Here is a 57,671-nt window from a genome sequence, read left to right on the forward strand (position 1 = left end):
TACACCCCTCTCCCTTCTCCCTGCTCCCCAATCCCTATTTTCCGTCTAAACTTTTGTATAGGGATGGTCTGGGAAAGTATGAATAACTCTTAGACTAATTAATTCGGGACTCACATCACAATATAGACTATGGCTTACTATTGGTTTAAAGCATTTCACCTGATTGGGGTAGTTGTTTGGTTTGCGGGACTATTTTATTTAGTACGTTTGTTTGTCTATCATGCGGAGGCAGCAACACAAACCGAACCCGCACAAGCTATTCTGAAAGCACAATACGAGATCATGGAGAAGCGACTCTACAATATCATCACCACACCGGGGATGATTGTCACCGTGGCCATGGCGATCGGTTTAATCTCCACAGAACCAGAAATTTTAAAATCGGGATGGTTACATATTAAATTATCCTTTGTGGCTCTTTTACTGCTCTATCATTTCTACTGTGGTCGCATCATGAAAAAGCTAGAAAAAGGGGAATGTAATTGGACGGGACAGCAATTTCGGGCCTTAAATGAAGCACCAACCCTGTTATTGGTAGTTATTGTCCTTTTGGCAGTATTTAAGAATCAATTACCCCTCGATTTGACCACTTGGTTAATTGTAGCTTTAGTGGTATTAATGGCAGTGACAATCCAACTTTATGCTAAAAAACGTCGCAAAGATCAAGAAAAACTTCAGCAAAATACTCTCCAAAAAGAAGAAGTAGCGACCATGTAAATTATCCTAATCCTTGCCTAGGTTTCTAGGATAACAGTTAAGAGTGGTTTGATAGCTGTGGGATGGTCTTTTTAGTCCATCCCAATTATATAGGGAGCAACCTTTAGCTTTTAGATTTTTGGCTTTTTGCTACTTTTGAGCTTATACAAAAACTATTTTTAATAGTGTGATGAACTGCCAAGCTATGGATTGTTTCTCCCACTTCCCACTTCCCACCATCCTATACCTTTTAAACAGGATTTAGTATAAACCTCTTGCGAACAGGAAACGCTATAAATAAAAACAATCTCCTGACTCCTGACTCCTAACCCTAACAACAATTTTTGATTTTTACAAGAGGTCCTATGAATAGTTGCTGGATAGATTGGGAAAAAATAACTAGAGATTTTCTGAGTTCTCGCAAGCTCAAGCAAGTGGCTGAATTGCGAGGATTCTATCGAGTCAATCCCTCTGGTATTCCTAGAATTCCCCCCGATTTAGAATTGAGAGACTACCAAAATACAGCGATTATCAGTTGGTTTCGTAATCGGGGAAGGGGAACTTTAAAAATGGCCACTGGCAGCGGTAAAACTATTACTGCTTTAGCTATTGCCATGGAACTTTACCAAGCGATAGAACTGCAAGTATTATTAGTAATTTGCCCCTATCGTCACCTAGTCAATCAATGGCAAAGAGAAGCGGAAAAATTTAATCTTAAACCGATTTTAGCCTACGAAAGTGTCCATACATGGCAAAGTCAACTAGCCACAGAATTATATAATGTGCAAGCGGGTAATCAAAAATTTGTCACTATTTTAACTACTAACTCAACTTTTATTAGCGAGGGTTTTCAATCACAAATAAAATTTTTTCCCGATAAAACTTTAATCGTTGGTGATGAAGCACATAATTTAGGTTCCCCCCGATTAGAGGAATTATTACCCCGTTCTTTAGGTCTAAGATTGGCTTTATCCGCCACTCCTGAAAGATATTTTGATGAGGAAGGAACTGACGCTATTCTTGAATATTTTGGACAAATTCTACAACCAGAATTTACCCTAGGTGATGCTATTAGTAAAGGAGCTTTAGTCAATTATTTTTATTATCCAGTCTTGGTTGAATTAACCGATAATGAGGCTTTATTATACGCAAAATTAACCCAAAAAATCGGCTGGACTTTGCAGAAAAATAGTAATTTAAATGGTAATGATAATTTAACAGCACTGTTAATGCAAAGGTCACGATTAGTTGGTTCAGCGAGTAATAAATTACAGGCTTTACAACAACTGATGCAAGAGCGTTTAGATACGGATCATACTTTATTTTATTGTGGGGATGGTTATGTAGAAAATTATACGGCTAATTATCGTCGTCAGGTAGAGGCAGTTACTCATTTATTGGGCAATCAATTAGGTTATAGAGTTGCTACCTACACCGCAGAAACTTCCCTAGAAGAACGCGAAAAAATTCGCCAACAATTTGAGGAGGGTTATCTGCAAGGATTAGTGGCAATTAGATGTTTAGATGAAGGAGTAGATCTGCCATCAATTCAAAACGCAGTCATTTTGGCTAGTAGTGGTAATCCTCGACAATTTATTCAGCGTCGCGGGCGAATATTGCGCCCCCATCCCGATAAAAAACAGGCCACTTTATTTGATATGATCGTTATGCCACCGACCTTAGATCGAGAAACCTGGGAAGTAGAAAGGAATTTATTACGCAGGGAATTAAAACGCTTTCTAGAGTTTGCTCAATTAGCTATTAATGCTCAAGAAGCTGAGACTAAATTAGGGGAGATTCAAGATAGATATTGTCTTTTGTCTAATTAAAAGTTAAAAATTCATATTTTTGAAGCTTTTATGCTAGAATAGAAGTTAGTCAAGAATTGATCGCCGAGAAAAATTAACCCAACTGGATAGCGATCGATAAAGTTGTATAATTTTCTTCCCTCTACTTCTAAACTTCTATGCCTCCCCGTCAACAACCCCGCCGCATTGCTCGAGAACTTGCCCTTTTGAGTTTAAGTCAGATTAAAGGTAATCCTGAAAACCTGGAACAGCAAACTTTAAACGATTTAATTTTAGTCGCAGTTAGAACCTTAACCGTCGAAATTCAAGAAACCTTAGAAACTGCCGCTGCTGAAATTAGTCGTGGTAATGAAAGGATTCTCGCTAGTGATACTAAGGCAACAAATATAAAAAGCGCTCAAACTATGGTAAAAGAAGCGATTTCTCTTACCCACAATGCCATTAATCGTTTGGGAACCGTGATAGATTTTCCCGAAATTGTCCAGTTATCTAGTCAGTACGAAGTGCGGGAATATGCCCTAGAATTAATCGGTACAGTCTATCGTCGTCGTGCGGAAATCGAACAGGAATTAACCGGTGCTTTAGTGGATTGGCAACTGCATCGTTTACCGAGAATCGATCGGGATATCCTGCAAATTGCCGTGGCAGAAATGCTCTATCTCGATATACCTCAAAAAGTAGCAATTAATGAAGCGATCGAATTAGCCAAACGTTATTCTGATGATGAAGGTTATCGTTTTATTAATGGCGTTCTCCGACGGGTAACGAATAAGCTAAACGAAGCAGAAAAAGCCGTATCTACCCAGAGTTAAACTGGGAGGAAATTCATACTACAATGACCACATTTTATAGGGAAATTTCTGTAAATTGCTATTGTAGTATCGCGCATCTCCCGTGACTTCTTCGCCGATCCAATCGGGAATAGTAATGACTTGATCCTCTTGTTCCAACTCAATTTCAGCCATAATCAGTCCTTGATTATCTCCCAAAAATTCATCAACTTCCCAAGTTAAATTATCCAAAGAAATGCGATGACGAATCTTTTCAATTAAAGGTTTTTTACAGAGGTTTTCTAACATCAGTGCCGCGTCTTCTAGGGGAATTACATACTCGAATTCCTGACGACTAATGCCCTCAGTCTTGCCTTTAATGGTTAAATAACCCCGATCTCCAACTACACGAACCCGCACGGTTGTCAATCCATCTTGGGTGGGAATATATCCCTGACGATACAACTTGCCAGCAGCCAGCGATCGCCAAGAATCACCTTTAACCAAAAACTTCCGTTCAATTTCAACAGTCATAAGCTTTTGACGACAATAAATTTAAGCCGTAGCCACGGCAGCACCCTGGGTTCCTAGTTGAATTAACTCGATCTTGTAGCCATTAGGATCTTCCACAAAAGCAATCACCGTCGAACCGTGTTTCATCGGGCCTGGTTCCCGGCTGACATTGCCACCAAGAACTTTAATTTTCTCACAGGTGCTATAGATATCATCCACGCCTAGGGCAATATGACCGTAAGCATTACCGACCTCATAGCGATCGACTCCCCAATTATAGGTCAGTTCGATGACAGCATGATTAGCCTCATCGCCATAACCGACGAAAGCGAGGGTAAATTGACCATTGGGATAGTCTTTCTGGCGCAATAACTTCATTCCTAGCACATCGCAGTAAAATTGTAGAGATTCCTGCAAGTTATTGACTCGGAGCATGGTGTGTAAGAGACGCATGATTATTTAGATGAGATCGATCGAAAATTACTCATCCTTGATTGTAACCAGTCCTTGGGCCTTCTTATCTCCTTGAGGCTCAACAATTATACCAATACAAGTGTACGAAATTTACCGTAAAACCACTTACTCCCATTTAATAGCTGTGAACAAAATCAACTCTCTGGCAACGCCTAAATCACCTTAAATGTCGGCATTCCTCCCCCGTTACACTTATATGGTTAGCGGGGGAGGAATGCCGACCAGTATAAAACGCGCGTAGCGCATCAACGCTAAATATGTTATGCTTCACTCTGGTGAGTTTTCTGGAACCGTGGAACAATTCCTGACTCTAGTAGTAAAGCTTCAAGTGGGTAGCGAACAGCAACAATTGTTGTCCGATACCTGTTCTGCTTTTGCGTCGGCTTGTAACTGGATTAACGAGAACGTCAACCCCCGGCTGACTAACCGGAACTCAATTCAGGCTGTCTGTTATCAGGACGTTAAGGATCGGTTCGGACTGACGGCTAACCACGTTGTCAGAGCTTGCGGTCGGGTGGCGGCTAGTGGTTTCTGAAAACCCCTTTTGACTTGACTGACCGATAATTTAATAAAATCTCTGTGACTGCAATAAATGCCAAATATTGGGAGTACAGAACAGAGAAATTGGCACGGGTTAAAGCTATGCGTTTTTATTTAGGGGACATCAATCACCTAGTCCGTTTACAAAAAAAATCCGCTCGGTTGGTTCGACAAGCAGGTTTCACGATTACAGAAGTTTTACTGGCAAGTTCGATGATGGTGATTGTCATCTCGGTGGCGGGAGATGCAGTGATTAACCTGCTCAGAAGTAACTATCGAGCTAATGCTGGTGCTGAAATCGAAAATAATCTTAATCGTACTCTAGAGTTTGTTTCAGATGAAGTGAGACGAGCAAGAATTATCGCTGACAAAGAAGCTGATATCGTGACGACTCAAGTACCCACAGGAGCGCGAGCAGTTCTTGCTTTCCAAATTCCTAATCCCAACAATCCAGGTCAGACCCTCCCCAACCAGATCGTTTACTATACCAAAGGCCCTGAAAATAGCTTAACCGGTCCGCGAGTCTTGTGGCGCTACGGTCCAGACTTGGACGCTAACGGCAACTATAATATTAATTCTTGGCAACATTCCCCTGTCACCGATAGGTTAGCAGCGGCTGCTAGTAACCCCAATTGTCCCACGGGTTTTACCCGAATCCCCGCCAATCCTGCCGATGTGGACGATTTTTATGCCTGTGTTCGCAACGGTGGTCGTCAAGTGATTTTGAATGCCAACGCTGAGGTAAATCTGACCACTGGAGATACCGATAAAGATAAAGTTAACTACTCTGTCAGCACCAGAGTTTCCCCTAGAGCTACCGATTAAATATTTTTCCTCCTCATGAGGTTAAATAGAGAAGGATGATCCCGGTCCAAAAAATCTAACTTAAACAGCGAATTGCCTCCAATAAACCCCTGGCTTTGTTGAGGGTTTCTTCATACTCTTTCTCCGGCTCAGAATCAGCTACTAACCCCGCTCCCGCTTGCACAGAAACCAGATAATTTTGATTACCCTGGGGACGAACAATCATAGTGCGAATCGTGATGGCACTATTTAACTGTCCCTCGAAATCGTAGTAACCATAAACCCCTGAATAGGGACCGCGACGACAGGGTTCTAATTCATGAATAATTTCCATGGCGCGAATTTTCGGGGCCCCACTGACGGTTCCCGCCGGAAAACAAGCTTTTAATAAATCCCAAGCAGTTTTATTGGTTGCTAAATCCCCGACCACATTACTAACAATGTGCATAACGTGGGAATAACGTTCAATTATCATTAATTCATCCACTTTGACCGTACCTCGATCGCAGACTCGACCCAGATCATTTCTCCCCAAATCCACTAACATAATATGCTCGGCAATTTCTTTGGGATCTTGCAATAAATCCGTGGCTAAAGCTTGATCTTCACTGAAGTTTTGTCCCCGGCGACGGGTGCCAGCAATTGGTCTGACAGTGGCCCTTATTTTACCTAATTCATCCCGTTCTGCCTTAACCATCACTTCAGGACTAGAGCCAATAATCTGCCAATCCTTAAAGTTATAAAAAGCCATGTAGGGAGAAGGATTAATCAGACGCAGGGAACGATATAAATCGAAAGGATTACCCTGATAATTGGCATTTAAACGCTGGGAAATAACCACCTGAAAAATATCCCCCGCTTTGATGTAATCCTTAGCTTTTAGGACATTTTGACAGAATTTTTCCTGAGTTGTATTGCTTTCATAGACTAATTCTTTCCCGTGACCAACCGGTAATAATTCCAGAGTTTTGGCATTAGTTGGTAGGGGTAATCGTAACTTCAGAACTAACTGGGTCACTCGATCGCAGGCCGCTTGATAAGCAGCTGCGAAATCGGGATTGTCACCCCGGATATCGGCATAAGCTATCGCCCAGATTTTCCGTTTAACTTGATCGAAAATAATCAGATTATCCACCTGCATCCAAATACCATCTGGTAGATCGGCATCGGTAGCGGGATAAATAGGCACTCGCGGTTCGATCCAATTAATTAATTCATAACCCCAAAAACCAAATAAACCCCCTATTCCTGCGGGTAATTGCGGCAATTTAACCGGCACAATCGGGGCTAAACATTGAGTTAAAATCTCGAAAGGATCCCCCGAAAAAATCTCTTGAGAACCATCGCGAAAAGTTTGGGTGGTGGTGTTTCCCCGCGCTTCTAATACCCAGACGGGATCGCCTCCTAAAAAGCTGTAGCGTCCCAAGGTTTCGCCACCTTCCACCGACTCTAATAAAAAATTGTAGGCCTGATTGGCACAAATTTTATACCAGGCCGAAACCGGCGTTTCTAGGTCAGCGATCCATTCTTGATAGACAGGAATAAAGTTACCTTGACCGGCGAGTTGACGAAAGCGATCGAAGTCGGGGAAGATCATATTTTGATGGTTCAGGAAACGGATAGCACAACACTTGTAGCCGATTGCGATCAGAGAAATCGAGAGTCAGAAGTTAAATCTTAGGGCCAAATAGCTTCTAAATCTAACTCCCCACTCTCGATTTTAGGGTTTATTTATGCTTCGTAGGGAGTGACACCAGAGAACTTAATTGTCGCCGGTTCGGGGTTTTTGCCGATATTGCGGTCTTTTTTGCCGAAAAATTCACGACCAGCGTTAACTTTTTCGGGGAAGACACCATCAGCAGGGTGGAGATACTGCACTTCACCACTGGGGTAAATCCGATAGATTTTGTAATCTTCGATTTTGGGTTTGAATTTCGTCCGGAATTGGGTACCAAGAGCGAGCGCGTGTTCTTTGCGGGCCAAATAGAGGAGATTTTCGCCTTCGTTCATGATAGCGGCGCCACCGGTGGGCATTTCAAAGACTTGTTCTTTGCTGCTTGTCCAGGTGATGGCGTATTTTTCTTCCAGATCAGCTTTGGCGAGTAAACCGCCCGTGCTGCCACCGAACTTAGGAGCTTTTCCAGAAAGTTCTGTCATAGGATTTTGTTCTCTCTACAAAAATAAAGAAAAGGGGTTTTAGGGAATCCTATCACTGACACCCCCTCTCTCTAGTAGTTTTGTCAAGAACTGTAACATTATTTTGTACTAGACTATAGAACTAAGCTGCTGGCCGATCGCCAACTGGTCTAGGAATCGACCACCACTTTAATCGATCGCCCGTCGGGAAATTTGCCAACTCAAAAAAATTACCGGAATTAATCCCACTAGGACAATGGCTAGGGCCGGGGCCGCCGCTTCCACCAAACGTTCATCACTGGCGTATTGATAAACGCGCACCGCTAGGGTATCAAAATTAAAAGGTCTTAGGACCAAAGTAGCCGGTAATTCCTTCATCACATCGACAAAAACTAACATAGCCGCCGTCAATAATCCCCCCGACAAAAGAGGAATATGCACTTTAATTAAAGTGGCACCAGTGCCATAGCCAAGACTGCGGGAAGCATCATCTAAACTAGGTTTAATTTTACTTAAACTCGATTCTAATGTGGAAAAAGCTACGGCTAAAAACCGGACAATATAGGCAAAAATAACCGAAAAAATCGTGCCGCTCAGAATTAAATTGATATTTAATCCTTGATTGAAAAAGTTATCTAATTTGCCGAGAGGAATTAAAACCCCCACCGCGATAACAATGCCGGGGATAGCGTAACCAGCGGCGGCAATCCGCACAGAAAGCTTAAGAGTTTTATTCGGATTAAGTCTTTCCCCGTAGGCGAGAATTAAAGCTAAAACTACCGCAATAATTGCGCTTAAACTAGCCAGAAAAAAACTGTTTACCGATAAACTAAAAAAGTCATTATTAAAAGTTTCTTGGGCATGATTAAAGGCTAGATAGGCCAGATAGAAAGCGGGGGCAATAAAACCCAGAAATACTGGCAAAAAACAGGAGATTATTGCCAAAAAACTGCGAACAAATCCTAGTTCGTACTTAGTCGGTGACTGGAAACGATTGGTCATTTCATAGTAACGAGCTTGACGACGGGAGGATTGTTCAAGGAAAACTAAAACGAGGATAAATATCATTAAAACTGTTGATAACTGCCCCGCCGCTATGCGATCGCCCATACCGAACCAAGTATTATAAATCCCCGTGGTAAAAGCATTAATTCCGAAATACTGCACCGTACCAAAATCGTTCAGAGTTTCCATTAAAGCTAGGGCCAATCCCGCCATAATTGCCGGTCTTGCTAGGGGTAAAGCGACGGTAAAAAAACCGCGCCAAGGATTACATCCCAAGGAGCGACTTGCCTCCACCGTGCAGACAGATTGTTCTAAAAAACCGACCCTTGCTAACAGATAAACGTAGGGATAAAGCACCAGTATTAACATCAGAATCCCCCCCCAGAGAGAACGGATATTAGGAAACCAATAATCCTCGACACTATCCCAAGCGAAAACAATTCTTAAGAACGTCTGCACCGGACCAAAATAGTCCATCATATTGGTATAAGTATAGGCCAAGAGATAGGCAGGAGCGGCAAGGGGTAGTAATAATAACCATTGAAATTGTTGACGACCGGGAAATTGACACATCGTTGTTAACCAAGCGGTGCCGACACCGATGATTAAAACGCCGCTGCCCACCCCGCACATCAACCAAAAAGAATTAACTAGATAATCCCAGAGAACAGTTTCGAGCAGATGTTGCCAGACTTGACTGGAATTAGTTAATAAACTACTGGCCACCGATAAAATTGGCAGGGAAACAAGCAGGGCAATTAGTAAAACTGCAATTGTCCATCCCTGTCTAAAAAAAGAGCGAGATTCTTTCAGCAAAAACATTTTTAATAAAATTGTTAAAGCAATTTGTAGAGAACGGTCTAGTTATGCCTTCTTCGCTTGTGAGGTCAACTTACAGCCAGCAGTTCATTAAGCTTGTTTTTCAGATTTGGCGATGTCATCAGCGGGTTGTAAACTTCTCCTGCGTAAGGTTGCCAAACATAACTAGGGCTAAAGGAGCGAAATACTGGCAATATTCCTAGCTCGCCTGCAAGTGGTTTCGCTAAAACCAGTCCTGGGATAGATAGATTGGATGATTCTTCGATAAGCTCAGTGTATGTTCTAAATTCATCGACTTCAACACCAACCAGTGCATAACGGAAGGTGGGGGCAAATCGTAGGGACTGATAGAGTAAAATACCTAACTCTGTCATTGAATAGGCACTTTCAGGGCTGTCTATTCCCACTTCGCTAAGATTATTTGGTGAAACGCGACACCACCAATTTTCTTCTATGTCTTGGAATGTGTCTGTGCGACATTGGCACTGGCGACCATTTGACAGCAACAATGACATTCCCTGAAAATGTTGAGCAAATTTATCGGCCTTGCTCTCATCAGAACCACATTCTGCGGATAAACTAAATATCCATGCCATTTTCATAGACTCCTATTGTGTGTATGCCACTAATCCACCTTTTCCCAATATTTTTGGGTCTTTGCCAATGCCGCTTCGTACCTTTCTAGAGCCATTGTAACTCTTGGCATGATGCTAACGTGGGTTGGGCTATCTTGGACAGCCTGTAAATCTCCTGTAATAATGCTGTCATCAATCTGCCACAAAGGATCTTTGCCCATGCCGCCAAATTTTGGCTGTAACTGCTCACTTTTCACTCCTCACCCCCTCACGAACCAAAAAGCCTGTAAACTTGATTTTATAAGGTGGATTTGCTATTATTTGGCTCTTGCAAGCGATGCAAGCACTCCTGAACTGATAACACAGGTACCGATGAATTCAAAAACCCTTGATTATCTCGGGTCAAGATAGCATCAAGTCCTTGAGCTACAGCACAAGCAACCTGAATCCCATCCTCATAATCAGCCAAACCTGAACTAAACGCTACCTCTAGAACCTCCCGGTTTACAGGGCAGATTTCCATTGCTGTCAATGTCTCTGAAACTGCTTGCCGTGCTTGCTCAATACTGCGCGTGTGTCTTCGAGCAATGTAAAAAATGTCCGTGAGGGTTGTGGCTGTGACATACCCGACGATCTGACCGGAATCGATCGCCTGAAATAGTCGTTCTGCATCTTGGAAAAATAGCTCTCTCTGCAATAGAAAATCTAGGAGAACATTAGTATCAATTAAAACTCTCACTAAAGGTATTTCTCCAGCCGACGCTCTTCCAACATGGCAGCTACTTCTTGGTCGGTTGGTGCAAGTTGGTCTGTTTTGAGTAAGCCACGCATCCGTTGAATTGCACCAGCACGATCAGGTCTAGCAATTGGGGTACTCTGCAAGGACTCAATAATGGCGCTAACCAGCGCAAGTCGCTCGCTCGGTGATAGCTTAACCGCTTCTTCCTTTAGGTCTTGTAGTAACATAGACATTCCTTGGGGCTGAATATTCTGGAATTTCTTAAAAATAATTATAACCCTGATTTATGATCAGGGCTGTAGGGCGAGTTAGCAACAACGTAACCCGGGGAATATCAGGAAATTGATGGTGCGTTACACGAGAAAAAATTAGTTAATCAATAGGACTAGGTCATTGGTTCCTAAAAATTAGGATTTCTCGAACAGTTTGCGGTAGTCAAACACGCGAATGAGCGTCCCTTTTTTGGGTAAATCGGCGGCACGAATCCGTAATTTATTGTCCTCGATCAAACGGATATTTTTATCCTTGACTAACTTGAGAAACTCATCTACAGACACCAATTCACAGGCATTTTTATCGGCGGCACCGGTAAAGTATTGCGTCGGGACAACAATTCGCGGTTGTAAAACTTCGATCGCCTGTTTTGCTTCTTGAGGATTATAATTTTTTGGACCCCCTCCCACGGGAATAAAAGCTAAATCCGGGGAACCTAGCAGAATTCTTTGTTCTAATTCGATTGGGGCCGCTGCCCCTCCTAAATGGACAATACTAATCCCTGCTTGGGTCCAACGCCAGGCCACATTCATGCCGAAACGTTGCCCACCCATGCGATCATGGGCGATACTAATGCCCTGGAATTTTAATTTACCCAGATCATAGGCCCCCGGATCAAACAAAATTTTCGGATTACCTGGTAAACCCTCGGCGGCCCCTTCATCCCAGAGTTGACTACTAATTAAAACGATATCTGCTTCTACTTTTGGCAAAGGAAAACCCGCCGTACAACCGATCGCCCGGAAGGGATTAACGAGGACTCTTTGCCCTCCTCCGGTGAATAAAAAGCAACTATGACCCAACCATTGAACTAAGAGGGAATTATCGGGTTTTTGGGGGGAAGTGGGGTTAGTGGGTTTCGGTTTAGTTTCCGCTAAAACTGAGCTTACTGCCACGGTTAAGAAACTTGCCCCCGCCGATAAGATAAAATCTCGCCTTTTCATAAATGTAGATGCAGAATTAATCAAGTTAAGTAGGGAGGCACAATTATTTGTCGGATGGGTTAGCGGTAGCGTAACATGAGCGGGTGTTGGGTTTCATGCTTCAACCCAACCTACGTTCATCTTCTATTTAATTCCACCCACCCACTTAAGGTTAATTTCAGGGGTTGGGGATTATTGACACTCCCATCGCTAAAAGCGAGGGATTCTTGGTTCACTGACTCAAGTTGTCTTGACAGGTATTGCTACCAACCAAGATAGAGCTTAAATCTCCCCAAGCGTTTAGGTCTGACGACCAGCTTCCGATATGCCCTATCGTAGCTTTTTTGAGTATATTCAAGGCCGCCATTTTGTCTCTATCTTCCACATATCCGCAGGAACAAACATGAGTTCTAACTGATAGAGACTTTTGGATTAACCGACCACAATTAAGGCATTCTTGACTGGTATAGGCGGGATTAACTGCAATAGTTAATCTGCCGTATTTAATGCCAAAATACTCAATCCATTTTCTCAATTGTGACCAACCAGCATCATTGATACTCTTAGCTAGTTTTCGATTACGCACAAGGTTCTTGACTTTTAAATCTTCATATGCTATCAAGTCGTTTGACTGAATTAAACGGAGTGCCAATTTTTTAGCAAACTCTTCTCGTTGCCTACTTACTTTTAAGTGTCCCTTGGCGTATTTTTGACTAGCTTTTTTGTAGTTATTAGACTGCTTTTGTCCTCTCTTAAACTTTTTCGACTTTCTTCTATTCAGTTTATTAAGACGCTTTTCGGCTTTTCGATAATACTTAGGAGGCTCTACTGTATTCCCGTTGCTGTCAGCATAAAGATATTTTAACCCCATATCTAATCCTACGCAATGACCCGTCGATTCTGATTGTGGGGTTATATCTCTAGCATCGAGTTTTAGCATTAACTGGCAATAATATCCATCAGCCCTTTTAACTATTCTTATCCGTTGAATTTGCCATTCTTGAAAATAAAACAAGTCTCGACTACCAATTAGTTTTAACTCCCCAATGTTTTTTCCGTCAGTGAAAGTTATTCTCTTGGAATTTCGATTAAGTTTCCAACCTGACTTTTTAAACTCAACAGAATGAGTACGTTTAGAGTATTTAGGATATCCTTTCTTACCAGCAATTTTGTTCTTACAGTTATTATAGAACCTAAGAATAGCAGTCCAAGTCCGTTCGCAAGCCTGTTGACAAGCTGTAGAGTTAAGGTCTTGAACAAAAGGGTATTGACTTCTTAATTGAGTGACATATTTATATACATCCTTTTGTCCTACACCTTTATTGTCTTCCCAATATCTAAGACATTTATTCCGAACAAACTGTACTGTCCGAATAGCCTCATCAATGGCTTGATATTGAGATGGTTTTCCTCTAAGCTTGTACTCTAAAACAAACATTTTGCGTTATCGACCTACTACGCAAACTATTCTAGCATACTAAAATTAAATTGGCAACTATAGATTAGAGTTATTTTTAGTCGTGCTCGTGTCACTGAGCCTTTACATCGAAGCCCCTCGAAATGTGTCGAAGTGCTGTTCTATGCTGGTCGGCTTTTCATCTCCGAGGTGAAACCGAGAGCCTTCAAGCCGACATTATAGGTAAACACTAGAGGGATCGGAGAAAGTTTCTTAAAAGTTCCTTGCCAGCAGTGGTTAAAATACTTTCGGGATGGAATTGTACTCCTTGAATGTGGGGGTAATCCCGATGACGGACTCCCATGACCGTGCCATCTTCCACCCAGGCCGTGATCTCTAAATTATCCGGCATGGTGGAGCGCTCGATCACTAAACTATGGTAACGGGTGGCAGTAAAGGGATTTTCTAAGCCTTGAAATACCCCTTCATTGTTGTGATAGATTGGGGAAGTTTTGCCGTGCATCAAGACCGGGGCCCGGACCACATCCCCTCCGAATACCTGACCGATACTTTGATGACCGAGACAGACCCCCAAAATCGGCAAATGGGGGCCAAATTTAGCGATTAATTCCAGAGATATGCCCGCATCGACTGGACGACCGGGACCGGGGGAAATGACAATCCCATCCGGCCGCATTTGTTCGATCGTGGCCAGATCGATTTTATCATTACGATAGACCTCGATCGGCACGGCGATCGGAAACTCAGTCGCTAATTCTCCTAAATACTGGACTAAATTGTAGGTAAAACTATCATAGTTATCGATGACGATTATCAAGAGTCCCTCTCCTTTCTCTAGCCTCGCTCAGTATTTTTATTCTACATCCCGGCTGTCTCGATCGAGACAGCAGCGCCATCAGAAACCGATAATCGAGGTAATTCTCGATTGGTCAGCTAGAATCTGCTCGGAATTGCTAATTACAGCCTAAACTATCCCTCGTGGCCACTCCCGTGACTGGATTAATCCCATCGGCCCGTTCACACATTAACTTGACCTGATAGGCATCAATTACCGCGTTAGTGAAATCGGCCCCAGTAATAATTGTGTCATAAAAACGGCTGCGAGTAGCGATCGCATCGGTAAAAATAGTATTAGTTAAATCGGCAAAATCGAGGGTAACTCTATCTACCAAAGAGGCGGTTAAATCGGCCCCTTTTAAGTTAGCTTTTAAGAGGACAGCCTCGGTGAGAATACTATAGGATAAATCGGCCTCTTCTAGGTTAACTCCCCGCATTGCGGCAGCGGCGAAAACTCCTCCGCGCAAATCCTGATGGGAAAAATCCCGATCTTGCAGCTGGGCAAAACTATAGTTAATCGTTTTATCTTGGGCCAAAGCCACTGGACGGGCTGCGAAAAGTAGCCAAAGAATCGCCAGCAAAATAATTAAAACCAGACTGAAAAAATTTTTCAACATTGTTACTGTTGAGCGTCGAGAAACTGGGCCACATCATCACCCACCCGAATAGTTAGGTCTGAGTCTAAAGCACCAGTGGAGGATGATTCTACTTTACCGATTCCCAATTGATTTTTCAAGAGGTTAGCGGACTGAACATCACCTTTTTGGGCAATAATTGCGGTGGTTTCTAGCTTTTGGGAGGAGTCATCGCTAATATAAACATTTGTATAGCCCTGTTTGGCCAGATAATTACGAGTACGACGGGCTAAACCTTTGGTATGGGTGGCGTTTTGAATGGCAATCCGCAGGCTATAAACGGAGGTTTCTCCCCCCCCATAGTTATCGGTAAAATTGTTAGCCACAATGGTTCTGATTTCGCGACGGCTCAAAATCCAATAACTGCGACCATCGTATTCCTCGAGGTTATTAAACCGGCCGGGGAGTAGGATCATTCTCAAGTCATCTCGTTTAATTTCCCGGCCAAAATTAGCGATAGCCAGCATTTCCTCGACGCTTAAATTCGTATCGATATATTGTTGTAAAACCTGTACTGCTTTCGGGAGACTGGGGAGAATTGTCGGACTAAAAATCTTTTGTTGTAGTGCTTTTAATAAAATTTGTTGTCTTTGTACGCGACCAATATCGCCGTATTGCGGGTTACGAAAACGGGCAAATTGTTCGGCTTGGTCGCCGTTGAGATTTTGCCAACCCTCTTGTAAATCAATTTCTAATTTTTGGGTGACATCTTTATGATACATTCGTTCGGGTACATAAACCTCTACACCCCCGACTAAATCGACTAATTCCTTAAAGGCATCGGTAGTTACCCGCACATAGCGATCGATGGTAATATCCCCTAAAGTATTACTGACCACTTCTGCCGCTAGAGTCGGTCCACCGTGAACGTTGGCATCGTTGATTTTAGTGAAACCGTGGCCGGGGATTCTGACGCGGCTATCGCGAGGGATAGACAGCATTCTCACGGTTTTATCGCTAGGATCGAAGCGCACTAGGAGCATGGTATCGCTGCGACCTTTAAATAGATCGTCGCTGTTTTTGGCATCTAAAACTCGATCGATGCCCATAACTAAAATATTAACAGGACGAGAAAGCTGCTGATTAATTAGGCTATTCCAAGCTTGGGCCTCAAGGATGTCTGTTTGGGTGGGAAAAGTCGTTTTTTGGAAGATGGCCCCAATTGGTGCGGGTAAGGGACTAATTAAAGCGACGGCAGCCCCAACAGTGGCGGAAACTAGGGCGGTAAAACTGAGGGTTATTCCCCAAAATAAGCCCTTTTGCAGGGGAGATGCTTTTTTTAAACCGGACATGACTGAACTGACCACCGTGACGGTATTTTCTGAGTTTTGGCTGTATTCTTGCTTTTCAAACCGCCCGGAAACATTGGCCATGGACTAACCTCAACATCTGAATTAAAGGCTTACTTAGGAGGTGACTGTTGATCCCTAGAATCTATCTCTAGCCCAAAAGTTCCAGATATCGGTCACTCCCCCCTCGCCGGTTATTGTAACATATTGTTAAGGAACTGGCTATTATCGACCTGTGGTAAAAATCAAAAATTGTTGTTAGGGTTAGGAGTCAGTAGTCAGTATTCAGGAGTCGGTCGTCAGGAGTCAGGAGAATTGAGAATCAATAATAAGCGATTGAATGCTCTATTTACAGATTTTAGGCAATTTAATCCTTATTTTGTCCGTTTTTGAACCCTGAAAAGTTAATTAGGCAAGAGGTTTAATAATTTTTCAGGGATTCAGTTCAGTTATAGATTATCTCTGTGGCCAAGAATTAAGAGAGGTGGAAACTTGAAGATGACAGAATTAAGGTTATTCTCGTTGTTTTTATCCCTTTGCTTTTGGCTAGTCTGGCAGTTTTTTTTGTCAATATAATTCCGATCTATTTTTTATGAAAATCATCTCTCTTACCCCATCATCCACCCAAGAATATCTCTGTAAAAGAGACTTAAATCTCTACAATTCTCCCAGTTGTCAAGAGTTAGCTACCCAAGCACAACAGGGAAGACAATTAAAATTTATTTCCCTAGAAATTACCGAAAAAGGGCTACAAATTCAGCTAAGGGAAGATAATTATTTAGCTTGGTTATGCGGAGAAGATTTAGATGCAATTGCGGTGGCCACCACAGCTTATCAAAAAATTCCTCTAACTCGTTCAGACATAGAAAAACATATTCCTGAGATTATCTCTTTTACTCAGGAAGCAATGAATCGTACCAATCATTATCTCTGGGGTGGAACCCTTGCACCTAATTACGATTGTTCGGGATTAATCCAGGCCGCTTTTGCCAGCTTTGACATTTGGTTGCCGAGGGATTCCTATCAACAGGAGGCTTTTTGTCAAAAAATAAACCGAGAGGAATTACTCCCAGGAGATTTAATTTTTTTTGGTGATAAAAGAGTTAATCATGTGGCTTTATATCTAGGGAATAATCAATATATCCACAGTTCAGGCAAAGAAACAGGTAACAATGGTATCGCTATAAATCTCCTCACCGATGATAAAGATAGCGTCAGTCGTCATTATTATCAAAAATTATGGAGTTTCGGTCGAGTTATGCACAATTAATCAGTTATCAGTTATCAGGTTACTATTCCCCATAGGTAATAATAAATTTAGTTATTAAAAACTGATTATTTATCTCCCATTTTGCCTTTTGCCTTTTGCCTTTTGCCTCTCCTCTATAAGTAGCCTATACTCAACTTATTTAGTGTAATCATGTTAGAAAACATCTCCCTAAGCGGTCTATCAATTCGTCGTCACATAGGAGTATTGACGTTAACTATAGCAGTTATCATCATCGGTCTTTTTTTTCTAAATCGTTTACAAGTAGATTTGCTTCCTTCTATCACTTATCCCCGCATTAGTTTAAGGATGAATGTCCCGGGAGTTTCCCCGGAAGTTATTCTCGAAGAAGTAACTAAACCCCTAGAAGAAGGAATGAGTGCCACCGAGGGAGTAGTGCAAGTTTATTCAGAAACTCGCGAGGGGAGGATGCGAGTAGATTTATTTTTTCAACCGGGGGGAGACTTAAACGTTGCTTTAAATGAAGCTACCGAAAGTTTTAATCGTGTCCGACAAAATTTACCCGATATTATTGAGGAACCGCGCTTAAATAAATTTGAACCATCTCGTTTACCCGTCTATGAATTCGCTCTCGTTTCTGATACCCTACCCATAAAAGATTTAAGATTATTTGCCGATGAAGAATTAGGGAGAGAATTAGGATTTGTGGAAGGAGTGGCAGTGGTGGACGTGATTGGGGGAGTTAGAGAAGAAATTCAAGTTAATATTGACCTGCAGCGATTACAATTTTTAGGAGTGGGATTAAATCAGGTTTTAGACACCCTAAAAAGACGCAATCAGGACATCTCTGGGGGCCGACTACAAGGAGAAACCGGGGAACCTTTAACCCGTGCGGTGGGGAAATTTAAAAACGTAGCGGATATTCAAGATTTAGCACTGACCGATAGTAATAATCCCGAAGAAAAAATCTATCTGCGGGATGTGGCCAGAGTTATCGATGGGACAGAAGAACAAAGAATTTTTGTCACCCTAAATGGAAAAAATGCCGTCAGGGTTAGCGTCCAAAAACAACCGAATGCGAACACGATTGCTGTGGTAGAAGGGGTCAAAAAACGCATTACAGAATTAAAAAAATCCGGGTTAATGACCGGGGGAATACAAGTCGTCACCACTACCGATGAGTCTGTATTTATCCAAAACGCGGTTAATAACGTGGTTTCCTCGGGACTAGCGGGGACAATTCTAGCAGGATTGACTGTATTCGTCTTTCTCGGTTCTCTGCGACAGACTTTTATCATTACCCTAGCGATTCCTCTTTCTACCCTCGTCGCAATTATCTGTATGAAGTTATTTGGGTTATCGATAAATGTGTTTAGTTTGGGAGGATTGGCCCTAGGGGTGGGCATCGTGGTGGATAATTCCATTGTCATGCTGGAAAATATTGCCCTCAAAGTTAATCAAAACCAAAATAAGCAAGATTTTTTAGAAATTGCGCGTAATAGCAGCCAAGAGGTAGAATCTGCTTTAGTGGCCTCCACTGCGACTAATCTCGTTTCTATCCTGCCATTTTTATTACTGGGTGGTTTTATTTCCCTGCTGTTTAACGAGATTATCCTTACTATCAGTTTTGCTGTGGCTGCTTCTCTGCTGTGTGCGTTAACCGTTGTTCCCATGTTGGCCAGTCGTTTGTTAAATATGCGGGTTTCTAGTGGTATCCATCGGTTTTGGCTCTTAAAAGTCTTTAGTCAACGTATAGAAGGTTTAACCATCCTCTACGGTCGTTTTTTAGCTAAAATCCTCCACTACAGAATACCTGTTATCCTGCTGGCCTTTTTAATTTTAGGGGGAAGTAGTTTCTATCTCTGGCAATATATCCCCCAGGAAGTCTTTAGTCGTATTCAAACCGGACAGGTGAACGTTTTTGCTCAATTTCCCCCGGGTACCAATTTAAATACTAACCGTCAGGTGATGCGGGAAGTAGAAAAGATTCTATTATCACAGCCGGAAACTGAGTATGTTTTTACTACCAGTGGCGGTTCTCTTTTTGGCACAACTACCAATGAAAATATTTTGCGTGCTTCTAGTACGATTAGTCTCAAAAAAGGCACTAATACAGAAGCCTATATCGAACGCATGAGCAAAGCACTAGAGCAATTAAACCTCGTTAACGTGCGTTTGCGTCTCACCCCCGGTCAAGTGCGCGGTATTATTCTTAATAACTCTCCCTCCGTCGGTGCCGATGTGGATGTGATGTTACAGGGACGAGATGGGAAAACTCTAGAGCAAGCTGGTGAAGAAATCCTCGGTATTCTCGATGAAAAAGTCCCTAGTGCGCGTTTTCGTGCCGATGCTGACCCCAGACAACCAGAAATCCAGATTAAACCCGATTGGACCCGCTTAAATAGTTTGGGATTGAGTACCCTGGAAGTGGGACAAACGCTACGGACCGCTATTCAAGGATCGATCCCCACCCAACTGCAACGGGGAGAAAGATTAATCGATATCCGGGTGCAATTAGACCCCAACTCGCGGCAAAAAATTAGTGATATATCACAAATACCTATTTTTGTCAATAGACAAGAAGACTTAAAATTAGCAGATATAGCCCGGATTGAAGGGGGAAAAACCCCGGCGGTCATCCAGAGAATTAATCAGCGTCAAGTTTTTATTATTATCGGCAGTTTAGTCGAGGGAGCGAAATTAAGTGACGCACTCGCGGGGGTACAATCGGTTTTAAACGCTACTCCCTTACCCGATGGTGTCAGCATTTTACCCAGTGCTGCCGCCATATCTAATCAAGAAATTCAGGGTTCTTTGGGTTTATTAGCGGGTTTATCGGTATTTTTAGTCTTTGTGGTCATGGCCGTGCAGTATAACTCGCTTATAGACCCTTTGGTGATTATGTTAACTGTTCCTTTGGCCCTAGCGGGGGGGATTTTTGGGCTATATTGGACTAAAACCCCGATTAATGCCATTGTCATCGTCGGGGTGGTTTTATTGGTGGGGATTGTGGTTAATAATGCGATTATTATGGTGGAATTGGCGAATCAATTGCGGCAAGAATTCGGTTTTACTCGACTACAAGCTATTTTAAAGGCCGCTCCCCAACGTTTACGACCGATTTTAATGACTACCGTGACCACGGTTTTAGGTTTATTTCCCCTCGCTTTAGGATTAGGAGAGGGGGGAGAATTCCTGCAACCTTTAGGAATTGTCGTTTTTTCGGGTTTGTCTTTAGCAACTCTGTTAACTCTGTTTATTATTCCCTGTTTTTACGTTTTATTCTCTAGAAAATAATCTTCTTGGACAGTGGGAAGTGGGGTAGTGGGGAAGTGGGGAAGTGGGGAGAATAAATAAAAAAGTCTCCTGACTCCTATCTCCTATCTCCCGACTCCCGACTCCTGACTCCTGACTCCCGACTCGGAGAATACTGTCTCCTAACCCAATGTTGACCAAAGATAAGCAAAAATTATTTATTGACTCCAAAAACTTGAGAATATTTAAATTAACATTTCGCAATATTTATAAATTCTTAAGAATTAATTGAGAAAGATTTTTATTTAACAACGATGTTGCAATGGTTACAGCGATTTGATAGAATTTCATAGTGGTTTATTATGTGCTTTTTTGGGCGGCAATGGCTGAAACCCTTGCCACACCTAGAAGGTGATCCTAATTAAGACGGGTAAATCAGTCAATTTCACCCACAACGATGATCTTTTTTTTGTGTAGTTTTATTGCAAAAAAAAAGTTTTTTTGACAAAAACCACAAAGTATGAATTATGAATTATGAATTATGAATTATGAAGTGGGGAAGTGGGGAAGTGGGGAATTTCAACTAAAACCCTAAAACCCTAAAACCCAATCACCCTATCACCCTATCTCCTGGCTTCTAACCCGACAAAAAACCTTTTCGGCCAACCCTAAGTTAAATAAGCGATAGTTACCCCCGAACCGCCCTCATTTTGGGGTGCTAATTGAAAGCGTTTTACCTGGGGATGACGGGATAAAAAATCGTGAACACCTTGACGCAATTTTCCCGTCCCTTTACCGTGAATAATCCATAATATACCCGATGGGGTAGCCCTGACGATCGCCTGTTCGATATCCGTTTCTGACTCTGCCACCCTGGAACCGCGAATATCGACGGTATTATTAGAAGTACGAATTAAAGGAGTCTCCTGGGGTTTTGTGGGAGTTTGGGGCAAATTTTTGGCAGGTTTTGGCACAGTTTCCACTTTTTGACCATCCAAAGACTCAATCTGATCTAAGGGTAGGGTCATCTTCATCATACCGAAACGCAGGGAAATCTCGTCTGATTCTGGTGAAATTGCTAAAACTTCGGCAGTTTGTCCCAAATTGGGCAAGCGTACCCTTTCCCCCACTTGCGGACGATAATTAACCTTAGTTTTTTCCGTTTTTGGTAATAACCTTTCTGCGATCGCAGTTAATTCCTCTGTGGCTTTTTGAGCATCTCTACCGGTTTTTGTTCCCGCTTGCAATCGGCGAATAACCTCATTAATCTCTGCTTTTGCCGATAATAAAGCCTTTTGTATTTCCTGGTCTTGATAACGCTTTAATTCTCGCTCTCTCTCCTGTAGAGAATTGGCCCGCGTGGACACCTCTGTATAAAATTTCTCCGTTTGTTGGAGTAATTGACTAGCTTCTTGAGCTTTTGACTCCTGTTCCCGTCTTTGCGCTTCCAAACCAGCAATTACTTGATTTATCTCCTCCGATAACCCCCCCAGATGATTTCTCGCTTCGGCCACAATTTCGGGATTCAATCCCAAACGCTGGGCAATAGTTAAAGCATTAGAACGGCCCGGAATGCCCCATAATAGTCGATAAGTGGGGGAAAGAGTGCGATCATCAAACTCTACCGAGGCATTTTCAAAGCGAGAATCTCGATACTTCAACGCTTTTAATTCCCCGTAGTGAGTGGTAGCCACCGTCAGTAAACTATGATCGGCGAGGTATTGTAAAATAGCGATCGCTAAAGGACTTCCCTCGGCCGGATCCGTACCTGCTCCCACCTCATCGAGTAAAACCAAGGAACGAGAATTTAAAGCCGCTAAAATGCGAACAATCCGGCGAATGTGACCCGAAAAAGTCGATAAACTCTGTTGTAAAGACTGTTCATCCCCGATATCGGCTAAAACCTGATCGAACCAGGGTATCTCTACCGGTTCCCGCGCTGGAATAAACAGGCCCGCTTTCGCCATTAAAGCCGCTAATCCGAGAGTTTTTAAAGTAACGGTTTTTCCGCCGGTATTTGGTCCGGTGATGGCAACAACGCGAATTTCTGGGCTAATCTGCACATTTATTGGTACGACCTCCCCCCCCTGTTCGTGGTGTTTTTGCCACCAGAGCAAAGGATGGCGCAAATTCCGTAAAGTAATCGTTTCCGAACCATCGATAAAGTGGGGGGGATTACCCTCTAACCATAAACTGTAACGGGCCCTAGCGGTGGCCAGATCGAGCCTAGTAGCGATCGCTAGTAAATATTCTAAGTCCTCAAAGGCTTCGGCGATCAGATTACTTAACTGCCGCAGGATTTTTTCTTCTTCGATTTGTTCCAGACGACGATATTGCCGCAGTTGATTGCCTTGGTCAACGATAGAGTGAGGTTCAATGTAAAAAGTCGCCCCTGTGCTGGAAGTATCGTGAATTATCCCGGGTATTTGCTCTTTTTGCGCTGCTTTGACGGGAATCACCCAGCGGTCGCTTCTTTGGGTAATCACCGCTTCTTGGATAGCACCGCCCTGTTTTTGCATGATATCCTGTAATTTTCGGTAAATACGCTCTCTAATCACCTTCATTTGTCCCCGAATTTCGCGTAATTGGGGACTAGCGCGATCAGATATCCGGCCATCTTCATCGATACAACGGTGTATTTCCTGTTCTATCTCTGGATAGGTGCGAATTTCCGCTACTAACTCTTTTAAAACCGGTATATCTTCTTGTTCGTCAATTAAACGGCGTAAACGTCGCACTCCCGCTAAAGTCGTGGCAATATTTAAAAGTTCCTGTCCCGATAATAAACCCCCCAGATGCGCCCTTTCTAGGGCATCACCGATGTCGGTAATCCCATCAAAGGAAAGACGACTATCTAATTTTTGTTCTAAGCTATAAACTTCTTTGGTTTGGCAGAGTAGGTTTAAACTTTCCTCTTTGCTTTCTGGTAATGGCAATTGACGAATTGCGATCGCACCGAGTTTAGTCGCTGCAAAAGTAGCTAGGTGTTGACATAGCCGCGGCCATTCCAATAATTCTAGGGTTTCGTCTTGAATCAATTTTGTAGTTTTTTATAATACGCTTTGTATTTCTAGTCTAACCAGATTTGGCCTGATTTTTACAGGAGTGGGGTGTGGGGTGTGGGGTGTGGGGAGATGGGGGGATTTCAACTAATACCCCAAAACCTTAACCCCCCAAAACCCTAACACCCAACCCCTAATCTGTATCTAAATTCCTTTCTGGAGAGAGAATTGCACCTGTTTAAATTCTTGTTTTAAACGTTGTTTGAGTTTGTCGGGGATGGGACGGGAACCGTAGGCGGTATAATAACCTGCCAGAGAGTTTAAGGCTGTTTGCATAGTAGTGAAAGAACGCAAACCCCCGGATTTTTTATCTCGTCGGTAGAGGGAGATGTAATCGTTGATTTGTTCCTTTGCTTGCGACTCAACTGCCGCTTTATTCGGATCATCTTTGACTAAATCAAGGGCTGTGGTTAAAGTTTCAATCACCGTCAGGGTATCTTTTCCATAATTGCCCGTTAACCCCGAACTACTAGAACAACCCATCAATCCGATGACAAGGACGAGAACCAAAGCTAATAAGCGAGAAATGTAAGGTTTTAGAGACATATTTTCGATACCATAAGTTAATCCCAAGTCACCTTATCCTATCAGGAAACCGTGACCAGTTCCCTAGGAGAGTCAACCGGCTGCAAAAATCAGGGGTCAACCCGGGGGTAAATAGCCAAAATATAGGCTTTTTTGACGGTAAAAGCCCTATTTTTGCCTAAAAGTTGCGATGCCATCAACCCGGAGGGAGTTGATTCTGGACTAATTCGGGCCGCGATCAGGCACTGGTGGCGGTTTCAGGGTCGATCGAGATTGGACTTTGCGATCGATTAATCTAGAAGATAAAAATTCGCCGTTGCTTTCGTCCCATTTCGGAAGAAAGAAAGTTAAATTTTGTCATCTTTGGGCCGCTCAAGCTGGAACTAGGGTGAAATAGGCAGTTTGACGGTAAAGCTTGTTCCCTCACCCACTTGGCTATCTAGGGTGATTTCGCCACGGTGGAGTTCGACGCATTTTTTAACCACTGCTAACCCCAATCCCGTGCCAATAATATTTTCCACATTCTGACCCCGATAAAAGGGTTCATAGATCTTACCTCTATCTTCCTCGGCAATGCCGATCCCGTGATCCCGGACTTGAAAAACAATGCGATCGCTATCTTTCCCCAAAATCAAACTAATCCCTGCTCCCGTGGGGGAATATTTAATGGCATTTAAGAGTAAATTAGTTAAAATCGAGTAGAGCAGTTTCTCATCTAGATAAGGACGGCTCATCAATCCCTGACTGACAAATTTAATCGGGGTATTATTTTTATTAATAAATTGAAAATCCTCGACTAAATTTAAACAAAAAGCTTCAATATCGAGCGGCTCTAGCCGACAACTTAGATTTCCAGATTCTGCCCTTGTTAAAATTAAAATATCTGTTAAGAATTGATTCATTAGCTTGACAGAAGACTGGATTCTATATAGGTTTTTTCTGCTCGACTGATCTGCATCTTTTAAGCCACTTTCTAATAACTGGGAGGCGGAAAAAATAACGGTTAAAGGGGTTCTAAACTCATGGGATATCATTGAAAAAAGCTGAATTTTTAGATCAGAAAGTTCTTTTTCCTGTAGTAATAAACGATGAATTTTATCACTTTTTTGTCGCCGTTTCTCTTGCCAAAAAACTAAAAAATAAACTCCGCAAATAATCCCAAAACTGATAAAAGTTCCCAGTAACCCCAACAGAGAATTGTCGCGGATACTATCCCTAGAACTAGCGATGCTACTTCTTAAATTCCTTTTCTGACTAGCTTGTAAATAGGTAAGAAGATTTTGAAACTTATCCCGGATATCGACACTTTTAACCGTGATTGCATCTTGAAAAAGATCATCGGATTGATCGGATTTATAGGTAGCGATCGATTGATTAAATAGAGCAATTCGCCGATACATTAAATCCCCGATCTGAGTGACCATTTCCCGCTCGAAATCCGTGCCATTTTCTAATTGTTTAGCCAGGAGTTGCCAGTTAGATTGCATCAAAGCGATCGCCCGACGATGACGGCCCAATTCCCTAGGGCTGCCAGTTTTGATATAATCCCGTCTTCCCGATTCGGCCACCGCCATGTTAGCGTAAAGATTAGCGAGATTATCGATGATCTCGTAGGTAACTTCCACCTCAGCAGCGCGCTGACGCAGGGCGAGGGTATTGCGATAGGAAACTAGGCTAATAGTTCCCATCAATAAGACAGTTAGCCCGAAACCTCCCGCGATCCATTTTCCTTGTTTGAGCCAATTCATCAGCAGTTAACTGACACTATTTCCAGCTTACTCTATCTAAATGGAGCAAGAGGACTCCCGTTAAATTTCTCCTTAATTAAAAATATACCAGAAATTAACGGGAGATGAATTGCCCCCAGAATCTAAACTAACGCGACAGTGTTTCCTAATAAGGAAAGGCTTGATTCTCAAGGTATGTATGAGCTTGACATATTTAAGCGGTAAGTGTTATACTGAAAAGATAGCACAGATGGGATCAGGCTGATGTTAAATGTTTTAAAAGTGAGAATATACCCAAACAAAAAACAGGAACTAGCCTTAGCTAAAAACTTTGGTTGCGTCCGTTTTGTTTGGAATTACTACTTAAATAAAACTAACAATCAGTACCTAGAGACTGGTAAAGGAATGACCTACTGTGACATGGCAAAAGACCTTACCCAACTCAAGAAACAACTGGATTTTGAATGGTTAGCTGAGGCTACTGCTGCTACCTTGCAGCAATCATTGAAAAACTTAGAATCTGCTTTTAAGAACTTCTTCTCAAAAAGAACAAAATTCCCTAAATTTAAAAGTAAGCACAAAAAACAATCAATCCGTTATCCTGAAAGTTGTTCAATTAGAAATAAGGGAATTAAGCTACCTAAATTAGGGGTTGTAAAAGCTAAGATTTCTCAAGTAATAAATGGTAAGATTAAATCCGTAACTGTTTCTAAAACCAGTACAGATAAATATTTTGCTGCCATCTTGTTTGAGATGGATGACTCAACAACCATTGAAAAACTAAAAATATCAGGGATAGACCTAGGTTTATCTTCTTTAGTTACGGTTTTTGATGGTGAAACAACCTACAAGATTGACCCAATCAAACCTACCAGAAAATATGCTAAACGTTTAAAGCGGAGACAACAAGCATTGTCTCGTAAAGCCAAGGGGTCTAATAATCGCCAAAAAGCCATTAAGGAGGTAGCCAAGGTTCACGAAAAGATAGCAAATACTAGACAGGATTTTCTTCATAAACTCTCCAGAAAGTTATGCGATGAAAACCAAATCGTTGTAGCCGAGAATCTGAATATTAAAGGGTTAGCAAGGACTAAATTAGCCAAATCAATACATGACGCTGGTTTTGGTATGTTGCTTAATTTCTTGGATTACAAGCTAGAAAGAGAGGGAGGAAAACTTGTAGAAGTTGACAGGTTTTATCCGAGTACAAAGCTCTGTTCTTGCTGTGGATTTAAAAATGATTTGTTGACTCTCAGTATTCGTGAATGGATTTGTCCAGAATGTAAGACGCAGCACGATAGAGATGAAAACGCCGCCAAGAATTTAAGGGAAGAAGGTATGAGAATACTGTCAACAAATACCGATGGACAGTCGGAATTTCAAGCTTGGGGAGAAACTGTAAGACTCGTTGGTACTTGTACCGAAAAGCGGGTTTCTGTGAATCAAGAATCCCCTGTCACAGCGTCAGCTTAACGGCGGGAGTGTCAACTCTAGACCATGCGAATTTTAGTAGTAGAAGATGATATGCAACTAGCCGAGATTTTGCGAGAGGCATTGAGCGAGCGACAATACGTTGTCGATGTGGCTAGAGACGGAGAAGAAGGCTGGAATTGGCTAGAATTAGGCAAATATGACCTTTTAGTTCTCGATGTCACCCTGCCCAAATTAAGCGGAACTTTGCTCTGTCAACGTCTGCGACGAGCGGAATCCCATCATCCCGTCTCTGCTAATGCCACCGTTCCCGTTTTATTATTAACCGCAAGGGATACGGTAATCGATAAAATCGACGGATTAGACGCAGGGGCCGATGATTATGTCACTAAACCCTTTGATTTGGGCGAATTAATGGCGCGGATTCGGGCCTTGATCCGACGCGGTAGCAGCACCAGCAGTATTTTATTATCTTGGGGGGGTTTGCAGTTAAATCCCAGTACCCACGAGGCCAGTTATAACGGTCAACTTCTTTCCCTCACCCCCAAGGAATTCGCTCTCTTAGAATTACTTGTTACCCATGGACACCGGGTCTTAAGTCGATCGGGTATTATTGAGCGAGTTTGGTCTTTGGACGATTCTCCGGCCGAGGAAACCGTTACTTCCCATATTCGCGGTCTTCGTCACAAGCTAAAATCCCTCGGTGCGCCGGAAGACTTTATTGAAACCGTTCACGGTCTTGGTTATCGTTTAAAATAATAAACTAAGACCCATCTTAACCGCCTATCCTTAGATTAGCTGAATCTCCCCCCCTTGCCCCTAGGGCTGTTTCATTTAAATTAAGTACAGCTGATTTTGAGTCAATAAATTTGACTGAAGACTCTCAAGTTTATCTTTCTCTAACCAAAAGAGTTAGTCACAATAATTAATCTTTAATCTTCTGCCAATATTTATTACAAATAGATTGATAAAGGTTATCAAGCCACTAAAAGCCTATCTCTCGTGAAATTACCTGAGAGTACATCCTGTTAATTTAGCTAATTTTTCTGCTTCTTACGTCGATAAAACTATCAGTTTTTTCCAACGTTCAGCTAACCACCTCTGTCCCTCCGTTATTGAGAGAAAACCCAAACCTCTGAAAAGATTCAATCCTATAGTTGTGAGAATTGACCAATTGCTTGCTGCTTGAAAATCACTTATCTCGCTTTTATCTTCCTCAAAAATTACATCTTTTACCCAATGTAACTGATTTTCTATTTTCCAATGTCCTCGAATAATTTCAGCAAATACTTGGGCGGATGCGGTTAGGCTACTGATATAGTAAGCTGTTTCTTCATAAGTTTTATCCCCGCGACTACCCCTTCTTTCTACTTGAAAATTCGGCGCAGATTTTCAAACCCTTGTCTTTCATTTTTCCTCACTTTAAAAACTTCTATTTTTCTTGATATTTTTCGTCCATAACTATTATCTTGCTCAAGAAAAAAATTGGCTGGCTTTGAGGAACTACTCAGGTCTTGAATTCGCTGATCAAGATTTTTCTGATTTCCTTTAACCGTGATAACATAATCATTTTTACTCTTGATTATTAAGCTGATTGTTTTTTTCTGACAGTGTAAAGCATCGCCAGTAAATACTTTATTTGGGAGAGAGCAATCCTCGATTATAGCTTGACCTTCCTCGATTGCAGACCCTTTTTTATTTTCGATTCTTTTTAAGTGTAATACCAAGCCACTTTCTTGACTAAACAATGAGACAAATATCGTAAATTTTTGGTGAGCATTGTTAGGATTCTCTAGGGTATTTCTGAGACTTTTTCCATCTATGCCTAGCCAATTTATATCGGCTCTTTGTCCATATTCTTGTAATGCACATTCATTAATTACTCTTAACAAACTCTGCCATTCAATTCCCATCATTACCCTTCTAATTGTTGAATAGGATGGGACTCTTTCTGGAATTATGTTAAATTCTTGACTGAGCCTGTGCCGACCCTTCGACTTGGCTCAGGGCAAGTTATTTTTAGCAAACTCTCCTAGCTCTCTATAACCTGAGTATCCTAGCATTGTTCCCAGTATTATTACTACTAATACTATCCATAAAGGGTGTCTTTTTCCTTTATCTTTCCGAAAGTCCTTGACTTGTTTCAGTTTTTCTATTAAGCTCAACATATATTTTAAAGGTTGGCGGTCACTCCTCATTTTACAAAGACAGTGATCGCTTTTTTCTTAGCATAATCTGATAGTTTCATGTGAACTGCAATGTAAACTTGTACTAACTATATTAGCAGTTGTTTGCAGTCATTTGCATATATTTTTTACAAAACTTTACAATACTAAATCCGTTGAGTATAGGCTACATATCAGGAGAGGCACTGACTTGAAAATAGAAGCTGAAATAACGCAAATTCGTCAATCAGAATATTTTCATGTTTGGCGGTGCCAACTTTGGCATCAGGACTGACTTCTAACCCAATGTTGGCCAAAGATAAGCAAAAATTATTTATTGACTCCAAAAAATTGAGAATATTTAAATTAACATTTCGCAATATTTACAAATTCTTAAGAATTAATTGAGAAAGATTTTTATTTAACAACGATGTTGTAATGGTTACAGCGATTTGATAGAATTTCATAGTGGGTTATTTTGTGCTTTTTTGGACAGCAATGGTTGAAACCCTTGATAAACCTACAGGGTGACCCTAATTAAGACGGGTAAATCGGTCAATTTCACCCACAACGATGATCTTTTTTTTGTGTAGTTTTATTGCAAAGAAAAAGTTTTTTTGACAAAAAGCACAAAGTATGCAGTAGTAGTTATGGCTGGCTGAATAATGCTAAAACCCTTTTAAAATAAGGCTTTTGACCTGTTAAAATCCGATGTTCATGCTGCGAAAATAGGATTGAGACCTTCAACAACCTTGCATTATCCTTCTTCTAGTACAAAACCTGATACAAAAAAGGAAGGCAACAAAGCCTGAAACTCTTGCCTCCTGCCTCCTGCCTTGAAAGTGGGGAGATGGGGAAGCTGTCTCATCACCCCACTTCCCTATAACCCTATCACCCGACGACTGATCACTGAATTTACCGTTTAGCGGCAACAATGGCAAAAACGGTGGTATGGGGATCATCTTTTAAAGTCACCCCTTCCGGCATTTTTAAATCACCCACGAGCAGGGATTGCCCCACACCGATCCCCGACACATCAAATTCGATCACTTCCGGGATATTATCGGCAATACAGGAGACATTAACTTCGTTAACGAACTGTTCGATTAAACCGCCCTGTTTGGTTCCGATCGCTTCTCCTATGGCTTTAATGGGAACAACGATATCGAGCTTACCGTGGGCAGACACCGAGAAGAAACTGAGATGATAGAGATTTCTTTTCCAGGGATGAGATTGCACCTCTTGGATCAAAGCCTTTCCCGTCCAGGGCATTTCGGGAACATTCACATCCACCAGGGTATTATTTACCGAAGCCTTTTTCAGTAGGGTTAAGGCCGCTTTTTCTCCCACCACGAGGGAAACCGATTCCGTGCCGTTGTGGCCGTAGAGAACCGCTGGGATCAAACCCTGACGACGTAGGGCCCTGGGGTTAATATTTTCGGGTCTTTTTTGACATTCAACGCTAACTTGCATAGTTGACTAATCCTCTTTAGCAATGATTTAAAATTCGTAATTATCCCAAGGTGAGCCATTTTCGTCCAAAAGAGCGCGTTTTGGTCCGTGAATGGGGTCTTCAACGATAATAGTTTGGTCGCGACTAGCTCCTAGGGAGATAATAGCGATCGGTACTTCCATAATCGCCCCTAGGAATTTTAGATAATCGAGGGCCTGTTTAGGCAGCTCTTCCAGACTGCGACAATCACTGGTGGGTTGTTGCCACCCCGGCATCGTTCGGTAAATCGGTTGACAACGGGCGAATTCCCCGGCACTACTGGGTAGATGGCGACAGGTTTTGCCGTCCAATTCGTAGGCCACACAGACCTTGATTTCCTCTAGGGTATCGAGAACATCCAACTTGGTGATCGCTAGACAGTCTAAACCATTGATTCGCACTGCGTAACGACCGATAACCGCATCAAACCAACCACAGCGACGACGACGGCCGGTGGTAGTTCCGAATTCCGCCCCCCGATCGCACAATAACTGCTCGATCTCCCCCTCTAATTCCGTGGGAAATGGACCTTCCCCCACCCTAGTGGTGTAAGCTTTGGCCACACCGATCACTCGATCGATTACCGTCGGACCGATACCAGAACCCACACAAGCACCCCCAGCGATCGGATTGGAGGAGGTAACGTAGGGATAGGTTCCGTGATCGAGGTCAAGTAGGGTGCCTTGGGCCCCTTCAAAGAGAATATTCTTACGCTTGCGGATTGCTTCGTAGATTTTTAGGGAACTATCGACCACATGGGGACGCAGTTTCTCGGCATATTCTAGATATTCCTCGATCACCGTCTTCGGATCTAAAGGCGGTAAGTTATATAACTTTTCTAAAATGACGTTTTTATAATTGGTCGTCCATTCTAGTTTTTGCCGCAGATTCTCGGTATTCATCAAGTCGATGACTCGAATACCGATGCGCTCGGATTTATCGGCATAGGTGGGGCCAATACCCCTTCCCGTGGTGCCGATTTTATATTTACCCCGTTTTTCCTCGGATGCTTGATCGAGCAGCCGATGATAGGGCATAGTGACATGAGCCGTTTGCGAGATATAGAGATTGTCGGTAGTAACATTGAGGGCGTGTAATTGCGCCATCTCTTTGAGTAACACCGAGGGATCTATGACCGTTCCCGAGCCGATTATACATTCCGTATCTGGGTAGAGAATCCCGGAGGGAATTAGATGGAGTTTGAACGTTTGATCATCGACGACGACGGTATGACCCGCATTTACGCCACCTTGAGAACGCACCACCACATCCGCCGATCGACTCAGCAGATCCGTGATTTTTCCTTTTCCTTCGTCGCCCCACTGAGCGCCGATTACAATAACGTTAGCCAAGGTAATCTTAGTCTAGCTAAAGTTCACACAAACTCCTATTATCTCTCTTGGCGAATACAACTGTCAAGTTATCTCTCTTCGCTAATTGCGGGGAGAAGGCGAGGGGAAAACTCGCCTATTTTCAGGGTTTTAAGAGGGAGATTGACCTTCCCGACTGATTTGACGCTCGATAGTTTCGATAGCGGCATTTAATCCCGCTAGACGGGTTTCGAGGTCGTCGCGCATCCATTTGAGGAATGTTAATTTACGCTCTTGATATTCTTGGCGGGAAGTGCTGCCACAGGAAGTGCTGCCACAAGTGTTAAAGAAGAAGGGAAACATAGATCTAAGGGGCCTGCTATAACTCTACGTCTCCTATCTTGACGAAAATTTTTAAAAAAGTCTAACCGTTAAGTCGCCATAATAACCAGAGACCCAACCCAAAACCGAAAAAGTTAGGCAGCCAGGCGGCCAGGAAGGGGGAAAGGGTGGCGGTTAGTCCCAAGCTGCCCACTAAGAAGTTTAAAAGATAGTAGAGAAAAACAATAGCGACGCTGAGACCGAAACTGGTTCCCCGACCGATTCTTTGCGGTAGAGAACCCAAGGCACAGCCGATGGTAGCAAAGACGATGCAGACAAAGGGAAAGGCGATTTTTTGCTGAATTCGCACTTGAAAAAATCTGACTCTCTTATCATCGCCACTGAGTTTGAGCAGTTGCACATATTCGATCGCCTGTGGTATGTTCATCTCGTAGGGATCGCGGCTTTGACGAGCAAAATCGAAAGCGGAGCGAGATAAAGCGATTTTTTCGGCTTTAAAGGGGATAACTTGACTATAGGAGGCGTTAGGGGGGGTTAATTCATAGATAATGCCGTTAAAAAAGTCCCAGACGTTATCGACGGCATTCCAACGGGCCGAATCGGCGATAATAATTTGATTTAATTCTTGTTTTAGCCAACGGATAACGGTGACGGTTTTCATTTTTTCGCCGTCAAATTGTTCGGCATAAAATAAACTTCTTAAATTGCGATTAATCGTACCATTTTCTAGGGTTTTTATTTCATAATCGGGATAATAAAAGTCTTTATTTCGCCAAAAGCTTGCCTCTTTATTAATTTTCTGTACTAAAATTTCTGTGGCTCGATAATTAGCATTGGGAACCACATATTCGTTTAATAAAAATGTCACTACTGTAACTATTAAACTCAGGCAAAAAGTGGGTATAAAAAGACGGTAAAGAGTGACTCCACAGCTTTGTAGGGCAACGGTTTCGCTATCACTACTTAAACGTCCGTAGGTGATTAAAGTGGCTAGTAAAAGAGAAACTGGCAGGGAATAGGTGACAAATTCTGGCACTTTTAACAGGAGAATTTCTAGGGCCGAAGCGAGGGGGAGATTGGCATCAACTACCTGATTAGCTAAATCGGAAAGATTGCCGATCGCTACTCCCAAAGAGGCAAATAAACCAACACTAAATAAAAATGGGGGTAGTAGTTGGCTGATCAGATAGCGATCAATGAGGGCAATACCTCCATTTACCCAGTAAGAAATCTTTTTCTTAATCATTGATTTTGGTTAACTCACTCCTATTTCATCCCATTTCCTAACCCGCAGCCGTCTTGCCTATACCTTCGGTTAGCCTATCATATTTTGTCTTTGACGAAAAACACCGCCAGAAGTTGTATGATTGCGGGGAGAGTGGACAGAAGCAAGGATTTGGGTAAGTGTAGATAATTTTTCTGTTCCTATTCCCCGATCATCCCCAGGTGAATTATGCTGCTAAACTGGCAAACTTTTACTATTCATAAACGAGTACCTTTAACGATTAGTCGCGGCACTACCAGCGAAAATACTAATATTTGGCTGAAAATTAGCCAGGAAAATATCGAAGGGTGGGGAGAGGCGTCCCCTTTTGATATTACCAGCGAGGAGAAAAAACCCGCTAAAATCCTGCAAGAATTAAACTCGATCGCTCCTATTTTACAATCTTTTCATCCCTGTCAACGCCAAGAAATTGAAAAAATTTTATGGCAAAATCAGATATCTTCGGCTACTCGTGCCGCTATTGACACGGCGCTGCACGACTGGTTAGGCAAAAAAGCTAATTTACCTCTTTGGCAAATTTTTGGACTCGATCGCTCTTTAATTCCGCCGGTTTCTGTTACTATCGGTTTAAATTCTCCGGAAAATGTGCAGAAAAGGCTGTTAGATTGGCTAGAAATTGGCGATTTTAGCTTATTAAAAGTCAAATTAGGCTCACCAGACGGTATAGAAGCCGATCAAGCCATAATTCTGGCCATTAAAGAAATTGTCCCCCATTTGCCCCTAACTGTCGATGCTAATGGTGGTTGGACATTTAGGGATGCGGTGAAAATGTGCCAATGGTTAGAGGAAAAAGGCGTTATTTATGTGGAACAACCCCTATCCGTGGGACAAGAACGAGATTTAATTGATTTATACCAAAAATCGCCCCTACCTATCTTCGTCGATGAAAGCTGTTTTTCTAGTCAAGATATCCCGAAACTGGCCGATCGAGTCCACGGCATTAATATTAAACTAATGAAAGCTGGCGGATTAGCCGAAGTGCAGAGAATGATTCATATTGCCCAAGCTTGCCGACTGCAAATTATGTTCGGATGTTACTCTGACAGCAGTTTAGCCAATACTGCCCTAGCACATCTTGGCCCGCTTGTCAACTATCTTGACCTAGATAGTCATTTAAATTTACGCGATGATCCCTTTACGGGATTAAGCTTAGAAAAGGGACGTTTACAACCAAATAATTCACCCGGTTTGGGTGTTAGTTTACGGACAAAAGATGGCTAATTATTTGACTCCTGACAAGAAAGTAGCGATTCTTCTCCACGAAGGAATCAAAGGAACTCGCGGCAAAACTGGGTTAAGTTATCTGCGTTACGGAAAAGCGCAGGTAGTGGCGATTATTGACTCAGAAAGCGCCGGCAGCGCCTTAAAAGAAGTGGCTGGAATCGATCGCCCCTTGCCGATTGTTGCTAGTGTTAGGGAAGCTCTAACCTATCATCCCGACACCCTGTTAATTGGTATCGCACCCTCAGGAGGCATTTTACCCCCCCATTGGCTAGAAGAAATCAAAGAGGCGGTAAAAGCAGGGTTATCCCTCGTTAATGGTCTCCATACACCCCTAAAACCCCTTTTTTCTCAGCTTAAACCGGATCAATGGATTTGGGATATCCGTCTGGAACCCCAAGGCTTAAAAATTGGGCAAGCGCGGGCGAAAAATTTAACCTGTCAGCGTATTCTAACGGTAGGGACGGATATGAGTGTGGGCAAAATGTCCACTAGCATCGAATTACACCGAGTTGCCTCAGAAAAAGGGCTAAAATCGCAATTTTTAGCCACTGGACAGGGGGGAATTATGATCGCGGGAAAAGGTGTACCCTTGGATGCAGTGCGCGTCGATTATGCTGCTGGTGCGATCGAGGCTTTGGTGTTAGAATCGGCGGAAAATAACGATATTTTGTTTATTGAGGGTCAAGGTTCCCTTTTACACCCCGGATCCACCGCTACCTTGCCCTTAATGCGTGGCAGTCAACCGACGGGGTTAATTCTCGTCCATCGTGCCGGACAAATTCATATCAAAGATTTACCCGATATTCCCATCCCTCCCCTAACGGAAGTGATTAAACTCTACGAAATGACTGCCAGCGCTGGGGGAAGTTTTGGAGAGGTGAAGGTAAAGGGGATTAGTTTAAATACTTTTCATCTTAATCCGGAGGCGGCAGTTAAAGCTATAGAAACCGTGCAGGAGGAAACGGGGTTATTTTGTACAGATGTTGTTCGTTTTGGCGGTCAAGGGTTATTATCAGTGATCAGTAAACAGTGATCAGTTAATGACTCCTGTTATCCTAAAAACGGCGATAGATGGGGAGTTTTGCCTTGCTAAATCAGCAAATAGGGATAAAATCAAAACAAATTAGTTTTTCGGCGACCATATCATGTTAACCCCATCGGATAGTAAATTATCTAAGCAGCAGCAGATTCTCTCGGCTGTTTCCGAAGAAGAACAGCTTAAACAGCAACGGATTCAGGAAGTGCTATTGTTAATAGATAGTTTATTCCAAAGAGAGGAAACGACTTTTAGAATTATCATCGACTGTCTTTACGATGTGGGTTCGTTAAATTTAATTAATAAAAAGTTTCATCGTCGTTACTTAAATTTTATTATGAAAGCTATCGCTCGTTTTTCTAAGCCTATATTCAGAATTTATGCTCTCTATTGGGTGAAAAAAAATAGCCCGAAATTAATTACTAATTGGTTGGCTAGTAAGGTTAAATTCTAGCCAAGTAAGTAACTGGTTCTAATTAAATTGAAGATATATCCCCCCTTGATCCCCCCTTAATAAGCTATCCATTAGTCACATCTTTCTTAACATAAAATTTGACAAAAAGAGAAAAGTGTGCAAGATGGCTCAAGGGGGTTCTATGGGGGGACTAATTTGATGAGATAGTTTCCAAGTCTGGCTGATATCATGTAACCTTCGCAGTCCACAACCACTTTTTAAAACAAAATGATAGCGTTCTATCAACCGGGAGTATCTCACCTTTACAATGAGTAGAAATGCTTAATGAGATCAATAAAAAAGTTAAAAAAGGCAACCATTTAGATAGACACAGCGATGACGAAGGACTTGCGGTACATTACCAGATTCCGGGAGCATCTCACCTTTGTAACCCCTAAATCAGATTTTATGTCAAGCTATTTTGAAAGCCTTGCTAGAAACCAGTTTTAGGGACAAGTATAATTACTCACTTGCATAAATGAGATGCTCCCGATTTACACCTGCAACAGATCATAATTCTCCTCAATTGTCTAGAATTATTATGGCAAGAGAAAAACGATTACTACGCTTCCGGTAATCTGACTATCTACTATAACGAAGAACAACTGAAAAAGCGCGATTTCTGCGGTCCTGATTTTTTTGTGGTTTTAGATACAGAAAAACGTCCCCGCAAAAGTTGGGTGGTTTGGGGAGAACAGGGAAAATATCCCAATGTAATCGTCGAGATTCTTTCCGATTCTACGGCCAATATTGACCGCAATAAAAAGAAAATTCTCTACCAAAATACTTTTCGCACTCCTAATTATTTTTGGTTCTATCCTAATAGCTTAGAATTGCAAGGATTTAGACTAATTGAGGGACAATATCAAGCTATTTCTGCCAATGACCGGGGTTATCTATGGAGTGAACAGTTAGGATTATATTTAGGCATATTTGACCGTAAACTGCGTTATTTTACCGCCGATGGTCAATTGGTTCCCACTCCCCAAGAAGCTGAATTACAGCAAAGACAAGCAAAGGAACAGATTCTTTTAGAAAAGGAACAGGAACGACAGGCAAAAGAACAGGCTCTTTTAGAAAAAGAACAAGAACGACAAGCCAAGGAAAGATTAGCGGCAAAATTACGAGAATTAGGCATCAATCCCCAGACAGTTTAGCCGGTTAAAATCTGCAAACAGCACTCGATAACCCCTTGAGTTACAATTATCTTGATTTGACTGGATAGACCCGAATGCAACTCACTCCCGAACAATACAAAGAAAAAATGCAGCGCCGCAAGGCAATCCAAGAGGAACGTTTAGCCGAAAAAATCGCTGAAAAAGGTTTAATTATCGTTAATACCGGCGATGGCAAGGGAAAAACCACGGCAGCCCTCGGCATGGTTTTACGTTCCCTCGGTCATGGTTACAAAGTGGCGGTGGTACAATTCATCAAAGGTGCTTGGGAACCTGCCGAACAAAAGATTTTTAGTGTTTGGGGGGAACAAATCGAGTTTTATGCTATGGGGGAAGGTTTCACCTGGGAAACCCAAGATAGAGAAAGAGATATAGAGAAAGCCCAAGAAGCGTGGCAAAAAGCCCTAACTTTTCTCGAAAATCCCCAATATAAATTAATTTTACTCGATGAGATCAATATCGCCCTTAAATTCGGTTATCTGGATATTCAGGAAGTTATCGCTGGTTTAGCCCGAAAACCCGCTAATTGTCACGTTATTCTCACTGGTAGAGGAGCTTTACCCGAATTAATCGAGATAGCGGATTTAGTCACAGAAATGAAGTTAATTAAACATCCCTTTCGTCAACAGGGAGTGAAAGCGCAACCCGGCATCGAATTTTAACTACTGCTTAAGCGTTGTACCATTTCTCCCGACAATAATCGATGAGTTTCGGCGAGAAGATAGGGAATTTTATCAGCGTGGGGACTAGCGGCTAAACAGGCAGTTAAATCGAGTTTTTCCACCTCTTTTGCCTGTTGACCGGGGAACCAATGACCCCCATTCCCCAAGAGATTGTATCTGGCCTTGGCAAAGTCGATCATATCGTAGGCGATAGCGAGATTGCGTAACCAGAGGATAGAACGAATATTAATCTGATTGGGGGTATTTTCCCAGCTAGGTAAACCCAAAGACCAAGTTTTTACCCAATTATCGCCTAAACAGTTGATCATCTCCCCTTGCAATCTCTCGATAATTGGCGGTAAAATCTCCTCGGCTCGATCGAGTAAAGGTAAAGTTTTCAGGTGTTCATCAAAATCTGTGGGTTGCGCTGCACCGATACTCAGGGTATGGACGGCCGGATGACTGAGACAGAATAGGTCATTAAAAACCATCGGACTGAGAGGAGAACAGAGAGCCACGAGCTTAGGGGGAGGATTGTAGAGATGGCCGCCCTTATCGGAGGGACTAATGATAAAAACCCCCATATCGTGCTGTTTTGCCGCTTCTATGGCCGGCCAGTTATTCTGAAAAATATAGTACCAGTGCAGATTGAGGTAATCGTAACAATTTGTTGCAATAGTCTTGACAATTACATCAGTTAGTGCATGGGTGGAGAAACCGATAAAACGAACTTTTCCCTGTTACTGTAATTTTTTCGCCTCTTGCCAACAACCGCCCTCGGCCATAGTATAATCGAGAATTTCAGCCGTGTTGATGCCATGGATACCCAACAAATCCACATAATCTAACCGTAAAAATTGCAGGGATTGCTCAAATTTACGGCGAAATTCCCGCACATCTTGACTAGGAGAAACTTTCGTCTGCACGATAATCTTATCCCTCGGTAGTTGCGGCAAAATTATTAGAGAAAAAAGACAAGCACTTTGTTTTAAGGGTAAAAAATGATATGAAGCTAGAAATGCTGGAAAATGGTCAGAGCAAGCTAGGAGCAGAAAAAAGAGAAGTAGAGGTAAGAATCGTTGAGTTTTGTGATCTAGAAAGTCAAAGTGAATTTCGGATAGCGACGGACTTACCCTTAGAAGGAGAAGGGGGGGTACGGGGGGAGAAATTGCCGAAATGTATCGACAAAGATGGCAAATATAACTTCTTTGGAAGTTCTTACAAATGCACCTAAAGCTTGACCGTTTAATCACAAAAAACGAGAGAGGAATTCGGATACAAATTTATAGCTGTATCATCGCTTATTTAATTTTGCAGCTAATAGATATTGAAGAAGTATTTGGCAAAAGCTTATTAGATAAATTGCGCTATTTACAGAGTTTTATGTGTCAACATATCAGCTATGTACACTGGTTTAGGAAAATTGTCTATTCAATCTGAAAAATGGCGTTCTGGGGTTGTCATGTTCTTAAATGTAAAGTTTTGTTACGAGATTCAACATTTCTGGATAATATCATGTCGTTTTAGTATTTGCAGTTCCTTAGCTTCTATCGTTCCTATGTTAAAGAAGTGTGTATTTGATAAGCCGATTCCGTAATGCCAAAGTTCCTTATCTTGTTCCCACCATTTGACAAGCTTGTCGTAATATTCACTATCTGGATTAACGGTTTCTTCAATGCGTATAATTAATCGTGCGATTTCTGAAGCTGTCATCGAAAATTTGGGTCTGAAACCCCGCCGTTTTACGACGGCTTTACCGTTAAATATTAGCGCATTTACACGATATATGCTAAAATGTGAGACATGGAAAAAGCCTATTCTTACCGATTTTACCCAACACCCGAACAAGAGTCGCTATTGCGGCGCACTTTGGGCTGTGTAAGATTAGTTTACAATAAGGCTCTCCATCTCAGAACACAAGCATGGTACGAAAAGCAAGAAAGAGTAGGCTACGCTCAAACTTCTTCAATGTTGACCGAGTGGAAAAAACAAGAAGAATTAGAGTTTTTAAACGAAGTTAGCTGTGTACCCTTACAACAAGGGTTAAGACATTTACAAACAGCTTTTACTAATTTCTTTGCTGGTCGTACTAAGTATCCTAACTTTAAGAAAAAACATCAAGGAGGAAGTGCCGAATTTACCAAATCTGCTTTTAAATTTAAATACAAACAAATCTATTTAGCCAAATGCACAGAACCTTTACCTATTCGATGGTCAAGACAAATACCAGACGGATGTGAACCAAGCACAGTAACAGTCAGATTACATCCTTCTGGACGTTGGCATATCTCAATAAGATTTGATGACCCAACAATTAAGCCATTACCAGTAACAGATAAAGCCATTGGAATTGACTTAGGAATTAGTAGCCTCGTGATTACCAGCGATGGCGATAAAGTATCTAATCCCAAGCATTTTAAGAAACATTATCGGAGACTGCGAAAGGCCCAAAAAAGCCTTTCTAGAAAACAGAAAGGGTCAAAAAATCGGGAAAAAGCGAGAATCAAAGTAGCCAAGATTCACGCTCAAATCACCGATAGCAGAAAAGACCATTTACATAAGCTAACCACTCAATTAGTTCGTGAAAACCAAACGATTGTAGTTGAGAATTTAGCCGTTAAGAATATGGTCAAAAACCCCAAGTTATCTCAGGCAATATCTGATGTAAGCTGGGGAGAAATCACTCGACAATTAGCCTATAAATGCCGTTGGTACGGCAGAAATTACATCGAAATAGATAGATGGTTTCCCAGTTCTAAAAGATGTAGTAATTGCGGGTATATTGCTGAAAAAATGCCGTTAAATGTTCGAGAATGGGATTGTCCAGACTGTGGAACACACCATGACCGAGATATTAACGCCAGTAAAAACATTTTGGCCGCAGGGCTTGCGGTGTCAGTCTGTAGAGCGACCTGATGACCAGAACAGAGTAAATCTGTTAAGGCAGGTGCGAAAAATCCTTCGGGAAAGAAGCAGAAACTCAAATCGTGAGGTTTGGGAATCGCCGTCCGTTTACGGCGGTGAGGATGTCAAAAATATCCTCAGTGGTGCAGAAAACCTATCAAAGACTTGCTGTACAAGGAGTCCGAATTAGATAGCGGGTTGGCAGGAGGAACAACTTTATGAGATGCTTAAGTTCCGCAACTAAAAGACATCGCTAGGTCAGCCTTGGTCTTTGGATACTAAACTATTTGAACCACTAAGTCAATCAGGGTAAGCGCTTCTTAACAATCCTTGACAAAATGAACTTTATGTGAGTTGCTTATCCCATTTTTCTTTATTAGTGGCAGGCATCCTACACGCCTTTCCCTTTTTGGGAGAGGGGTTGGGGGTGAGGGTAATTAACCATCTCTGCCATTACTTTAGAAAAATGGTAAGTAGGTGGGTGGAATTAAATATAAAATGAACGTAGGTTGGGCTGAAGCATGAAACCCAACTCCCGCTCATGTTACGCTACCGCTAACCCATCCTACAAATAATTGTGCCTACCTACTTATTATGGCCTTTTGTCAACGGGGAAGTCCAAATATTCAGCCAACCCTAAATAAATCCGAGCGAGAATCATTCTCAATGGGGGGAAAACTTCTGGGGAAGAAATTAGAAAACATCACCTAGACGGGCATATTCTAAAATTGACTGGCTGAGAGCATCGCGATCATCGCGGCTGAGATAATAATTCCGGCCGCCGATATCATTGAGAAATCGCAGTAGGGCAAGACAAGCGGACTCTAGATCCGCCCGGTGTCGGGCAGCCGCTAAAGCTTGTTCAGAGGTGGCATAAACTAGGCAATCGCTAATTCCTTCCCTGCCATCCACTCGCCAACATTGAAAAGAATAACCCTGCATTTCTAGGATCAATTCAATCTGCCAGCCGTGATAGTCAAGTCGCGTATAAATCATCTCAAGCAGCCCCGTTTAGGAGAGGAAAGTCACAGGTTTGACCGCTCTGATTGTCTAGAAGTCCTGCACCTGTCTAACTTTCTAATTTAATGGATGATTATGGAAACCCGCTGCAAACTTCGTGCAGATTTCGTGCAGAAATGATTTTGTCTACTGTCCCAAGGCAGATAAGCCATTAAGCATTTAAATTGCTTGTTGAGATGAGGCAAGAGGCAACAGGCAAGAAGCAAAACCCCCCTCAAACCCTAGGGCTGTTTCATTCTCCCATCAGAATATCAAAAGTAAAGACGATCACTCTCAACCGAATCTTTTAGATTTAGGAGTAGCAATTACGGCGGGGCAATCAGTGGTTATGCCAAAATAGAACCGAAAATTTCAGGTACTTTAGCGGAAACAGCAATCGCCGTGGCTTTAATGCCGCCAGTTTGTCCGATTGGTTTAGGATTATCCCAAGGGAATTGGGTGCTGAGTTGGGGGGCAACTCTGTTATATATTACCAATTTATTAGGCATTGCTCTCTCCTGTTTGTTGGTATTTTTGCTGGCAGGTTATTCTAATTTTCATCGGGAGCGTAATGCGATAGTTTTAACTTCTATCCTGACAGCAGTTTTGCTAATTCCATTAGGAATAAGTTTTGCAACTCTGTCCAATCAAGCTCGCTTAGAAAGGCTGCTCAAAAAAGCTTTATTACAACGAACGATTACTTGTCAACGGGCAGAATTATTGGAATCTTCGATTAATTGGCTCAAGCAACCTCCCTGGGTGAGATTAGTAGTGAGAACCTCCGAAAGTATTACCCCCAGACAGGTAGAATTGTTGGAAGAATTCATTACTAAGGAAATGGGGCGACCTTTTCAATTAAATGTCTTGGTTTCTAAGGTTAATGAAGTTACTGCCCCAGAATAAAGTCGAAAAAATTAGCGCAAGTAATGACAAACAAGGATTAATTCGCTATCTTAATGTTGGATATTTAATCTATAGGTAGGGTTCAGGTGAGTAGTGGCAATCGACCAGAAAGTACGGCTTATGTGCGGATAATTAAGCAATCTTGGCAAACGGGGAAATTAGAGGGAGAAGTGCGGACGGAACAATATCAATGGCGGTTTCAATGGCATTTTCTTCAAGGTAAGTTATTAGTACAACCGTCCCTAGGTAGGGCTTTGATTTTTGAACCCTTGAATCGGTTTTTAGAACGCTACGATTATCAATTAGAACCGGGAGGAGATTATCAATTTACAGTGCGATCAAAATTGTAAAGATGGGGTATTGAATTACAGCTTTTCTCCTCAAGATGGAGTTTAACCTAATTTGGCCTCATCGGCCGATGACCGACTCCCTAAAAGGAAAATTTTGTACCTCATCATTAAGATAACAGCCTATTGATCAAGAGAAATTGACGGTTGAGGGACAACCCGGCCGAGATACTAGATTTTTATAGGAAGTTTTTTGATTTAAATCCCACCGGTTAGGCTAAAATTCGGCCATAGCAAAGCGTTATATTAACGATAAGAATTTTTAGGAACAAGGGAAATGACGCAAGGACAGAAGGTTTCAGTGGGTATTGTCGGCGCTTCCGGATATGGTGGCGTACAGTTGGTACGTTTGCTCAAAGAACATCCCTTAGTAGAATTAGTCTATCTGGGGGGCGATAGTAGTGCGGGGAAACCCTACAGTGATTTATATCCCCATCTCGGTCATAGTATTAATCTTAATGTGGAGGCGATCGATTTAGACATAATTGCCTCCCGTTGTCAAGTGGTTTTCTTGGGTTTACCCAATGGTTTAGCCTGTGATTTAGCCCCTCCTTTGCTCGCTAAAGGCTGTAAAGTCTTGGATCTGTCGGCAGATTATCGTTTTACTAGCCTAGAAACCTATAGTAAATGGTATGGCAAGGAACGTCAGGATCAAGCGATCGCATCTACGGCTGTGTACGGTTTACCAGAACTTTATCGGGAAGATATTAAAAATGCCTCTTTGATCGGTTGCCCCGGATGTTATCCTACTGCTAGTTTAATGGCGATTTCTCCCCTGTTAAAACAGGGTTTAATTGTCCCGGAAACCACGATTATCGATGCCAAATCGGGAACTTCGGGAGGGGGAAGACAGGCTAAGATTAATATGTTATTGGCAGAAGCAGATAGTTCGATCGGGGCCTATAATGTAGCGGGAAAACACCGTCATACTCCCGAAATCGAGCAGATTTGCGGTGATTTAGCTGGTCATGAGGTGCGCGTCCAGTTTACTCCCCATTTAATGCCCATGGTTCGGGGTATCCTGTCCACAGTTTACGCAACTTTGCGGGATCCCAATCTGGTGCGGGATGATTTGATCACTATCTACAATGCTTTTTATCGCGCTTCTCCCTTTGTCAAAATCCTACCCGGGGGAGTCTATCCACAAACTAAGTGGGCCTGTGGTACTAATTTATGTTATCTCGGTATTGAAGTGGATCCGAGAACCGATCGGGTGATAGTGATGTCAGCGATCGATAATTTAGTTAAGGGACAATCGGGACAAGCGGTACAATGTCTCAATCTCATGATGGGTTGGGAAGAATCCCTTGGTTTACCGCAAATGTGTTTTTATCCTTAAAAATTCCTGGATGCGTTTAACCACGCATCCTTTGCTCAATTTCGGGAAAAACTGGCAAAATTTTGTCACTATGATTGGGATGCGATGTTTACCGATTGGCAGCAAAGACAAGGAGAAAATGGCAGAAAAGTAGTCAGTTTATCGGCAAAAGTGAATATAAAACCTTGCTAAAGTTCCTCACCACCAAACTAAATTTGATTGTCAAGTTGATATCAACCCCTTAGAAACCTTGACTTATTCGACTGGGATCACCTAGAAAGGATCTTTCAGGAATCGATCCTTTAGTAGCTTCTGGGAGAATTTGCCAGTGTTGATCTAAAGCTTGTAACACCCGGTCCTGCTGATTTCTGAATCCCTCGATATTGCTACTACCAGCATTCATAATTACAAACCAAACTTTACCCCTTTCTTGGGTGGGAATTTCTCCGGCTAAGGCGCTAACTTGGGCCAAAGTTCCAGTTTTAATCACCACTCCTTTAGGAATGGCCCGCCATTGCATAGTTCCTTTGGTATCGCGTCCCCCCACCGGAAATAAATCAGCTACTTTGATCGGTTGATTGGCTAACTTGCGATCCAATGCTTTGAGAATCTCAATAACTGCCCGGGGAGACAAGCGATTTTCTACCCCCAATCCCGAACCATTAATTAATTGAATTTCCTCCGCTCCTACCCCAGTAATTTTAGTATTAATTGCGTCCACTGCCGCGGGACCACCGAGCAGTTCCGCTAACATTTCTGACATGACGTTGTTACTATAAATATTCATCTGACGCAACAGTTCCGTTAAAGTTAAGGACTGATGACGCAATAATAATCGGGCATTTTCGGGGCGAATTTGACTGGCTCGAACCATGCCCAAAATCTTCACCTGTGGGGCTTGTGTGCCGCTAGGAAGGCTCTTAAAAGCTTTTTGGGTTTCTTTTGACCATTTCGATTGATTAAGCCCAATTTTCAGCAATTCTCCCGCTTTGAGGGGATCGGTTTGAAAATTCATGGCGAATTTACCCGTAATGATCAGATCGCCTTTGACCTGACGGATACCTAATTGATCGAGGCCATTGCCCACTGCGATCGCTTCTTCCCAGACAAACAGAGGATCCCCTGACCCTTCAATAATTAAATCTCCCTCCAACACCCCGTTTTTAAGCTCTCCCGTGGTGTAAAAACGAGTAGCAAAACGATGATCGAGGGGCCAGGTTTCCACGGCGGCAAGAGTAGTGGCGATTTTAGTTAAAGAAGCCCCCGAAGCGGGCAGATTACCCTGATGATCGGCTAAATCAGCCCATTCCGTCTCAATTAAGACCCGTTGTTGACTAGAGTTTAAACCTTTTTTAGCCAGGTCTTGCAGATAATCGGCCACGATCGCCGCTACCCGGGGATCGGGAGCGGTGGGAAGGTCAAAAATAGGTTGATTTTGCCAAGAAATTAGGGGAATATTGGCGATCGGTTGGGATTGCCCCCCCAGCCAACCGAAGAGAAAGCCGAAAACTGCCAAATTAAAAACTGAGAACATCTTTTCCTTAATCGCAATGATGCCTTATTGTATAGAGATGATTGGTAATTTTTAACAATTGCTCGATCAGAAAACACTAATCCTCGATCGGCCAGCTTTTCTCAAGAGCTGCCGCTCAACTTATTAAAGATTTCTATCCCACTGACTCAATGGCAGAAACGGCATTAAATCGGGCAAGAATCGCGGTAGATGCGATGGGAGGTGACCACGCTCCCAACGAGATCATCGCGGGATCGATGCGAGCTTCCGAAGAATTAGATGTAGAAGTATTATTAGTCGGCGATTCTGAACGGATTGAGGCTTATTTCCAGCATCATCCCCGTCCCAAGAATCTCACGATCGTCCACGCGGAGGAAGTGGTGGCCATGGACGAAGAACCGATCACCGCTATCCGTCGTAAACCGGCGGCCTCGATTAATGTGGCCATGGATTTAGTCAAACAAAATCGCGCCGATGCGGTGGTGTCCGCTGGTCACTCTGGAGCGGCGATGGCGGCGGCGTTGCTGCGTTTAGGTCGTTTAAAAGGCATCGATCGCCCGGCGATTGGTGCGGTGCTGCCGACGATGTTGGCGGGTAAATCGGTGATTATCCTCGATGTCGGGGCGAATGTGGACTGTAAACCCAAATATTTAGAGCAGTTTGCCCTAATGGGGACAATTTACAGTAAATACGTTATGGGTGTTGAAGAACCGCAAGTCGGTTTACTCAATATCGGCGAAGAAGCCAGCAAAGGTAACGATCTCGCCCTAAAAACCTACGAATTATTAGAAAATAACCAGCAAATTCCTTTTATCGGCAATGCTGAGGGCCGGGATGTGCTATCGGGACAATTTGATGTGATCGTCTGCGATGGTTTTGTCGGTAATGTCCTGTTAAAATTTGCCGAAGCGGTGGGAGGGGTTATCCTACAAATTCTCAAAGAGGAATTACCTAGGGGGATACAGGGTAAAGTCGGGACGGCTTTAATTAAACCCAATCTTAAACAGATCAAACAACGCATGGATCATGCGGAACACGGTGGTGCGCTCTTATTTGGAGTCGATGGGGTCTGTGTAATCAGTCACGGCAGTTCCCAAGCTCCTTCGATTTTTAACGCCATCCGACAGGCGAAAAATGCCGTCGATAATCGCGTTTCCGAGCGCATTCAAGCCTACAATGACCACCATCATCAATTAAAAAAGTTGTCGGTGAACGGTGAAGATTAAGCTGTGAGCCTTTTGCTGTTATCAGTAATCAGTAAACAGTCAACGGGGATAAGACAGTAGGAAACTGCTATTTAATACTTCTCACCTAATACTCAAATCTGGTCACTGATAACTGATACTGATAACTGACATCATCAATTAAAAAAGTTGTCGGTGAACGGTGAAGATTAAGCCGTCAGCCATCTTGAAGCGGTCAGGAGACAGGAGACGGGAGACGGGAGACTATTTTTATTTATTCTTCCCACTTCCCCACTTCCCACTTCCCACTTCCCACTGATAACTGATCACTGATAACTGATAACTGAAAAAGGGGGAATATTTTGAGCGGATTCGGGCCAGCAGTCGTCATTACCGGTTGTGGATCGGCCACACCAGCGCAATTTCTTAGTAATGAGGAACTCAGCCAAATTGTCGAGACTTCCGATGAGTGGATTAAAAGTCGCACCGGCATCGGTAAACGCCATTTAGCGGATCAATCGGTGTCTTTGAGCCAATTAGCAGCCCAAGCGGCGATTAAGGCTCTGGAAATGGCTCAGGTGTCGCCTAGGGACATCGATTTGATTCTCTTGGCTACTTCTACCCCCGATGATCTGTTCGGTAGTGCAGCCCAAGTTCAAAGTCAGATCGGGGCCAATCGGGCGATCGCTTTTGATCTCACCGCCGCCTGTTCGGGTTTTCTGGTGGGGTTAGTCACCGCCACCCAGTTTATCCGTACTGGTACTTACCGCAATGTCTTGGTTATCGGGGCCGATGTTCTCTCCCGTTGGGTGGATTGGAACGATCGCGCTACCTGTGTCCTCTTTGGTGATGGGGCAGGGGCGGTAGTTTGTCAAGCAAATGATACAAAAGATAACATTCTCGGTTTTGAACTCCATAGCGACGGCAGCCAGAATGGTTCTCTTAATCTCGCCTACGAGGGGGAGGAATTGCCCCTTAAGCAGGGGGTAAGGGTTCAAAAAGGGACCTATAAGCCGCTAACGATGAACGGACGGGAAGTCTATCGTTTTGCCGTGGCGAAAGTGCCAGAGGTCATCGAAAAAGCTCTCTATCGGGCTAATTTAACCACCAGTGACATCGATTGGTTAGTTCTGCACCAAGCTAACCAAAGAATTATGGACGCGGTGAGCGAGCGCCTGAAACTGCCTCCGGAAAAGGTGATCAGCAATCTCAGCGAGTATGGCAATACTTCCGCGGCATCGATTCCTCTAGCTCTCGATGAAGCTGTCAGGAGTGGTAAGGTCAAAAAAGGTGATATTATTGCTTCTTCCGGCTTTGGTGCCGGTTTAACTTGGGGTGGGATTATCTTCCGTTGGGGAGATTAATTCAGTGATCAGTGATCAGTAAACAGTGATCAGTAAACAGTGATCAGTAACCAGTAAACAGTAAACAGTAAACAGTAAACAGTAACCAGTAAACAGTAAACAGTAACCAGTAACCAGTAAACAGTAAACAGTAAACTAAAAACTCACATCTGATAACTGATAACTGATAACTGATAACTGATAACTGACCCAAACACATCTATCTATCTATTTTAAGAACTTATGAAAACAGCGTGGATATTCCCTGGACAAGGATCGCAAGCGTTAGGAATGATTGGAGATTTAGCGGAAAGTGCACTTGGCCAAGAGAGATTAGAAATAGCAGCAAAAATCCTCGGTTGGTCAGTCCTGGAAAAATGTCAAGGGGATGAAGAAACCCTATCTCGTACTCTTTATACCCAACCTTGTTTATTTGTGGTGGAGAGTATTTTAGCGGATTTGTTGCAAGAAAAAGGTCATTTTCCCGATCTAGTGGCCGGTCATAGTCTCGGTGAATATTCCGCTTTGTATGCGGCCAGGGTGTTTAATTTTGAAACAGGATTAAATCTAGTTCAAAACCGTTCCCGTTTGATGGATGCGGCCGAAGGTGGCAAAATGGCCGCCTTAATGAAATTTGATCGCACCATTCTAGAGACAGTGGTTAATCAGACGGAAAATGTAGTTATTGCTAATGATAATAGTGCCGAACAAGTGGTGATTTCTGGGACTCCTGAAGCGGTGGATTTGGTATTAGGTCAAGTGAAAGTTAAGCGGGTTATGCCTTTAAAAGTATCCGGTGCTTTTCACTCTCCCTTGATGGAAAATGCCGCTATTCAATTTCAGCAGATTTTAGAATTGGTTAATTTTCGGTCTGCAAAAGTTCCCGTTATTTCTAATGTTAATCCTAGCCAACCGATCACCGATGCGGAGGAATTAAAAAGTTATCTCATTCAGCAGATGACTAGCTCGGTTCGCTGGCGAGAAATTATGTTAAAATTGCTGGATGTGGGTGTGGAAAAAGCGATCGAAGTGGGACCAGGTAAAGTTTTAACTGGTTTAATTAAACGAACTGTTCCTGCAATTGAGTTAGAAAATATCAGTCAATTAGCTGATATATCTAATGGTAGCGAAGATGTTAAATTGCAGGGTTCATTAATTGGTGTTGGTTAAATTATCTGGCAACATTTTCGACAAAGGAAGTAAGTTGATCGATACCTGAGTAGTTAGGTGTTAAAAACCATCAGACACCCCCCTTATCAAGGGAAGGTAGGGTTGATTCATGAATCAACCCTACCTTGAATCAACCCTACTTATCAAGGGGGTATCGACACCCAAAATCTATCTTCAATTTAATTAATTATAATCAGCTGCCTAGCCAAAAATTTGGTTAGGTATTTTTTTTAGGAAACTATCATAACTTCTACTGTTTCTCCTGCTTGTATAGTAGTTTTACCCTGGGGAATTATGGCTAAAGCATTAGTACCCGCTAAATTAATTAAATTAGCCGAATTGTGTTGTCCGGAAGCGAGTTGAAATTGATAAACTCCCTCGATAATTTCTATTTTTCCCCAGAGATAAACTTCTCTTTGTCCCTGAGATTTGAGAGTATCGCGGGTGATAACTCGCAGAAATTTGTTCTGATAATCTGTCAATCCCGATAATTTTTTAATGGCCATTTGCACGAAGCGCCAACAGGAAACTAAAGCAGAGACGGGATTACCGGGGATACCAAAGTAAATACAACCGTTAGGAAAAGTAGCAAAGGTTAGGGGTTTACCCGGTTGAATAGCAACGCTGCCAATCAGAATTTTTCCCCCTAATTCCCCTAAAATTCCCTCGATATAATCATAATCTCCCACAGAAACACCGCCAGTGGAAAGGACGATAGCACTAGAATTAATGGCTTTTCTGATAGTTTCTCTGAGAAGATCAGGATTATCTTTGATTATACCTAAAGGTCTGGGAATTGCCCCTAAACTGGCGACAAATGCGGTTAAAGCGTAGCGATTTGAGTCAATAATTTGACCTTTTTGCAGGGTTTCATCGGGATTAATTAATTCATCTCCCGTGGAGAAAATTGCCACTTGGGGACGGGAAAACACTGTTAATTCGGTAGCTTGTGCCGTGGCTAAAACCGCCATTTCTGGGGAATTAATGGCAATACCGGCTTTTAATAGGGTATTTCCCGCTCGATAGAATGTGCCGCGTTGACGCACGAAAAGACCTATTTTTTCGGGGGGGATAAGAATCGCCACCCGCTCCCCTTGTTTTTGAGTATTTTCCTGCATAATAATCGTATCACTGCCGGCGGGTAACATCGCTCCCGTAAATATTCTGGCTGTTTCCCCCGGTTGAATAATTATTTCGGGGGCTTGGCCGGCGGGAATTTCGGCGATAATCTTTAAAGTAACGGGATTTTCAGGGTTAATGTCTTTGACATCTTCGTAGCGGACAGCATAGCCATCCATAGCAGAATTATCCCAATAGGGAAAGTCTAAATCACTGCTGATATCTTCGGCTAAAATGCGCCCAAAAGCTGCCTCTAGAGAAACTTTTTCGGTTTCTTGTCGGGGTTGAATTTGAGTTAAAATTATAGATTCTGCTTCTTTGACTGAGTACATGGATTAAACAAATGAACCGATTAGCTAGATTAAGGGTGGAAGATATACAAGCTTGGCTCGGGGAAGTGCATTTATCAGATAGGAAGGGTCAGACTCCCTATTATATTCCGGTTTTGAACCAAGTTAATCCGGAGGTTTTCGCTCTTCAGATTCACTGTCTTGAGGGGGAGATTTTGTCTTGGGGGGATGCAACTGTAACTTTTCCTTTGATGAGTGTGATTAAACCTTTTTTGTTATTATATATTTTAACTCATTTAGGGGAAGATGCTGTTTTTCGTCGCGTGGGAAAACAAGCTTCTAGTTATCCTTTTAATTCTTTAACTCAACTGCAAGAGGATTGCGGTTTTCCCCGTAATCCTATGATTAACAGTGGTGCGATTGCCTTGGCGGATTTATTAGCAGGATCAACGCCGGAATCTCGCTGTGAAAATTTGCTTTTATGGTTAAATGAAATGGGTAATTGTCAATTATTTCTTGATCGCTCTGTGCTTGAGTCTGTTCACTCTTATCCTAATACCCACAATCAAGCTTTAAGCTTAGAATTAGAAAAAAACGGTTATATTAGTCATCGTTATTTAGCCCTAGAAACCTACAATCAAATCTGTTGTTTATCTGGAAAAATTGCCGATCTTGCTAATTTAGGTAAGTTGATTTTAGCTGCTCCTTTTGGCGAAATTATTCTAGAAATTATGACTAATTGTGGACTCTATGAAGCTTCCCAACAATTCGCCCTTGAGGTAGGTTTTCCCACTAAATCGGGAGTTAGTGGGGCCCTATTATCAATTGTACCAGAACAGGGAGCGATCGCTTGTTATAGTCCCCTGTTAAATGAGCAAGGTAATTCAATTTTAGGACTTAATTTATTAACAAAAATAAGTCATTTTGTCAAGGAAAATTAATCTATGAAAATAAGCCTTAATTCCTCAAAAAAACACCGATTCTATTTGGTAATTATCTTGCTGATATTTATGGCTTTATGCGTCACCAGTTTATTTTTCCCCCTACCAGAATCTCTCAATTATGATGAAGGTTATCATTATGAAAGTGGACTAGAAATTCTCAGAGGTAGGGCAGCACAACGGGGCGATGAAGATATTTATCATCGCAATATTATGCCAGCTTCAGCGCTGCCTCCCCTAGTCGATCAAACAATACAAAATCTTTTTCCTATCTCTAAATATCTAAACTTAGAAAATAAGTTTTTTGGACGGTTTGCCACGATTATTATCTCAGTATTTCTAGCCATATATGTTTTTATCTGGTCAAAACAACTCTATGGATTATCAGCAGGATTCTTGGCTTTAATTATCTATATTCTCGACCCTAATATTATCGGGCATTCACGGATAATTACTCAAGATTTATTCGGAGCCGCCTCAATTTTTATTGCCAGTTACTATTTCTGGTCTTTCCTAAGATTTGGTGGCAGAAAAAATCTAGTTTTAAGTATATTAACTTTTGGAATTGCCCAGATTTGCCGCTTGACAGCCGTTTATTTAGTTCCCATCTATGTAATTTTAAGCGTAGGTTTTTACCATCGGGAAATTATTCAATCTATTCAACAGAAAAATATTTTAGTTATTCAACAAGGAATTAAGCGCAGTATTTTCTATATATTAGCTCTGATTTTATCAACAATGTTAATCATAAATATTGGTTATTCTTTCGAGGGAAGTGGCAGGCAATTAGGAGATTATCAGTTTCTCAGTCAGAGTTTTCAACGGCTGCAAACCAATCCTATCTTCAAATCTTTACCGATTCCTATTCCCGCCGCTTATTTGCAAGCATTAGATTTCGGAAAGTATAAACAAGAAACGGGTTTTGGTAGTGGAATGCCCTATCTTTTGGGACAGTTAGGATTTATAGTTGATCCAGTACAAGGATTTAAAATCAAGGGATTTCCCCAATATTTTCTGATTGCTTTTCTCTATAAAGTACCGATAGCTACCCAAATATTTATCTGGTTGGGATTTATCAGTTTATTTCTCTGGAGAAAACAGTTAAATTTTTGGCAGAATGAAGCATTTTTGATTATTCCCACTGTCTTATATTTCATCTTAATGAGTTCTAACACTGCTCAAATAGGTATTAGATATATTTTAATGATTTTCCCTTTTTTATTTGTCTTTGCTAGTCGTATTGTTACCAGTTGGCCAGCTTATAAAAGACCCTATCGCATTTTAATTATTGTCCTGACCCTTTACTTACTAATTTCCAATCTCTCCTATTTTCCCCATTATATTTCCTATTTTAACGAATTGGTTATTGATCGCAAAATGAGCTATCAAGTTCTGGCCGATTCTAATTTAGATTGGGGACAAAATAAAAATTATCTGCAAGACTATCTTCAAAAACATCCCAACGCTCTCTTTATTCGTTATGACGGAGATAATAAACTTAATTTAGTCATCGAGAATCAAAAAGTTGCAACCCCACAGGTTTCCCTGGATAATCCGATTAATTTACTGGTGATAGAAGCTAATCAATTAATTGGTATTACCACCGATTCTAACCATTTTTACTGGCTGCGTTCCAGTCGTAAACCTATTGATCATCTTGCTTATAGCTACCTAATTTTCAAGATTTCCTCCCAAGATGCGACCAATATTTTTGGTAAAAATTAGAAACTATTAATCAATGCTTTTTCTGATTTTTCTTGCCAAGTACCGTGAAACCCCGGAGGGATAACACTGGGTAATTGCAGACAGCAAAGGGGTTCTTTTTCTAACTGCTGACTATCATAGATTCTCACTTGGCTGCTGTGATTATTGCCGTCGTAAACTACGACGATTAACCATCCCGTTTCTGGAGATAAACCATCGCAGACAAAAATCGGTTCAGTACCATAACAGTTATTTTCCAGATAAGCAATAGTTAACTTACCTGTGGAGTGATTATAACAAGCAGGAAGTCCGATAATTTCCCGACTAATATCGCTATCGGGACGATGGACAGCTAAAAAAGTATTTTGCCATTTTTGTCCCACCAGTTGCGGGGAAACCACAGGAAAATCACAGCTTAAATCCGAGAGAATTTCCTGATTAATCACTTTTGCTGATAGGGGATTGATGGTGATATTTGCTAATTTTCCGATGGCTAAGGTTTCGGTTTCACCCGTGACAACTTCTTTTAAAAATTGATTAGTTTTAAAGTCATCATAACGGACAAAAACAATTTCAAGATTACCTTGGTCATTCACACAACCATTAGCGAAGTGCCATTGAAACCATGAATCTGTAACACTTTCACTGACTAATTGCAGAGAATCTCGCTCAAAAATTAGTATTCTTGTTCCTAATTCTGGCTGCCACTGCATGGCATCACTAAAAGTTTTAAATCCCAACAGTATCGATAACTTATCCGCTTTTATCGGTGGGACAAAAAAGACGAGATATTGTCCCGCTAAAACAAAGTCATGCAGCAGCGACAATCTATCTAAATCAAAAGTGTTTTTCTGGATAATTTCACCAGTGGAGTCAGACTTATAGAGATTTAAACTAACTTTGGCACTGATTGTCACCCCGAAATTAAAAATCTCTCCTCTGAACACATCTACTTTAGGATGAGCGGAAAAAGTTTCCTTTGCTTGTAAGCTAGATAAATTATCTAAACCTAGGGTTTCTAAAGATTGTAAATCTAATTTATGGGGAAAACCCCCTTCCCAGAGAGCTAATAATTTATCGGGTAAAGCTAACACCGAGGTATTAGCGGCATTTTTTACCTCTTTTCCCCAATTATTCCAAAAGAAGCCGGGGGCATTCATGCCATAATTAGGAAATAAATATTGATTAGCGACGCTTTCTTGCTGATAACCAGCAGTCTGAACATAACGATAGGTGGCACTGGCTCCCTTATCATGAAAATGTACAGCTAAAACTGCCCCATCTCCGTCAAACCAATGACCAACTTTTTGCTTACCTCTTTCTAATCTCCCCGGACCATTGCGATAGAGACTCCCTCGCAATCCATCGGGAATTTTCCCCGATAATAAGGTTAATTGCGTTTCAGAAAATTCCACTGCTGGTTTTTCTAAAGATTTTGCCCAAGCTTTCATAGATTTGTTTTTTTACTGATTACATAGTTAAGTATAGCCCTAGGCTAGGTTCAATGACAATAATTTCGGCAGTTTACCAGTTAATTAGTATTTACCACAACCTATCAATTATGTCATGATAAAGTATCGGGATTAATTCCCAGAGAACGGATATATTCAGCTAAACGTTGAGCTTTTTGAGATAACTCAATAGAAGTCAAAAATTTCTGACCATCTAAACTATAAATTTCTAACTCATCTCCTCTCAATTCAAATCGGATCTTTAACCGAGGACTAACCCATCCGTTAATCTCAGGTATAGAACTTAATAGTCCTTCCCGTCTCAACCATCCCTGAAAATTATGAGAATCCGGATCATAGAGATAGTATTCTTCCACTCCATAACGTTGATAAAAGAGTAGTTTTCGCTCCATTTCTTCTAAACTATTAGAGGGGGAGAGAATTTCAAAAACCACTTGAGGAGCAATATTATCTTCTTGCCATTGTTTATAGGAACCCCTTCTTCCTTTCGGACGACCAAATACTACCATAACATCGGGAGCAACCGGTCCAGTAATTTTCTTATCTTGGACAGGATACCAGAGCAGATCCCCCGCAATAAAAACGTTAGGAGAATTAGCAAAGAGAATCTCAAGATTTTCTTTGATTTTAACGATCCATTCATATTGTTCGGTATTATCGGCCATGGGTTTACCGTCACTATCGGGGTATTCAATATCTGGATCAATAGCTGGTGTAAAGGTCATAATTTATCCTCCTTTAAAGATTCATAAAGTATCGGGATCAATTCCCAGAGAACGGATATATTCAGCTAAACGTTCAGCTTTAAGACGCTCCTGTTCTAACTGTAAACTTGCTTCTTCAGCTTTTTGAGATAACTCGATAGAAGTCAAAAACTTCTGACCATCTAAACTATAAATTTCTAACTCATCTCCTCTCAATTCAAATCGGATATTTAACCGAGGACTAACCCATCCGTTAATCTCAGGTATAGAACTTAATAGTCCTTCCCGTCTCCACCATCCTTGAAAATTATGAGAATCTGGATCATAGAGATAGTATTCTTCCACTCCATAACGTTGATAAAAGAGTAGTTTTCGCTCCATTTCTTCTAAACTATTAGAGGGGGAGAGAATTTCAAAAACCACTTGAGGAGCAATATTATCTTCTTGCCATTGTTTATAGGAACCCCTTCTTCCTTTCGGACGACCAAATACTACCATAACATCGGGAGCAACCGGTCCAGTAATTTTCTTATCTTGGACAGGATACCAGAGCAGATCCCCCGCAATAAAAACGTTAGGAGAATTAGCAAAGAGAATCTCAAGATTTTCTTTGATTTTAACGATCCATTCATATTGTTCGGTATTATCGGCCATGGGTTTACCGTCACTATCGGGGTATTCAATATCTGGATCAATAGCTGGTGTAAAGGTCATAATTTATCCTCCTTTAAAGATTCATAAAGTATCGGGATCAATTCCCAGAGAACGGATATATTCAGCTAAACGTTCAGCTTTAAGACGCTCTTGTTCTAATTGTAAACTTGCTTGTTCTAACTGTAAACTTGCTTGTTCAGCTTTAAGACGCTCTTGTTCTAACCTTTGAGATAACTCAAGAGAAGTTAAAAATTTCTGACCATCTAAACTATAAATTTCTAACTCCTTTTCTGTCAATTCAAATCGGATCTTTAACCGAGGACTAATCCATCCGTTAATCTCAGGTATAGAACTTAATAGTCCTTCCCGTCTCCACCATCCCTGAAAATTATGAGAATCCGGATCATAGAGATAGTATTCTTCCACTCCATAACGTTGATAAAAGAGTAGTTTTCGCTCCATTTCTTCTAAACTATTAGA

General features: G+C 42.0%; 53 protein-coding genes and 5 pseudogenes (1 of these 58 running past the window's edge). 26 read left to right on the forward strand and 32 right to left on the reverse strand.

Annotated features, from left to right (window positions below; translation table 11 throughout):
* Nucleotides 1–129 precede the first annotated feature (129 nt).
* From hemJ to nusB, 3 genes are all read left to right on the forward strand, one after another.
* On the forward strand, nucleotides 130–717 hold the full coding sequence (gene hemJ, locus myaer_RS03345) for a protoporphyrinogen oxidase HemJ (protein ID WP_046660950.1): 588 nt from the start codon (nucleotides 130–132) through the stop codon (nucleotides 715–717).
* A gap of 344 nt (nucleotides 718–1,061) precedes the next feature.
* On the forward strand, nucleotides 1,062–2,525 hold the full coding sequence (locus myaer_RS03355; protein ID WP_046660951.1) for a DNA phosphorothioation system restriction enzyme: 1,464 nt from the start codon (nucleotides 1,062–1,064) through the stop codon (nucleotides 2,523–2,525).
* A gap of 137 nt (nucleotides 2,526–2,662) precedes the next feature.
* A complete protein-coding gene (gene nusB / locus myaer_RS03360; RefSeq protein ID WP_046660952.1) occupies nucleotides 2,663–3,316 on the forward strand; it encodes a transcription antitermination factor NusB in 654 nt (217 codons plus the stop codon).
* Nucleotides 3,317–3,334: 18 nt separating this feature from the next.
* Here nusB and myaer_RS03365 read toward each other — a convergent pair whose 3' ends face one another.
* Both myaer_RS03365 and gloA read right to left on the reverse strand, forming a co-directional pair.
* Nucleotides 3,335–3,808 carry a CYTH domain-containing protein gene (locus tag myaer_RS03365; protein ID WP_046660953.1) on the reverse strand — a complete coding sequence of 158 codons (474 nt, stop codon included), beginning with the start codon at nucleotides 3,806–3,808 and terminating at the stop codon, nucleotides 3,335–3,337.
* A 21-nt stretch (nucleotides 3,809–3,829) separates the two neighbouring features.
* Entirely contained in the window at nucleotides 3,830–4,240 is a 411-nt protein-coding gene (gloA, locus tag myaer_RS03370) for a lactoylglutathione lyase (protein ID WP_046660954.1), read from the reverse strand.
* 283 nt (nucleotides 4,241–4,523) lie between these two features.
* Here gloA and myaer_RS03375 point away from each other — a divergent pair.
* Nucleotides 4,524–4,787: pseudogene (locus tag myaer_RS03375) on the forward strand (RNA-guided endonuclease TnpB family protein); the annotation flags it as partial.
* Nucleotides 4,788–4,903: 116 nt separating this feature from the next.
* Entirely contained in the window at nucleotides 4,904–5,626 is a 723-nt protein-coding gene (locus tag myaer_RS03380; RefSeq protein WP_046660955.1) for a PulJ/GspJ family protein, read from the forward strand.
* A 55-nt stretch (nucleotides 5,627–5,681) separates the two neighbouring features.
* Here the strand turns inward: myaer_RS03380 and trpE are convergent, their stop codons facing one another.
* The 10 genes from trpE to myaer_RS03430 all read right to left on the reverse strand — a co-directional run bounded on the left by trpE (nucleotide 5,682) and on the right by myaer_RS03430 (nucleotide 14,309).
* Nucleotides 5,682–7,202: an anthranilate synthase component I gene (trpE, locus tag myaer_RS03385; RefSeq protein ID WP_046660956.1), complete on the reverse strand. Its 1,521-nt coding sequence runs from the start codon at nucleotides 7,200–7,202 to the stop codon at nucleotides 5,682–5,684.
* Nucleotides 7,203–7,336: 134 nt separating this feature from the next.
* Complete coding sequence (locus myaer_RS03390; protein ID WP_002740397.1) at nucleotides 7,337–7,762, reverse strand: photosystem I reaction center subunit II PsaD; 426 nt, start codon at nucleotides 7,760–7,762, stop codon at nucleotides 7,337–7,339.
* Between the two features lie 168 nt (nucleotides 7,763–7,930).
* Nucleotides 7,931–9,568, reverse strand: coding sequence for an ABC transporter permease (locus tag myaer_RS03395; protein ID WP_046660958.1), 1,638 nt, complete (start codon nucleotides 9,566–9,568; stop codon nucleotides 7,931–7,933).
* Nucleotides 9,569–9,633: 65 nt separating this feature from the next.
* Nucleotides 9,634–10,167 (reverse strand): hypothetical protein, encoded by a 534-nt coding sequence (locus myaer_RS03400; RefSeq protein WP_223210047.1) that lies wholly within the window; start codon nucleotides 10,165–10,167, stop codon nucleotides 9,634–9,636.
* 23 nt (nucleotides 10,168–10,190) lie between these two features.
* On the reverse strand, nucleotides 10,191–10,397 hold the full coding sequence (locus myaer_RS03405) for a hypothetical protein (protein WP_046660959.1): 207 nt from the start codon (nucleotides 10,395–10,397) through the stop codon (nucleotides 10,191–10,193).
* 41 nt (nucleotides 10,398–10,438) lie between these two features.
* Nucleotides 10,439–10,879 carry a type II toxin-antitoxin system VapC family toxin gene (locus myaer_RS03410; RefSeq protein ID WP_002758462.1) on the reverse strand — a complete coding sequence of 147 codons (441 nt, stop codon included), beginning with the start codon at nucleotides 10,877–10,879 and terminating at the stop codon, nucleotides 10,439–10,441.
* On the reverse strand, nucleotides 10,879–11,106 hold the full coding sequence (locus myaer_RS03415; protein ID WP_002758463.1) for a hypothetical protein: 228 nt from the start codon (nucleotides 11,104–11,106) through the stop codon (nucleotides 10,879–10,881). Before myaer_RS03415 ends, myaer_RS03410 begins: the two co-directional genes overlap by 1 nt.
* 180 nt (nucleotides 11,107–11,286) lie before the next feature.
* Nucleotides 11,287–12,096: an MBL fold metallo-hydrolase gene (locus myaer_RS03420; protein ID WP_046660960.1), complete on the reverse strand. Its 810-nt coding sequence runs from the start codon at nucleotides 12,094–12,096 to the stop codon at nucleotides 11,287–11,289.
* 211 nt (nucleotides 12,097–12,307) lie between these two features.
* Nucleotides 12,308–13,513, reverse strand: a complete 1,206-nt coding sequence (locus myaer_RS03425) for an RNA-guided endonuclease InsQ/TnpB family protein (RefSeq protein WP_016516525.1) — start codon at nucleotides 13,511–13,513, stop codon at nucleotides 12,308–12,310.
* Between the two features lie 208 nt (nucleotides 13,514–13,721).
* The gene (locus myaer_RS03430) at nucleotides 13,722–14,309 is read right to left on the reverse strand and encodes an anthranilate synthase component II (protein WP_046660962.1); all 588 of its coding nucleotides are present in this window, start codon (nucleotides 14,307–14,309) and stop codon (nucleotides 13,722–13,724) included.
* Between myaer_RS03430 and myaer_RS21280 the strand changes: the two genes are divergently transcribed.
* Nucleotides 14,296–14,460 carry a hypothetical protein gene (locus tag myaer_RS21280; RefSeq protein WP_158524790.1) on the forward strand — a complete coding sequence of 55 codons (165 nt, stop codon included), beginning with the start codon at nucleotides 14,296–14,298 and terminating at the stop codon, nucleotides 14,458–14,460. The genes myaer_RS03430 and myaer_RS21280 overlap by 14 nt on opposite strands.
* On the opposite strand, the gene myaer_RS03435 is transcribed toward myaer_RS21280, so the two are convergent.
* On the reverse strand, nucleotides 14,446–14,946 hold the full coding sequence (locus tag myaer_RS03435) for a pentapeptide repeat-containing protein (protein WP_046660963.1): 501 nt from the start codon (nucleotides 14,944–14,946) through the stop codon (nucleotides 14,446–14,448). The genes myaer_RS21280 and myaer_RS03435 overlap by 15 nt on opposite strands.
* Nucleotides 14,947–14,948: 2 nt before the next feature.
* Nucleotides 14,949–16,337 carry an LCP family protein gene (locus myaer_RS03440; RefSeq protein WP_046660964.1) on the reverse strand — a complete coding sequence of 463 codons (1,389 nt, stop codon included), beginning with the start codon at nucleotides 16,335–16,337 and terminating at the stop codon, nucleotides 14,949–14,951.
* Nucleotides 16,338–16,845: 508 nt separating this feature from the next.
* Here myaer_RS03440 and myaer_RS03445 point away from each other — a divergent pair.
* The gene (locus myaer_RS03445; RefSeq protein WP_046660965.1) at nucleotides 16,846–17,523 is read left to right on the forward strand and encodes a C40 family peptidase; all 678 of its coding nucleotides are present in this window, start codon (nucleotides 16,846–16,848) and stop codon (nucleotides 17,521–17,523) included.
* A 150-nt stretch (nucleotides 17,524–17,673) separates the two neighbouring features.
* Nucleotides 17,674–20,778: an efflux RND transporter permease subunit gene (locus myaer_RS03450; protein ID WP_046660966.1), complete on the forward strand. Its 3,105-nt coding sequence runs from the start codon at nucleotides 17,674–17,676 to the stop codon at nucleotides 20,776–20,778.
* Nucleotides 20,779–21,404: 626 nt separating this feature from the next.
* Here the strand turns inward: myaer_RS03450 and myaer_RS03460 are convergent.
* From myaer_RS03460 to myaer_RS03470, 3 genes are all read right to left on the reverse strand, one after another.
* Entirely contained in the window at nucleotides 21,405–23,774 is a 2,370-nt protein-coding gene (locus myaer_RS03460; RefSeq protein ID WP_046660967.1) for an endonuclease MutS2, read from the reverse strand.
* Between the two features lie 168 nt (nucleotides 23,775–23,942).
* Nucleotides 23,943–24,344, reverse strand: a complete 402-nt coding sequence (gene psb27 / locus myaer_RS03465) for a photosystem II protein Psb27 (RefSeq protein WP_002783154.1) — start codon at nucleotides 24,342–24,344, stop codon at nucleotides 23,943–23,945.
* Nucleotides 24,345–24,706: 362 nt separating this feature from the next.
* Complete coding sequence (locus tag myaer_RS03470) at nucleotides 24,707–26,071, reverse strand: ATP-binding protein (RefSeq protein WP_046660968.1); 1,365 nt, start codon at nucleotides 26,069–26,071, stop codon at nucleotides 24,707–24,709.
* Nucleotides 26,072–26,314: 243 nt separating this feature from the next.
* Here myaer_RS03470 and myaer_RS03475 point away from each other — a divergent pair, with 243 nt between their 5' ends.
* Both myaer_RS03475 and myaer_RS03480 read left to right on the forward strand, forming a co-directional pair.
* Nucleotides 26,315–27,523, forward strand: a complete 1,209-nt coding sequence (locus myaer_RS03475; protein ID WP_046660969.1) for an RNA-guided endonuclease InsQ/TnpB family protein — start codon at nucleotides 26,315–26,317, stop codon at nucleotides 27,521–27,523.
* A gap of 24 nt (nucleotides 27,524–27,547) precedes the next feature.
* The gene (locus myaer_RS03480; protein WP_046660970.1) at nucleotides 27,548–28,240 is read left to right on the forward strand and encodes a response regulator transcription factor; all 693 of its coding nucleotides are present in this window, start codon (nucleotides 27,548–27,550) and stop codon (nucleotides 28,238–28,240) included.
* A gap of 294 nt (nucleotides 28,241–28,534) precedes the next feature.
* Here myaer_RS03480 and myaer_RS03485 read toward each other — a convergent pair.
* The 6 genes and pseudogenes from myaer_RS03485 to myaer_RS03510 form a co-directional block, all read right to left on the reverse strand.
* A pseudogene (locus myaer_RS03485) lies at nucleotides 28,535–29,649 on the reverse strand (ISAs1 family transposase).
* Nucleotides 29,650–29,840: 191 nt separating this feature from the next.
* Nucleotides 29,841–30,026, reverse strand: coding sequence for a hypothetical protein (locus tag myaer_RS22630; RefSeq protein WP_071846410.1), 186 nt, complete (start codon nucleotides 30,024–30,026; stop codon nucleotides 29,841–29,843).
* A 535-nt stretch (nucleotides 30,027–30,561) separates the two neighbouring features.
* Nucleotides 30,562–31,119, reverse strand: a complete 558-nt coding sequence (locus myaer_RS03495) for a 50S ribosomal protein L25/general stress protein Ctc (protein WP_002781534.1) — start codon at nucleotides 31,117–31,119, stop codon at nucleotides 30,562–30,564.
* A 27-nt stretch (nucleotides 31,120–31,146) separates the two neighbouring features.
* A complete protein-coding gene (locus myaer_RS03500) occupies nucleotides 31,147–32,490 on the reverse strand; it encodes an adenylosuccinate synthase (protein WP_046660972.1) in 1,344 nt (447 codons plus the stop codon).
* 129 nt (nucleotides 32,491–32,619) lie between these two features.
* Nucleotides 32,620–32,811 (reverse strand): hypothetical protein, encoded by a 192-nt coding sequence (locus myaer_RS03505; protein WP_046660973.1) that lies wholly within the window; start codon nucleotides 32,809–32,811, stop codon nucleotides 32,620–32,622.
* 61 nt (nucleotides 32,812–32,872) lie between these two features.
* On the reverse strand, nucleotides 32,873–34,036 hold the full coding sequence (locus myaer_RS03510) for an LptF/LptG family permease (RefSeq protein WP_046660974.1): 1,164 nt from the start codon (nucleotides 34,034–34,036) through the stop codon (nucleotides 32,873–32,875).
* A 207-nt stretch (nucleotides 34,037–34,243) separates the two neighbouring features.
* On the opposite strand from myaer_RS03510, the gene myaer_RS03515 reads away from it, so the two are divergent.
* From myaer_RS03515 to cobO, 5 genes are all read left to right on the forward strand, one after another.
* On the forward strand, nucleotides 34,244–35,296 hold the full coding sequence (locus tag myaer_RS03515) for a dipeptide epimerase (RefSeq protein WP_046660975.1): 1,053 nt from the start codon (nucleotides 34,244–34,246) through the stop codon (nucleotides 35,294–35,296).
* Nucleotides 35,289–36,332: a DUF1611 domain-containing protein gene (locus tag myaer_RS03520; RefSeq protein ID WP_046660976.1), complete on the forward strand. Its 1,044-nt coding sequence runs from the start codon at nucleotides 35,289–35,291 to the stop codon at nucleotides 36,330–36,332. The genes myaer_RS03515 and myaer_RS03520 overlap by 8 nt, the downstream gene beginning before the upstream one ends.
* Nucleotides 36,333–36,444: 112 nt before the next feature.
* Nucleotides 36,445–36,789 carry a hypothetical protein gene (locus myaer_RS03525; RefSeq protein WP_002781516.1) on the forward strand — a complete coding sequence of 115 codons (345 nt, stop codon included), beginning with the start codon at nucleotides 36,445–36,447 and terminating at the stop codon, nucleotides 36,787–36,789.
* 500 nt (nucleotides 36,790–37,289) lie between these two features.
* Nucleotides 37,290–37,946: a Uma2 family endonuclease gene (locus myaer_RS03530; protein WP_046660977.1), complete on the forward strand. Its 657-nt coding sequence runs from the start codon at nucleotides 37,290–37,292 to the stop codon at nucleotides 37,944–37,946.
* A gap of 74 nt (nucleotides 37,947–38,020) precedes the next feature.
* Nucleotides 38,021–38,626, forward strand: coding sequence for a cob(I)yrinic acid a,c-diamide adenosyltransferase (gene cobO, locus myaer_RS03535; RefSeq protein ID WP_002767649.1), 606 nt, complete (start codon nucleotides 38,021–38,023; stop codon nucleotides 38,624–38,626).
* Here cobO and myaer_RS03540 read toward each other — a convergent pair.
* A pseudogene (locus myaer_RS03540) lies at nucleotides 38,623–39,585 on the reverse strand (aldo/keto reductase); the annotation flags it as partial. The gene cobO and the pseudogene myaer_RS03540 sit on opposite strands and share 4 nt — an antisense overlap.
* A 47-nt stretch (nucleotides 39,586–39,632) precedes the next feature.
* Between myaer_RS03540 and myaer_RS21505 the strand changes: the two are divergent.
* Nucleotides 39,633–39,860, forward strand: a complete 228-nt coding sequence (locus myaer_RS21505) for a hypothetical protein (protein WP_201262026.1) — start codon at nucleotides 39,633–39,635, stop codon at nucleotides 39,858–39,860.
* Between the two features lie 260 nt (nucleotides 39,861–40,120).
* Here the strand turns inward: myaer_RS21505 and myaer_RS21285 are convergent, their stop codons facing one another.
* Nucleotides 40,121–40,339, reverse strand: coding sequence for a hypothetical protein (locus tag myaer_RS21285; RefSeq protein ID WP_046660978.1), 219 nt, complete (start codon nucleotides 40,337–40,339; stop codon nucleotides 40,121–40,123).
* Nucleotides 40,340–40,429: 90 nt separating this feature from the next.
* Between myaer_RS21285 and myaer_RS03560 the strand changes: the two are divergent.
* Nucleotides 40,430–41,617, forward strand: a pseudogene (locus myaer_RS03560) (RNA-guided endonuclease InsQ/TnpB family protein).
* Between the two features lie 606 nt (nucleotides 41,618–42,223).
* On the opposite strand, the gene myaer_RS03565 reads toward myaer_RS03560, so the two are convergent.
* On the reverse strand, nucleotides 42,224–42,526 hold the full coding sequence (locus myaer_RS03565) for a hypothetical protein (RefSeq protein WP_046660980.1): 303 nt from the start codon (nucleotides 42,524–42,526) through the stop codon (nucleotides 42,224–42,226).
* 295 nt (nucleotides 42,527–42,821) lie between these two features.
* Here myaer_RS03565 and myaer_RS03570 point away from each other — a divergent pair.
* The 4 genes and pseudogenes from myaer_RS03570 to myaer_RS22265 all read left to right on the forward strand — a co-directional run.
* A pseudogene (locus myaer_RS03570) lies at nucleotides 42,822–43,432 on the forward strand (DUF389 domain-containing protein); the annotation flags it as partial.
* A gap of 86 nt (nucleotides 43,433–43,518) precedes the next feature.
* Nucleotides 43,519–43,782 (forward strand): DUF3146 family protein, encoded by a 264-nt coding sequence (locus tag myaer_RS03575; protein ID WP_046660981.1) that lies wholly within the window; start codon nucleotides 43,519–43,521, stop codon nucleotides 43,780–43,782.
* Between the two features lie 274 nt (nucleotides 43,783–44,056).
* Nucleotides 44,057–45,118: an N-acetyl-gamma-glutamyl-phosphate reductase gene (argC, locus tag myaer_RS03580; RefSeq protein ID WP_004268974.1), complete on the forward strand. Its 1,062-nt coding sequence runs from the start codon at nucleotides 44,057–44,059 to the stop codon at nucleotides 45,116–45,118.
* A 10-nt stretch (nucleotides 45,119–45,128) separates the two neighbouring features.
* Nucleotides 45,129–45,251 (forward strand): hypothetical protein, encoded by a 123-nt coding sequence (locus tag myaer_RS22265; protein ID WP_256377753.1) that lies wholly within the window; start codon nucleotides 45,129–45,131, stop codon nucleotides 45,249–45,251.
* An 87-nt stretch (nucleotides 45,252–45,338) separates the two neighbouring features.
* Here myaer_RS22265 and myaer_RS03585 read toward each other — a convergent pair whose 3' ends face one another.
* Nucleotides 45,339–46,631, reverse strand: coding sequence for a D-alanyl-D-alanine carboxypeptidase (locus myaer_RS03585; protein WP_046660984.1), 1,293 nt, complete (start codon nucleotides 46,629–46,631; stop codon nucleotides 45,339–45,341).
* A 149-nt stretch (nucleotides 46,632–46,780) separates the two neighbouring features.
* Here myaer_RS03585 and plsX point away from each other — a divergent pair, with 149 nt between their 5' ends.
* The 3 genes from plsX to fabD all read left to right on the forward strand — a co-directional run bounded on the left by plsX (nucleotide 46,781) and on the right by fabD (nucleotide 50,307).
* Nucleotides 46,781–47,836, forward strand: a complete 1,056-nt coding sequence (gene plsX, locus myaer_RS03590) for a phosphate acyltransferase PlsX (RefSeq protein ID WP_046660985.1) — start codon at nucleotides 46,781–46,783, stop codon at nucleotides 47,834–47,836.
* 320 nt (nucleotides 47,837–48,156) lie between these two features.
* Nucleotides 48,157–49,158, forward strand: coding sequence for a beta-ketoacyl-ACP synthase 3 (locus myaer_RS03600; RefSeq protein WP_046660986.1), 1,002 nt, complete (start codon nucleotides 48,157–48,159; stop codon nucleotides 49,156–49,158).
* Between the two features lie 222 nt (nucleotides 49,159–49,380).
* The gene (fabD, locus tag myaer_RS03605) at nucleotides 49,381–50,307 is read left to right on the forward strand and encodes an ACP S-malonyltransferase (protein ID WP_046660987.1); all 927 of its coding nucleotides are present in this window, start codon (nucleotides 49,381–49,383) and stop codon (nucleotides 50,305–50,307) included.
* A gap of 230 nt (nucleotides 50,308–50,537) precedes the next feature.
* Here fabD and glp read toward each other — a convergent pair whose 3' ends face one another.
* Nucleotides 50,538–51,758 carry a gephyrin-like molybdotransferase Glp gene (gene glp, locus myaer_RS03610; protein ID WP_046660988.1) on the reverse strand — a complete coding sequence of 407 codons (1,221 nt, stop codon included), beginning with the start codon at nucleotides 51,756–51,758 and terminating at the stop codon, nucleotides 50,538–50,540.
* An 11-nt stretch (nucleotides 51,759–51,769) separates the two neighbouring features.
* On the opposite strand from glp, the gene myaer_RS03615 reads away from it, so the two are divergent.
* Nucleotides 51,770–52,657: a glutaminase gene (locus myaer_RS03615; RefSeq protein ID WP_046660989.1), complete on the forward strand. Its 888-nt coding sequence runs from the start codon at nucleotides 51,770–51,772 to the stop codon at nucleotides 52,655–52,657.
* Between the two features lie 3 nt (nucleotides 52,658–52,660).
* The gene (locus tag myaer_RS03620) at nucleotides 52,661–54,382 is read left to right on the forward strand and encodes a glycosyltransferase family 39 protein (protein ID WP_046660990.1); all 1,722 of its coding nucleotides are present in this window, start codon (nucleotides 52,661–52,663) and stop codon (nucleotides 54,380–54,382) included.
* Here the strand turns inward: myaer_RS03620 and myaer_RS03625 are convergent.
* The 4 genes from myaer_RS03625 to myaer_RS03640 all read right to left on the reverse strand — a co-directional run.
* Nucleotides 54,379–55,812: a carotenoid oxygenase family protein gene (locus myaer_RS03625; protein WP_046660991.1), complete on the reverse strand. Its 1,434-nt coding sequence runs from the start codon at nucleotides 55,810–55,812 to the stop codon at nucleotides 54,379–54,381. The genes myaer_RS03620 and myaer_RS03625 overlap by 4 nt on opposite strands.
* Before the next feature lie 113 nt (nucleotides 55,813–55,925).
* Nucleotides 55,926–56,558 (reverse strand): Uma2 family endonuclease, encoded by a 633-nt coding sequence (locus myaer_RS03630; protein ID WP_046660992.1) that lies wholly within the window; start codon nucleotides 56,556–56,558, stop codon nucleotides 55,926–55,928.
* A gap of 21 nt (nucleotides 56,559–56,579) precedes the next feature.
* Complete coding sequence (locus myaer_RS03635) at nucleotides 56,580–57,251, reverse strand: Uma2 family endonuclease (protein WP_046660993.1); 672 nt, start codon at nucleotides 57,249–57,251, stop codon at nucleotides 56,580–56,582.
* Between the two features lie 21 nt (nucleotides 57,252–57,272).
* Nucleotides 57,273–57,671, reverse strand: the 3' portion of a protein-coding gene (locus myaer_RS03640; RefSeq protein WP_046660994.1) for a Uma2 family endonuclease. The gene runs 315 nt beyond the window's last position; 399 of the gene's 714 nt are visible here — the last part of the coding sequence; its start codon lies off the right edge, out of view; it ends in the stop codon at nucleotides 57,273–57,275.

This window comes from Microcystis aeruginosa NIES-2549 (assembly GCF_000981785.2).
Taxonomy (GTDB): Bacteria; Cyanobacteriota; Cyanobacteriia; order Cyanobacteriales; family Microcystaceae; genus Microcystis; species Microcystis aeruginosa_C.

Excerpts from the sequence above, each read along its gene's own strand:
- myaer_RS03435 (WP_046660963.1), bottom strand. The coding sequence starts at position 14,946 with ATGTTGAAAAATTTTTTCAGTCTGGTTTTAATTATTTTGCTGGCGATT.
- myaer_RS03520 (WP_046660976.1), top strand. The coding sequence starts at position 35,289 with ATGGCTAATTATTTGACTCCTGACAAGAAAGTAGCGATTCTTCTCCAC.
- argC (WP_004268974.1), top strand. The coding sequence starts at position 44,057 with ATGACGCAAGGACAGAAGGTTTCAGTGGGTATTGTCGGCGCTTCCGGA.
- myaer_RS03450 (WP_046660966.1), top strand. The coding sequence starts at position 17,674 with ATGTTAGAAAACATCTCCCTAAGCGGTCTATCAATTCGTCGTCACATA.
- fabD (WP_046660987.1), top strand. The coding sequence starts at position 49,381 with ATGAAAACAGCGTGGATATTCCCTGGACAAGGATCGCAAGCGTTAGGA.
- myaer_RS03445 (WP_046660965.1), top strand. The coding sequence starts at position 16,846 with ATGAAAATCATCTCTCTTACCCCATCATCCACCCAAGAATATCTCTGT.
- myaer_RS21505 (WP_201262026.1), top strand. The coding sequence starts at position 39,633 with ATGAAGCTAGAAATGCTGGAAAATGGTCAGAGCAAGCTAGGAGCAGAA.
- myaer_RS03585 (WP_046660984.1), bottom strand. The coding sequence starts at position 46,631 with ATGTTCTCAGTTTTTAATTTGGCAGTTTTCGGCTTTCTCTTCGGTTGG.
- myaer_RS03515 (WP_046660975.1), top strand. The coding sequence starts at position 34,244 with ATGCTGCTAAACTGGCAAACTTTTACTATTCATAAACGAGTACCTTTA.
- myaer_RS03355 (WP_046660951.1), top strand. The coding sequence starts at position 1,062 with ATGAATAGTTGCTGGATAGATTGGGAAAAAATAACTAGAGATTTTCTG.
- myaer_RS03525 (WP_002781516.1), top strand. The coding sequence starts at position 36,445 with ATGTTAACCCCATCGGATAGTAAATTATCTAAGCAGCAGCAGATTCTC.
- nusB (WP_046660952.1), top strand. The coding sequence starts at position 2,663 with ATGCCTCCCCGTCAACAACCCCGCCGCATTGCTCGAGAACTTGCCCTT.
- myaer_RS03505 (WP_046660973.1), bottom strand. The coding sequence starts at position 32,811 with ATGTTTCCCTTCTTCTTTAACACTTGTGGCAGCACTTCCTGTGGCAGC.
- myaer_RS03470 (WP_046660968.1), bottom strand. The coding sequence starts at position 26,071 with ATGAATTGGCTCAAACAAGGAAAATGGATCGCGGGAGGTTTCGGGCTA.
- myaer_RS03495 (WP_002781534.1), bottom strand. The coding sequence starts at position 31,119 with ATGCAAGTTAGCGTTGAATGTCAAAAAAGACCCGAAAATATTAACCCC.
- psb27 (WP_002783154.1), bottom strand. The coding sequence starts at position 24,344 with ATGTCTCTAAAACCTTACATTTCTCGCTTATTAGCTTTGGTTCTCGTC.
- myaer_RS03630 (WP_046660992.1), bottom strand. The coding sequence starts at position 56,558 with ATGACCTTTACACCAGCTATTGATCCAGATATTGAATACCCCGATAGT.
- myaer_RS03365 (WP_046660953.1), bottom strand. The coding sequence starts at position 3,808 with ATGACTGTTGAAATTGAACGGAAGTTTTTGGTTAAAGGTGATTCTTGG.
- myaer_RS03400 (WP_223210047.1), bottom strand. The coding sequence starts at position 10,167 with ATGAAAATGGCATGGATATTTAGTTTATCCGCAGAATGTGGTTCTGAT.
- myaer_RS03615 (WP_046660989.1), top strand. The coding sequence starts at position 51,770 with ATGAACCGATTAGCTAGATTAAGGGTGGAAGATATACAAGCTTGGCTC.
- myaer_RS21285 (WP_046660978.1), bottom strand. The coding sequence starts at position 40,339 with ATGACAGCTTCAGAAATCGCACGATTAATTATACGCATTGAAGAAACC.
- myaer_RS22265 (WP_256377753.1), top strand. The coding sequence starts at position 45,129 with ATGCGTTTAACCACGCATCCTTTGCTCAATTTCGGGAAAAACTGGCAA.
- myaer_RS03510 (WP_046660974.1), bottom strand. The coding sequence starts at position 34,036 with ATGATTAAGAAAAAGATTTCTTACTGGGTAAATGGAGGTATTGCCCTC.
- cobO (WP_002767649.1), top strand. The coding sequence starts at position 38,021 with ATGCAACTCACTCCCGAACAATACAAAGAAAAAATGCAGCGCCGCAAG.
- myaer_RS03440 (WP_046660964.1), bottom strand. The coding sequence starts at position 16,337 with ATGGCCAATGTTTCCGGGCGGTTTGAAAAGCAAGAATACAGCCAAAAC.
- myaer_RS03620 (WP_046660990.1), top strand. The coding sequence starts at position 52,661 with ATGAAAATAAGCCTTAATTCCTCAAAAAAACACCGATTCTATTTGGTA.
- myaer_RS03635 (WP_046660993.1), bottom strand. The coding sequence starts at position 57,251 with ATGACCTTTACACCAGCTATTGATCCAGATATTGAATACCCCGATAGT.
- myaer_RS03380 (WP_046660955.1), top strand. The coding sequence starts at position 4,904 with ATGCGTTTTTATTTAGGGGACATCAATCACCTAGTCCGTTTACAAAAA.
- myaer_RS03395 (WP_046660958.1), bottom strand. The coding sequence starts at position 9,568 with ATGTTTTTGCTGAAAGAATCTCGCTCTTTTTTTAGACAGGGATGGACA.
- myaer_RS03625 (WP_046660991.1), bottom strand. The coding sequence starts at position 55,812 with ATGAAAGCTTGGGCAAAATCTTTAGAAAAACCAGCAGTGGAATTTTCT.
- myaer_RS21280 (WP_158524790.1), top strand. The coding sequence starts at position 14,296 with ATGACGATTATCAAGAGTCCCTCTCCTTTCTCTAGCCTCGCTCAGTAT.
- myaer_RS03415 (WP_002758463.1), bottom strand. The coding sequence starts at position 11,106 with ATGTTACTACAAGACCTAAAGGAAGAAGCGGTTAAGCTATCACCGAGC.
- plsX (WP_046660985.1), top strand. The coding sequence starts at position 46,781 with ATGGCAGAAACGGCATTAAATCGGGCAAGAATCGCGGTAGATGCGATG.
- gloA (WP_046660954.1), bottom strand. The coding sequence starts at position 4,240 with ATGCGTCTCTTACACACCATGCTCCGAGTCAATAACTTGCAGGAATCT.
- myaer_RS03565 (WP_046660980.1), bottom strand. The coding sequence starts at position 42,526 with ATGATTTATACGCGACTTGACTATCACGGCTGGCAGATTGAATTGATC.
- glp (WP_046660988.1), bottom strand. The coding sequence starts at position 51,758 with ATGTACTCAGTCAAAGAAGCAGAATCTATAATTTTAACTCAAATTCAA.
- myaer_RS03390 (WP_002740397.1), bottom strand. The coding sequence starts at position 7,762 with ATGACAGAACTTTCTGGAAAAGCTCCTAAGTTCGGTGGCAGCACGGGC.
- hemJ (WP_046660950.1), top strand. The coding sequence starts at position 130 with ATGGCTTACTATTGGTTTAAAGCATTTCACCTGATTGGGGTAGTTGTT.
- myaer_RS03480 (WP_046660970.1), top strand. The coding sequence starts at position 27,548 with ATGCGAATTTTAGTAGTAGAAGATGATATGCAACTAGCCGAGATTTTG.
- trpE (WP_046660956.1), bottom strand. The coding sequence starts at position 7,202 with ATGATCTTCCCCGACTTCGATCGCTTTCGTCAACTCGCCGGTCAAGGT.
- myaer_RS03420 (WP_046660960.1), bottom strand. The coding sequence starts at position 12,096 with ATGAAAAGGCGAGATTTTATCTTATCGGCGGGGGCAAGTTTCTTAACC.
- myaer_RS03475 (WP_046660969.1), top strand. The coding sequence starts at position 26,315 with ATGTTAAATGTTTTAAAAGTGAGAATATACCCAAACAAAAAACAGGAA.
- myaer_RS03425 (WP_016516525.1), bottom strand. The coding sequence starts at position 13,513 with ATGTTTGTTTTAGAGTACAAGCTTAGAGGAAAACCATCTCAATATCAA.